The organism is Leclercia sp. GLN_9 (assembly GCF_043105735.1).
GTDB lineage: Bacteria > Pseudomonadota > Gammaproteobacteria > Enterobacterales > Enterobacteriaceae > Enterobacter > Enterobacter adecarboxylatus.
The window spans coordinates 171,699-229,369 of record NZ_JBICLV010000005.1 but is presented as its reverse complement, the minus strand read 5'-3'; the positions used below and the strand labels follow the sequence as shown (position 1 = coordinate 229,369).

Sequence of the window (57,671 nt, the reverse complement as noted above, 5' to 3'; positions counted from 1 at the left end):
TTTTATTATGTAATAGATGATGTTGTGTGTTGTTGCAGGCGATCTCTTGCAGGTCTTATGCCAGATTGCGTCTGGCGCAAAACTACGGCGTTAAATTTGTTAACGAAAGGTTGCAAGATTGCCTTAATGGTGAAAGATAGCAGGTCTGCCAAACGAACCGCAGTGGGAAGAAAGGAAAAAAGGAATTAAATGTTGAGGATATGATCGCGGTTGCAGAATTGCCCTGAAACAGGGCACGTTGCGCTGACCTGCCCCACGGCAGGTCATCTTTCCCGTCAGACGCCCTGCCAGCGGGTAAAGAGATCGTCCGGCAGTTCAATGTCGAATTGGTCAATCACCCGGTTCACCGTTTGATTTATGACCTCATCCAGACTTTGCGGGCGGTGATAAAACGCCGGAACCGGCGGCATGATCACCGCGCCCAGTTCGGCCGCCTGAGTCATCAGCCGCAGATGGCCCAGATGGAGCGGGGTTTCGCGTACGCAGAGTACCAGCGGGCGGCGCTCTTTCAGCACCACGTCAGCGGCGCGGGTCACCAGGGTATCGGTGTAGCTGTTGACGATGCCGGAGAGGGTTTTGATGGAACAAGGCAGGATCACCATACCTGCGGTCTTAAACGAGCCGGAGGAGATGCTGGCGGCGATATCGCGCGCATCATGCACCACGTCGGCCAATGTCTGAACGTCACGCAGGGAATAGTCGGTTTCAAGAGAGAGAGTCTGACGCGCGGCCTGGCTCATCACCAGATGGGTTTCAACGTTTTCGACGTCGCGTAATACCTGCAGCAAACGGACACCGTAAATCGCGCCGCTGGCCCCTGAGATCCCTACTATCAATCGTTTCATGATTATCGCCCTTACTGTAACTGGGCTGACTGTGCAGGATTTTGGCGGGAGTTGCAAGCGAGGGCAGACGCCCTCGCCTGTGATGACGATTAACCTTCGTTGTGCATCTCTAAGCTTTCGAGATCGTTTGCCATTTGCACGGCTTTCGCATCGTCGTTACGCAGAGAGTCGAGGTAGTCGAGATACTGCTGGTCTACGTCTTTGGTGACGTAGATGCCGTTAAACACCGAACACTCAAACTGCTGGATATCCGGGTTCTCGGCGCGCACCGCGTCGATCAGATCGTTGAGATCCTGGAAAATCAGGCCATCGGCACCGATGATCTGGCGGATCTCGTCCACTTCGCGACCGTGAGCAATCAGCTCGTTAGCGGTCGGCATGTCAATGCCGTACACGTTCGGGAAGCGAATTTCCGGTGCCGCAGAAGCCAGATAAACCTTCTTCGCACCCGCTTCACGGGCCATCTCAATAATCTGCTCTGAAGTGGTGCCACGCACGATGGAGTCATCCACCAGCAGAACGTTCTTGTCGCGGAACTCAGCGCGGTTGGCGTTCAGCTTACGGCGTACTGATTTCCGGCGCAGATGCTGGCCTGGCATAATAAAGGTGCGGCCAACATAGCGGTTTTTCACAAAGCCCTGGCGATACGGTTTACCCAGGATACGCGCCATCTCCAGCGCGATATCGCAGGAGGTTTCCGGGATAGGGATAACCACGTCGATATCCAGGTCTTCCCACTCGCGAGCAATCTTCTCGCCGAGCTTGGTTCCCATGTTCACACGGGCGCTATAGACGGAGATCTTGTCGATGAAGGAGTCTGGACGGGCAAAGTAGACGTACTCGAACAGGCACGGGTTGCTGACCGGGTTTTCCGCGCACTGGCGGGTGAACAGCTGGCCTTTTTCGGTAATGTAGACCGCTTCACCTGGGGCAACGTCACGCAGGAACTCAAAGCCCAGGGTATCCAGCGCCACGCTTTCGGAGGCAACCATATACTCGGTACGGCCATCGCCAATATCGCGTTTACCCAGCACCAGCGGGCGAATACCGTTCGGATCGCGGAACGCGACCATACCGTGGCCGATAATCATCGCTACGCAGGCATAGGCACCGCGAATCAGACGGTTAGTGGCCGCCACGGCAGCAAAAATATTGTCGGCTTCCAGCGGATAGTGACGGAAGTTATCCAGTTCGCTGGCAAAGACGTTAAGCAGAATTTCAGAATCTGAAGTGGTGTTAATGTGGCGACGCTTCTCTTCAAACAGCTTTTTACGCAGCTCGTGGGCATTGGTCAGGTTGCCGTTGTGGGCAAGCGTGATGCCATACGGAGAGTTAACGTAGAAAGGCTGCGCTTCAGAGGCGCTGGAACTGCCTGCGGTAGGGTAACGAACGTGACCAATACCCATATTACCCTGCAGACGCTGCATATGGCGGGCTTCAAACACATCGTTTACCAGGCCGTTAGCCTTACGTAAACGGAAGCAGTTGTGTGCATCAATGGTGATGATACCCGCGGCATCCTGCCCACGGTGCTGAAGCACCGATAATGCGTCATAAATAGACTGGTTTACCGGCATGAAACCGGCGATACCGACAATACCGCACATTCGTCATTTCCTCGTTAAGCCACATCTCAGGGTTTATGCCCTGGGCAAAAAACTCGACGAGCTTTGCAGATAGTCGAAGAACCATCTGATGATGAAGCTGAACTGCGGGATCAGCTGCGATTTCTGCCAGTCTTCACTTTTTGAGAACCCGGTAAAGGTATCAAGGAAGAACAGTATCGCGGCGACAATCAACACGCCTCGCAATGCACCGAAACAGATCCCGAGCACCCTGTCCGTTCCTGACAAACCGGTTTTTTCAACCAGTTGGCCGATCACGTAGTTAACAATGGCGCCGACAATCAGCGTCGCGATAAACAGCACCGCGATGGCAATCCCATTTCGAACCAGTTCATCTTCAAAGCCCGTGAACCAGACAGACAGGTAAGTGTAGTAATGACTGGCAACAAAGAAGGCACAGCCCCAGGTTACCAGCGATAACGCTTCACGAACAAAGCCACGGATCAGGCTAACCAGACAGGAAAAACCTATCACCGCAATGATGGCGTAATCAATCCAGACCATATACGTCCCACGATTAAACGCCCTGTCATCCAGTTCGGGGCGAATTCTAACAGAAAAAGAAAACGTTTGCGTAGGGATTTCCTTCCCACGCGTAAATAAAAAAGGCGCTGAAAAAATAATCAACGCCACTGGCCGTTGCGTCTCTTCGGACGCCTGCCCTCCCCTCCTCCGGCACTCTCCTTTAAAGAAAAGCAGCAGTGGCAGGGGAAAAAAACCTACATTAATTAACGTTGTAGTTCATCACCACGCCGCTCAGGCCGGAGAGTTGGTTCAGCTCTCCAAGCGATCCTTTCAGCTTATCTTTAGATGCATCCGGGCCGACGAGAATACGGGTAATTTTACCCTGTACCGGCGTCGTAGGTGAAGTGTAAACGCGGTACCCCGCGCCACGGAGTTTAGCCACCACCTCGTTAACCTTGTCGGCATTTTTCAATGCGCCGAGCTGCACGACATAGGCTTTACCGGTTGGCGCCGGTTTCTCTTCTGCCGCCGGTTTGGCCGGTGGGGTTTCCGTCGCCGCCGCCAGCTGCTGGCTGGTGTTATCGCGCTGAGGTTTCGGCTGCGGCTTCTCAACCGGTTTCGGTTTTTGCACCGGCTTTGGCGCATATTGCTCGACCGGCGCCGGAACGGGATCCAGTTCGTTATTATTACCGGACGCCAGACGCGACGGATCTAAGGATGGTGCCGCGGCATCGCCCGCCTGCACCTCTTCAGCCGCGCCTTCCGGCGGCTGAGCAGGTAACGCCTGTGTCGCCGCTGGCAGCATATCCGGCTCATCCCGGTCGCCAGGTTTCGGCACCAGCGGGATCGCCGCAAACTCATCCTGATAATGTTTTTTCTGTCCATCAAGCAGCCCGGGGAGAATAATGACCCCCAGCGCCACCAGCACAATGGTGCCTGCTAAACGGTTCTGAAACTTACTTGCCACCGGTTCTCCCCGCATCCATTACGTCCATGACATGTGCCACCGTGTGGAAGGATCCACACCCCAACACGGTATCTTCTGGTCTGGCGTACGCCATTGCCGCGCGCCACGCCAGTTCCACGCTGGCAAAGCTCTGGCCCTGGCCGAGGTGTTGCATCAGCTGTTCGGCCGTAGCCCCACGCGGACCTTCAAGAGGTGCACAATACCAGCTATCGACCACACTCTCCATGCAGGCCAGCGTGCCGCCAATATCTTTATCATGAAGCATACCGATAACCGCCAGCACGCGCCCGGTTTTTGGCAATGATTTGAGACGTCCGGCGAGATAGGCAGCCGCATGGGGGTTATGGGCGACATCCAGAATCAGACGCGGTGATTCGCTGACGATCTGGAAACGTCCGGCCAGAATCGCCTGCTGAATGCCGTCGCGAATAGCCTGCTCGTTAACAGTCAGACCGCTGGCGCGCAATGCGGCCAGCGCCGTGGCGGCATTCGGCTGCGGCACCTGCGGCAACGGCAGGTTCTCCAGCGCGCCTTTGGCGTCTTCAAAGCGCCAGCCACTCTCTGTCACGCTGTAGCGCCAGTCCACGTCCCGACGCTGCAACAGGGCGCCCTTCTCCTGAGCCACGTCAGCGATGGTGTGCGGCATATCGGGTTCACCGACAATGGCCGGTTTACCGGCCCGGAATATACCGGCTTTTTCACGGCCAATGCTTTCCCGATCTGGCCCCAGCCAGTCGGTATGATCCAGCGCGATGCTGGTGACCACCGCCACGTCTGGATCCACAATGTTAGTGGCGTCCAGACGCCCACCTAACCCGACTTCGAGGATCACCACGTCCAGCTGCGCCTGCTTAAACAGCCACAGCGCCGACAGCGTGCCATATTCAAAATAGGTCAGCGAGATATCACCGCGCGCGGCTTCAATCTCTGCGAACGCGGCAGTATGCGCCGATTCGGCTAACTCTGCGTTCTGCACCCGCACGCGCTCGGTATAGCGCACCAGATGCGGCGAGCTGTAGACGCCCACTTTGTAGCCTGCCGCCATCAGCATGGATTCCAGCGTGCGGCAGGTGGTGCCTTTGCCGTTGGTGCCCGCGACGGTAAAAACAAAAGGAGCCGGTTTCAGAACATCAAGGCGCGCCGCTACCTGGCTGACGCGCTCAAGTCCCATGTCGATGGCTTTACTGTGCAGGTTTTCCAGATAAGAAAGCCACGCGGCCAGAGGCGACGTGGCTTGGGGAAGAGTGATATTTTCCATGTTGCGCGCTTTTCAGTTACGGTTAGAAAGCAAAAGGGCAGCGCCACTGGCCCTGCCCTTTTGAGTTATCAGGCCTCGGGTTCCTGATCCGGTACTACCACGCCTTCGCGCGGTTCATCCGGGCTCGGCGACGGCAGATTCATCAGCTTCGCCAGGATGCTGGCCAATTTCAGGCGCATCTCCGGGCGGCGAACGATCATGTCGATAGCGCCTTTCTCGATAAGGAATTCACTGCGCTGGAAGCCCGGCGGCAGTTTCTCACGTACCGTTTGTTCGATAACGCGCGGGCCAGCAAAGCCGATCAACGCTTTCGGCTCAGCAACGTTCAGGTCGCCCAGCATCGCGAAGCTCGCCGATACGCCGCCCATGGTCGGGTCGGTCAGTACGGAGATGTACGGCAGACCGCGTTCCTGCATTTTCGCCAGCGCGGCGGAAGTTTTTGCCATCTGCATCAGCGACATCAGCGCTTCCTGCATACGGGCACCACCGGAGGCGGAGAAGCAGATCAGCGGACAGTTGTCTTCCAGCGCCTGCTCTACCGCACGCACGAAGCGCGCGCCAACCACGGAACCCATTGAGCCGCCCATGAAGGAGAACTCAAACGCTGCCGCCACAACCGGCATCTCGTGCAGGGTGCCTTTCATCACGACCAGGGCGTCTTTCTCGCCGGTCTCTTTCTGCGCAGAGGCCAGACGGTCTTTGTATTTTTTGGAGTCGCGGAACTTCAGCACATCTTTCGGCTCAAGCTCGCTGCCCAGTTCAACCAGAGAACCTTCATCCAGCAGGCTATGCAGGCGGTTACGCGCCGACATACGCATGTGATGATCGCACTTAGGACAAACTTCCAGATTACGCTCCAGCTCGGCGCGGTACAGGACCTGGCCACAGCTGTCACATTTGGTCCACACCCCTTCAGGAATACTCGCTTTGCGGGTTGGGGTGATGTTACTTTTAATTCGTTCAATCCAGCTCATTGATAACCTTTCTGCCTGAACCAGGTTTGCTGTAAGGGGCGCATAATGCCATTTTTGCCCCCGACAGACCATGAATGTTGCACATTAAAACATAACAGCCCGAAACTTTGGATAAAAAAGTGGTCGAACCGCAGTTGTGCTTTTATTTCGCTTGTTTTGCCGCCGCGCGCCGGTGACGAATAATTTCGATCACGCCCGGCAGAATGGAGACCACAATAATCCCTACAATCAGGAGCTTGAGATTTTCCTGAATCATAGGAATGGTACCGAAGAAATAGCCTGCGTAGGTAAAGCTGAGCACCCATAACAGCGCGCCAGTGACGTTATACAGCGCGAAGTGACGGTACGACATATGACCCATTCCCGCAACAAAGGGGGCAAAGGTCCTGACGATAGGCACAAAGCGCGCAAGAATAATCGTTTTACCGCCGTGTTTCTCATAAAACGCATGGGTTTTATCGAGATAGCTGCGACGGAAGATCTTCGAGTCCGGGTTACTGAACAACCGCTCGCCAAACAAACGACCTATAGTGTAGTTCACCGCATCGCCAAGGATCGCGGCGATAAGCATCAGAACCACCATCAGGTGAACGTTGATGTCGTTGGTTTCCAGAGAGGCCAGCGCCCCCGCCACGAACAGCAGCGAATCGCCCGGTAAGAACGGCGTCACCACCAGCCCGGTTTCACAAAACAGGATCAGGAACAGAATGGCATACACCCAGACGCCATAATCAGCGACCAGCTCTGCCAGGTGAACATCAATATGCAGAATGAAATCAATCAGAAAGCGAATAAAATCCATATTGTCTAAACCTTTATTGCACAGCTATTAGTCCGCTAAAAACAGCGGGCCCATTGGCGGTTTTGGAAGGTCAAAACGATCCGGGTAATCAACCGAGACCAGATAGAGTCCTTCCGCTTTCGCCGTTGCTGCTGCCAGGGTTCGGTCCTTCGCTGCCAGCAACTCTGCAATCCAGCTCTCCGGCTGGTGTCCGGCGCCCACTTCCATCAGGCTGCCAACAATATTCCGCACCATATGATGTACAAAGGCATTGGCTTTGATATCGACCACGACATACGCGCCATACCGGCTGACGTGAATGTGCATCACGTTGCGCCACGGCGTACGCGACTGGCACTGTACCGCGCGAAACGAGGTAAAGTCGTTTTCGCCAATCAGTGCCTGTGCCGCGCGGTGCATGCGATCGGCATCCAGCGGCTCGTAAAAATGCGTTACGCCCTGGCCTAACACCGCCGGACGCAGACGCTGATTGTAGATGATGTAACGGTAGCGACGCGCAGTTGCGCTGAAACGCGCGTGAAAATCGTCCGGCACAGTTTTGACCCAACGAACCGCGATGTCTCCAGGCAAATTCGCATTTACCCCCAGCGTCCAGGCCGCGTCTTTGCGCACCGCAGTGGTTTCAAAATGCACCACCTGCCCCGTGCCGTGGACACCCGCGTCGGTACGCCCCGCGCACAGGACATTTACAGGCTCATTTGCCACCTGAGAGAGCGCTTTCTCCAGTTTCTCCTGGACGCTGCGCACCTCGTTCTGACGCTGCCAGCCATAATATTTACTGCCATCGTACTCAATCCCGAGGGCAATTTTATGGACCGGCTTTTGTTCCACTTCTGACATCAGTACAGATACTCCTGCACCAGTTTTTCGGCAACTTTCACCGCCATCAGCGCGCCACCGAAACGAACGTTGTCGGCCACTGACCAGAACTGGATCTGCTCCGGCATGCCGTAGTCGTTGCGGACACAACCGACGGAGAGGCGGGCATTACCCGTTGCATCGCCGACCTGAGTCGGGAACGCGCTCTCTTCGGACAGTTCGATATCCTCACCGCGGGCAAAAGCGTCACGCGCCTCTTCCGCTGCCAGCGGACGCATGGCTTCGAAGCCCACCATCTGGGCATGGCCGTAAAACACTGGCGACTGCACGCAGTTGGCGGAGATCATCAGCCCGTCGTCCTGCAGGATCTTACGTACCTCATCGACGAGTCGGCGCTCTTCACGCACGCTACCTTCGCGATCCGGCAGCAGCGGCAGCATGTTGAAGGCCAGCTGACGACCAAAGAAATCCTCATCGTCCACCGGAATCCCGTTCAGCAGCTTCGCGCTCTGCCCGGCCAGCGCGTCTACCGCTTTTTTGCCGTGAGCAGAGGCCGACAACAGGCTGGTGACGTTGATACGGGATAAGCCGCCATCGTCGATCAGAGGTTTCAGGGCAGTGAGCAACTGGCTGGTAAGGCTGTCCGGTACGGCGATGATATTACGGTTACGGTAGTCGGCCAGCACGAATGGGTTTACGTCCGGCACCACCAGCGGCACATCCGGCTCAAGAGCGAACAGGCCGCTTGAATCAATCACCAGACAGCCGGCGTTGGTGGCTTCTTCGATATAAGTTGCGGAAGCTTCGGCCCCGGCTACGAAAAAGGCCAGCTGCGCCTGGGTCCAGTCAAATTCAGCCGCATCCTGAACGCGTACCGATTTGCCCTCATAACGCAGATGTTCACCTGCGCTTTCATTACGCGCCAGGGCAAAGATCTCCCCCACCGGGAACTGACGCTCGGCAAGGGTTTCGAGCAGGGCTTCACCCACGGCGCCCGTAGCGCCCAGTATGGCAATGTTCCAGCCTTCAGACATGGTGGTTTACTCCAGAAATAAAAAAGCGTCCCCGGCGGGTTATCCGCCAGGGAGCATTAAGAAGACATTAACGAACCGGATGATGAGTGGCGTTGAACCCCAGCTTATGCAGCAGTGATGCCGCCGCAGCGTCATCACACATCACATAGAGGGAAGACCATTCGCGGCGCTCCACATAATGCTTGCGCAGCTTGTCGAATTCACCCGGCATACCCGCCACTTTTCGCAGCAGCGCGTCATCGCGGCGCACATCATACACTAAATGCACCAGCCTTTTCAGCGTTGCCTGATCCAGCGGGCCATGCAGGGTAATACGGCCAAATTCTGGCGGCGGAAGCAGAGTATCCAACGCCACCTGCTGCGATTTACCAATAAAGGTACTGTAGGCTTCAAACACCTGGGTGGTGCCGCGCGCTTTGCCTTCCAGGGTGTAGCCCGCAATGTGCGCGGTGCCAATATCCACTTTATTCAGCAGATCCACGTTGAGATCCGGCTCCGGCTCCCAGACGTCCAGCACTACGCTAAGCGCCTGACCGGCGTCCAGACGCTTGAGCAGCGCCGCGTTATCTACCACCGGACCACGACAGGCGTTGATCAGAATGGTACCCGGCTTCAGGCGGCTGATGAGCGCCTCATCGGCCAGATGCAGGGATTTATAAGGCCCATCTTTAAACAACGGCGTATGGAAGGTGAGCACGTCACATTCGGCCACCAGCTCGTCCAGGCTGCGGAAATCGCCCTCATCGCCACGGCCGGCGCGGGGAGGATCGCACAGCAGCGTGCGGATGCCTAACGCCTCAAGGCGTTTTTGCAGGCGGCTGCCGACGTTACCAACCCCGACAATGCCGACGGTACGATCGGCCAGGCTAAACCCGTCACGCTCGGCCAGCATCAGCAGGGAAGAGAAAACATACTCCACGACCGCAATGGCATTACAGCCCGGCGCGGCGGAAAAACCGATCCCCGCCTGCTTCAGCCACGCGTCATCCACATGATCGGTTCCCGCGGTTGCCGTCCCGACAAACTTCACCGCTTTGCCAGATAACAGCGCCTCATTCACTTTGGTCACTGAGCGCACCATCAGGGCGTCGGCATCATCCAGCTCTGCGACCGGGATCGGGCGTCCGGGAACGGCCTTAACCTCACCCAGGCGGCTAAAAAGCTCGCGGGCGTAAGGCATATTTTCATCAACGAGGATTTTCACGTCTGAGTACCTGTTTGAGAGGAAGTTAACCGGCCAAGTGTGCCATAATCTGGCCGCCAGGCATATACGTAACCTGGTTTACGCTGAGTAACGACTTTAAGGATTTTTTTAACGATGCAGCCCATTTCAGGTACGCCGCCGCAACCTCCGGGTGACGGCCCGCGTCCGTCTCATGTCGCAGGCGAACAGCCCCTCTCCACACAGCAGCGCACCGTTCTGGAGCGCCTGATTACCCGGCTGATTGCCCTGACGTCGCAGCAGAATGCGGAAGTGTGGGCCGGGGTCAAACACGATCTGGGCCTGAAGAGTGATGCCCCTATGCTGTCGCGCCACTTCCCTGCTGCAGAGCAAAACCTGAACCAGCGCCTGGACACCGCTCAGCAAAACCACACTACCCGGCAGAGGGTCTCGCAGCTGACGGAGCTGTTAAGCCAGGGGAATAACCGCCAGGCGGTCAGCGATTTTATTCGCCAGCAGTATGGTCACACGGCGCTCCACCAGCTGACGCCTGACCAGCTCAAAACGGTGCTGACGCTGCTGCAAAACAACCAGCTCACCATTCCGCAGCCGCAGCAACGTCCGGCTACCGAACGCCCGCTGCTGCCTGCCGAACATAATACGCTTAAGCAGATGGTCACCCGGCTTGCCGCTGCCACGGGCGAGCCGACCAAACTGATCTGGCAGTCGATGCTGGAGTTGTCGGGAGTGAAGGTGGGTGAGTTAATACCGGCCAGACAGTTTACTCATCTTGCCACCTGGCTGCAGGCGCGCCAGACACTGAGCACCCAAAGCGCGCCAACGTTGCATACTCTGCAGGCGGCGCTGAAACAGCCGCTGGAACCCCAGGAGTGGAACAACATTCAGGACTATGCTCAGCAGAACTGGCAGGCGACGCCGCAGACGGTGCTGACGACCGCCCAGGTTCAGGAGCTGCTGAACGTGATCTTTACCCGCCGTACCGAGCGTGAAAATGGCGCGATTGAAGTGCGCAATATCCAGCCGATCTACAGTCCGCTGTTTGCCCCGGTTGTGGAAACCTTTAAAACCCTTTCCGCCCGTCCTGGGTTGATGTTTATTGCGTTGATTATTGCGCTGGCGATTTTCTTGCTGGTGATGTGATGTTATCGCCCGGTGGCGCTACGCTACCGGGCAGCAAGCTGTTACGCCTTACGAAACGCCACCAGCGTCACCACAATCCCCACCACCGCCGACACCGCCCCGGCCAAAAATACCGACGGATAGCCAAACGACGTGGCTAACAACCCCGCCAGCGGCCCGGTCACGCCGTATGAGATATCCTGAAACGCCGCATAGCCGCCGAGTGCCGTGCCGCGCACCTGTGGGGCAACACGCTTCACGACTTCGACACCCAATGCCGGGAAGATCAGCGAGCAGCCGCAGCCGGTCAGGGCCGCGCCAAGCAGTGCCACCGGCGCGGTTGGTGCCTGCCAGAGCAGCACCAGGCCAATGGTTTCAATCACCAGCGACGCCACTGCCACCTTCACGCCACCATAACGATCCGGCATCCAGCCGAACAACACCCGCATCAGGACAAACGCGCCGCCAAAGGCGGTAAGCGTAAAACCTGCCATCGCCCAGCCACGGCTCATAAAGTACAGCGAGACGAAAGTCCCGATCACCGCAAAGCCTACCCCCTGCAATGCCAGGCCCAGACCCGGCTGCCAGATTTGCCCCACGACGCTCCACAGGGAAGGACGTTCGCCTTTATGGGCCGGCACTTTACGTACCGAACCGTTAAACGCCCATGCCAGCAACGGCAATACCATCGTGGTAGCGGCCAGGGCCGCAAAACCAAACTGGCTATTAATTAACAGACCCAGCGGTGCGCCAGCGGCCAGCGCACCATAGATGGCCATCCCGTTCCAGGACATGACTTTGCCGGAACGTGCAGGCCCTACCAGCCCCATTCCCCAGGTCAGGGTGCCGGTCAACAGCTGACTTTCTCCAAAACCGAGAATCAAGCGCCCCACCACCAGCAGCGCGAATTTATACGCAGCCTCCACTGGCAGAAGCGCAGCCAGTAGCCATGCGCCGCCCGCCAGTCCGCAAGCGAACATGCCCTGCAGCGCCGAGCGTTTTGCCCCGTGCTGATCCGCCAGACGCCCGGCATAGCCGCGGGTTAATACCGTCGCTAAAAACTGAATGCCCACGGCGATACCGACCATGGTATTGCCATAGCCCAGCTCCTGGTGAACAAACAGCGGGATAACCGGCAACGGCAGACCAACGGTCATATAGGTCAGAAATACCGCAAAGGCGATACGGAACAGCGAGGTATTCCCGGAGGAGGCGTTTTTATCTGAGGTAATGGCCGTCATGCATAACTCCATGTTCAGGCATAAAAAAAGGGAGCCAGAGGCTCCCTTCTACTATACATTCAAACGCTTATGCTTTCAGCTTACGCATGACCAGTGTGGCGTTGGTGCCGCCGAAACCGAAGCTGTTGGACATCACGGTGTTCAACTCACGCTCGGTGGTCGCGGTAACGATATTCAGGCCAGCAGCCTGCTCGTCCAGCTCTTCCACGTTGATGCTTGGGGCGATGAAGCCGTGTTCCAGCATCAGCAGAGAGTAAATGGCTTCCTGCACGCCAGCGGCGCCCAGAGAGTGACCGGTCATGGCTTTGGTCGCGGAGATGGCCGGGCTGTTGTCGCCGAACACTTCGCGGATTGCACCCAGCTCTTTTACGTCGCCTACCGGCGTAGAGGTGCCGTGGGAGTTCAGATAGTCGATTGGGGTATCCAGACCGTGCATCGCCATCTTCATGCAGCGCACTGCGCCTTCACCTGATGGGGCAACCATGTCAGCGCCATCGGAAGTTGCACCGTAGCCAACGATCTCAGCGTAGATGTGTGCGCCACGGGCCAGAGCGTGTTCCAGCTCTTCAACCACAACCATACCGCCGCCGCCTGCGATAACGAAGCCGTCACGGCTTGCATCATAGGTACGGGAGGCTTTTTCTGGGGTTTCGTTGTATTTGGTAGACAGTGCGCCCATCGCGTCGAACTCACAGGCCATTTCCCAGCCCAGCTCTTCGCCGCCGCCAGCAAAGACGATGTCCTGTTTGCCCAGTTGGATCTGCTCTACCGCGTTACCGATACAGTGTGCAGAGGTGGCACAAGCAGAGCTGATGGAGTAGTTTACGCCATGAATTTTGAACGGCGTTGCGAGGCAGGCGGAAACCGCTGAACCCATCGCCTTGGTCACAACGTATGGACCCACCGCTTTCAGGCCGCGCGGGCTACGCATGGCGTCGGCACCGAAGACCTGAGCTTTTGATGAGCCACCGGAGCCAGCAATCAGGCCCACACGTGGATTGTTCTGGTAAACCTCTTCGCTCAGGCCTGCATCAGCAATCGCTTCCTGCATGGAGAGGTAGGCGTAGATAGAGGCATCGTTCATGAAACGGACCACTTTGCGATCGATCATGCCCGTGGTGTCCAGTTTGACATTACCCCATACGTGGCTACGCATGCCAGAATCTTTAAACTCTTCAGAGAAGGTGATCCCGGAGCGTCCTTCACGCAGAGATGCCAGGACTTCCTGCTGGTTATTACCGATGCTGGAAACGATGCCCAAGCCAGTAATCACTGCACGTTTCATTCAATACCTCTGTAAGTCGCACTATTTTAAGTTTCGAGTCGCACAATAGCGTACACTTGTACGCCGAACAAGTCCGATCAGCCAATTTCTGCGGAAATTTGCACCGACAGACGCACATCGTTAAGATCGCGGCACAGCCTGTCAGACGAGTAACTTACGTGAAACAAAACGCCATACAACCTGCCAACCTCGAATTCAACGCTGAGGGTACACCTGTTTCCCGAGATTTTGATGATGTCTACTTCTCTAATGATAACGGACTGGAGGAGACACGTTATGTTTTCCTCGACGGAAACCAGCTGAATTCCCGTTTTCCTCATCATCCCCGCAGTCTGTTTGTGGTGGCGGAGAGCGGATTTGGCACCGGGTTGAATTTTCTCACTCTCTGGCAAGCCTTCGATCGCTTCCGCGCGGCTCACCCTGACGCTACGCTGCAAAGGTTACATTTCATCAGTTTTGAGAAATTCCCGCTGTCTGCCGAAGATTTGCGTCTGGCGCACCAGCACTGGCCTGAATTAGCGCCATGGGCAGAGCAGCTTCAGGCCCAGTGGCCACTGCCTATCGCGGGCTGCCATCGTCTTCTGCTGGACGGCGGGCGAGTGACCCTCGATATCTGGCTCGGTGATATTAACGAGCTGACTGACAAGCTTGATGACTCTCTCAACCAGCAGGTTGATGCCTGGTTCCTCGACGGTTTTGCGCCGTCCAAAAACCCGGATATGTGGAGTCCGCAGCTGTTTGCCGCGATGGCCCGCCTGGCGCGCCCTGGGGCGACGCTCGCCACCTTTACCTGTGCCGGGTTTGTGCGCCGTGGGCTGCAGGATGCGGGCTTCACCGTGCAAAAAACCAAAGGCTTTGGCCGCAAGCGCGAAATGCTCATCGGGGTGATGGAGCAAAATCACCCTTCCCCTGCCCGCACGCCGTGGTTTGCCCGCACCGCCAGCGATGGGCGGGAAACCGCTGTGGTTGGCGGCGGGATTGCCAGCGCCCTGCTGTCGCTGGCGCTGCTACGCCGTGGCTGGCAGGTGACGCTCTACTGCGCCGATGAGGCTCCGGCAACGGGGGCTTCCGGCAATCGCCAGGGGGCGCTTTACCCTTTGCTGAGCGCCCACAATGCGGCGCTGAGCCAGTTTTTCCCAACGGCGTTTACCTTCGCTCGTCGTTTATACGATGCCCTGCCGGTCGCGTTTGATCATGACTGGTGCGGCGTGACGCAACTTGGCTGGGATGAAAAGAGTCAGCAGAAAATTAACCACATGCTCGCCCTGGGCCTGCCCGGGCAGATCGCCGTTGCGGTTAACGCCGAACAGGTAGAAGAGAGTATCGGCGTACCGACCGGCTGCGGCGGGATCCAGTATCCGCTCGGCGGCTGGCTATGCCCGGCACAGCTTACTGCGGTGGTCATCACCCTGGCACAAACGCTCGGCCTGCAGGTGCAGTATGGCCGCAAGGTGACGTCGCTGGCGCAGGCCGGGGCGCACTGGTCGCTGCAGTTTGACGACGGTGAGCCCGCGCAGCACGGCAGCGTGGTGCTGGCGAACGGGCATGGCATCAGTCAGTTCAGCCAGACCGCACAGCTGCCGGTTTATCCGGTAGGCGGTCAGGTGAGCCATATCCCGGCGGCACCGCAGCTGAGCCAACTGCGTCAGGTCCTCTGCTACGACGGATATCTGACTCCGCAAAACCCGGCTAACGGGCAGCACTGTATCGGCGCAAGTTACCATCGTGGGCAGACGGAGCCGCAGTATAGCGACGAGGATCAGCAGCATAATCGCCAGCGGCTGATCGACTGCTTCCCTCAGGCAGCATGGGCGCTTGAGGTGGATGTCAGCGCCGGAGAGGCACGCAACGGCATTCGCTGCGCCACCCGCGACCACCTGCCGATGACCGGGACAGTGCCGGACTATGACGCTACCCTGTCGGCGTATCAGGATTTAGCCGCCAATAAAGATAAGGCGGTGAGTGCCCCGGAGCACCGTAATCTGTTTATGCTGGGCGGGCTGGGTTCACGCGGGCTTTGCACAGCCCCGCTGACGGCTGAAATCCTTGCCGCGCAAATGAGCCATGAGCCGATCCCGCTGGATGCCGCGACGCTGGCAGCGCTGAATCCGAATCGATTATGGGTGCGGAAGTTGCTGAAGGGGAAAAGGGTGAAATCCTAAGCCCGGCAAACGTGGCGCCACCGGGCGTCTGGCTGTGGAGCCATTCGCGCGCCGGGCGGCGCTTTCGCTTGCCCGGCTACCTCTCCTGACGCTAACTTATGACGTCAGGCTGGCTTTCTGAAACAGGGTTTCCCACATCCCCAGAACAAGCGACTGGTCGCGTGGGGAAAGTTCGCCTGCCAGAATGGCTTTTTCCAGGCTGCGGGCCACTTCAGCGTGTACTGCTGCGGGCGAATGGTCATCCCCGGCTTCCAGCTCGGCAACAGCCAGCGTCAGGTGCCCACGCAGATAACCGCTGGCGAACAGCTCATCGTCACTGGCGTGTTCTACCATGTCATCAATTAACGCCAGAATGCGTGATTCAAACTCTGCGATCATCTTCTTTCCTCTATTAAAGATCTTCCGGCCACGGGAAGCATTCCGCCGTGATCTCCGGCGTGTGGTAATAATTCTGTAAAGCCTTGATCAAGCGCGCCGGACGTTCCGGGATGCCTTTATCAAGGTAGTCCATCACCTGCGCGTGAACGCGGCGCTGGAAGACAATACGGTCTGGCTCGAAGTCGCCTTCGAGGTTGTCACAGCTGACGTTGAACGGGAATCCTGCCGCCACGCAGAACAACCACTCCAGCGCCTGGGGTTTCACTTCGACATCTTCAAACTGCCCCTGGGTCGCGGCGTCACGTCCGTCCGGGCAGTACCAGTAGCCAAAGTCCACCAGCTCGCGACGTGCTTTTCCTGCAATACACCAGTGCGATATTTCATGCAAACCGCTGGCATAAAAGCCATGTGCGAACACGATACGGTGATACGGAAGCTCGGCATCTGCTGGAAGATAGATCGGTTCGTCGTCGCCTTTAATCAGACGGGTATTAAAATCATCGGCGAAGCAGCTGTCGAAAATCTCAATCAGCTGTTCATATTTATGCGTACTGTTCATTAGTTCATCCCCAACCAGTGGAGGATCTCCTGTCCGTGGCTGTCATAAAGAAGTTTGGCACTCATGACGGCCGAGACAATGACAATCATCGGACGGATGAGCTGTTGCCCTTTGCTTAATACCAGGCGCGATCCAACCCGTGCGCCCAGAAACTGTCCGACCATCATCACAAAGCCGGTTGCCCAGATCACCTTCCCGCCGATGATAAACAGCAGCAGGCCACCCAGGTTAGAAGTGGCGTTCAGCACCTTGGCGTGCGCGGTGGATTTGGCAAGATTAAAACCGGCCAGCGTTACAAAGGCCAGAGCGTAAAACGACCCGGCGCCGGGGCCGAAAAAGCCGTCATAGAAGCCGACGCAGCCCCCGGCGATCAGGGCAAACGGCAATCCGTGCAGACGACGCTGCCGGTCCTCCTCCCCGAGTTTTGGCATCAGCAAAAAGTAGAGACCAATACAAATCACGAGGATCGGCAAAATCTGGCGCAACACGTCGGACTGCACGTGCTGAACCAGCAGCGCGCCACTGGTGGACCCGATAAAGGTCATCAGGATATTGAGCTTCTGATCGGCAAGGCTCACCACCTTGCGGCGGATAAAATAGATCGACGCGGATAAGGAGCCCCCGCAGGCTTGCAGCTTGTTGGTTGCCAGCGCCTGCGCCGGGCTCATCCCCGCCGCCAGCAGGGCCGGAACGGTCAGCAGCCCACCGCCGCCGGCCAGGGCGTCAATAAATCCGGCCAGCATGGCGATAAAAAACAGCCCCGCCAGCAGCAGTGGCGACACCATAAACAACTCAATAAATTGGTCCATCACAGGGCATGCTCATCCAGTAGCGCCTGGCAGGAAGGCGGCAACGGAGGCGGTGTCTTCTTCTCAGGCTTGGTGGTTCCAGGTTTCGCTGGCTCAAACCAGCTTTGTAATTCCGCGCCGCAGCCATCGCCTGGCGGCGGTAACGGTTGGTCTTCACACTCGAGGCTGTTCGCCGGGCAACGCAGGCGCACGTGCATATGCGCGCGGTGCTGGAACCACGGTCGCACTTTACGCAGCCAGTCGCGGTCGGTTCCGGCATCCTGGCAGAGCTGCTGCTTGATGGCCGGGTTGACGAAAATGCGCGTCACGTCGTTATCTTCCGCCGCCAGCTTAATCATGCTGGAGACCTCCTGCGACCAGCGCGACGGCACCACACGCTTACCGTCGCTGGCGACCAGATCGAGCGCCTGTGGCTTCAGCAGCTGGGAAGATGACCAGCGCGTTTTCGGCAGCTGGAGGAAGATATCCACATCCAGCCCGGTCTGATGGCTGGCATGACCGCCGTTGAAACGCCCTCCGGCAGGCATCCCCATATCGCCAATCAGCATCGTGCCCAGCCCCAGGTTATGCACCTGATTACCCAGCCGCTGAATAAACAGCACCAGATCCGGGTGGCCAAAGTAACGGCGCTGATCGGTACGCATCACCTGAAAGGTGTCGGATTGCAGCGGCAGCGCCTGGGCACCGACGATACAGCCATTGGAAAACGCGCCAATCGACTGGGCGCTCCCCGCTATCGGGTGGGTGATTTTCTGCCATGGCGTTGCCGCCAGCGAGGCGCCGCTGGCAAGCAGCGCCAGCAGAGCAATTGCGGTTTTTTTCATGGTTACCAGCGTGGAAGAGGAGTCGTCACATCCGCATTCTGCGCGCGCTGACGCAGGAAGTGATCCATCAGCACGATCGCCAGCATCGCTTCTGCGATCGGCACCGCGCGGATCCCAACGCAAGGATCGTGACGCCCTTTGGTGATCATCTCGACTTCTTCGCCCGCGCGGTTAAGGGTGCGCCCCGGCACGGTAATGCTGGAGGTCGGTTTCAGCGCGATGTGGGCGACAATTTGCTGCCCGCTGCTGATGCCGCCGAGCACGCCGCCCGCGTGGTTGCTCTGGAAGCCGTCTTTTGTTATTTCGTCGCGGTTCTCGCTGCCCCGCAGCGCCACAACGCCAAAACCGTCGCCAATTTCGACGCCTTTTACCGCGTTGATGCTCATCATTGCATGGGCGATGTCAGCATCCAGGCGGTCGAAGACCGGCTCACCCCAGCCTGGCGGCACGCCATCGGCCACGACCGTGACTTTAGCCCCGATGGAATCGCCCTCTTTCTTCAGGCCACGCATCAGTTCGTCCAGCGCTTCCAGCTTCGACGCATCTGCGCAGAAGAACGGGTTCTGTTCAACCTGATCCCAGTCGTTAATCGCCAGCGGAATGTCACCCATCTGGCTCAGACAGCCGCGAATAACGATGCCAAACTTCTGCGCCAGATATTTTTTGGCAATCGCGCCAGCGGCGACACGCATGGCGGTTTCGCGGGCGGAGGAGCGTCCGCCGCCGCGGTAGTCACGAAAACCGTATTTTTGCTCGTAGGTGTAATCAGCGTGCCCTGGACGGAACACGTCCTTGATGGCGCCGTAGTCCTGTGAACGTTGGTCGGTGTTCTCAATCAGCAGACCAATGCTGGTGCCGGTGGTGCGTCCTTCAAAGACGCCTGACAGGATTTTGACTTGATCCGGCTCGCGGCGTTGGGTGGTATAGCGCGATGTCCCTGGGCGACGTCTGTCGAGATCGTGTTGTAAATCGGCTTCGGTCAGTTCGATGCCTGGCGGTACGCCATCAACGATGCAACCCAGCGCCAGACCATGCGACTCACCAAAGGTGGTCACGCGAAATAATTGTCCAATACTGTTTCCTGCCATCACGGCTCCGTTTTCGTTGTTCTGTGTTGAGCTTTCTGTGTTTGCGCAATGTGAAACGGGCCGAAGCCCGTTGGATTAATCTTTATAGATGCTGAAGTATTCACGCGCGGCGAGAAGCTGCGCTTTGGTCAGCATGAAGACGCCGTCGCCACCGTTGTCGAACTCGAGCCAGGTGAACGGCACATCCGGGTATTGCTCCATCAGATGTACCATGCTGTTACCCACTTCACAAATGAGAATGCCGTCATCAGTCAGATAATCCGGCGCGCAGGCGAGGATACGGCGGGTCAGCTTCAGACCATCAGAGCCGGACGCCAGACCGAGTTCAGGTTCATGGCGATATTCGTTCGGCAGGTCGGACATATCTTCTGCGTCAACGTATGGCGGATTGGTCACAATCAGGTCGTACTGCACTTTCGGCAGGTCGCGGAACAGATCGGAACGGATCGGCGTGACGTGATGGATAAGACCGTGCTCTTCAATATTGTGCTCCGCTACTGCCAGCGCATCAGGGGAAATATCCACGGCATCCACTTCCGCTTCCGGGAAGGCGTAGGCGCAGGCAATGGCGATGCAGGCGCTGCCAGTACACATATCCAGAATGTGCTCCGGCTGATGGTCAATAAGACCGGCGAACTGGTTATTGATAAGCTCACCGATCGGCGAGCGCGGCACCAGCACGCGTTCATCGACAAAGAACTCATGCCCGCAGAACCAGGCTTTATTGGTGAGGTAAGCCACCGGGATACGTTCGTTAACGCGGCGGATCACACGCTCAACGATGCGGTGTTTCTCGCTGGACGTCAGGCGCGCCGAACGCATATCTTCCGGGATATCCAGAGGCAGATAGAGGGACGGCAGCACCAGCTGCACCGCCTCATCCCACGGGTTGTCGGTACCGTGACCGTACCAGATATTGGCCGCGCTGAAACGGCTGACCGCCCAACGCAACATGTCCTGAATGGTTTGCAGCTCATTCACCGCTTCATCGACAAAAATTTTATCCACTATGTTCTCCAGGGCATGCTCGCTAAATTTTCGGCGGCTAGTGTGCCACGAAGACGGCGATAAATCAGCACTGTCGCTAACGGCTTGGGGGTAAAAAATGCGTTTTGCCGCGCGGCGAGTCAGGTACACTGTCGGAAATAAGAGATGAGACGGACCCATGAAAAAGAAAACATCCCTGAGCGAGGAGGATCAAACGCTGTTTCGTCAGCTGATGACCGGCACGCGTAAAATCAAACAGGACACCATCGTCCACCCTCCGTTACGCAAAAAAGTGAGCGAAGTGCCGGTAAAACGGTTGATACAGGAGCAGGCCGACGCCAGCCACTATTTTTCCGATGAGTTTCAGCCGCTGCTCAACACCGAGGGCGCAGTGAAGTATGTGCGTTCGGATGTGAGCCATTTCGAGCTGAAAAAATTGCGTCGTGGGGATTATTCGCCGGAGCTGTTTCTCGATCTGCACGGGTTAACCCAGATGCAGGCCAAACAGGAACTGGGCGCGCTGATTGCCGCCTGCCGCCGGGAACATGTCTTTTGCGCCTGTGTGATGCACGGCCACGGAAAGCATATTCTTAAGCAGCAAACCCCGTTGTGGCTTGCTCAACACCCGCACGTGATGGCTTTTCATCAGGCACCCAAAGAGTACGGCGGTGATGCCGCATTACTGGTGCTGATTGAAGTGGAAGAGTGGCAACCACCTGAGCTGCCCTGACAGGCAGGCGGGTGGCTGAGGCTACCCGCCTGGATGGGGTTTACGTCAGATTGCTTTCGCCATCTTCAGATTGCAGGGGCTCATTTGCCAGTTGAACACGCCGACACCCTTTTCATCGAGGGTGACGTTGGCAATGGCAGACGTACTGAACATCGGCGGCGTTTCGCCCGGGCAGAGTTCAGACACCAGGTAGCCCACTAACGGCAGATGGGAAATCACCAGCGCAGAGGCGACACCTTCATTGCTCAGCACCTGAAGATAGGCGCTGACCATACCCACATCGCCACAAGGGGTAAGCTCTGGCAGGACATCGACACCGGCAGGCAGATTCATACACTCCCCTACCACTTCCAGTGTCTGTTCAGCACGCAGGAACGGGCTGACGAGGACACGTTCAATATCCACTTTTTGCCCTTTCAGCCAGGTTGCCATTTGACGGGACTCGTCACAGCCGCAAGGCGTCAGAGGACGAACAGAGTCACTGGCAGCATCGAGTGCCGCGTCACCGTGACGCATGATAAAAACTTGCATATTGCACCGCTTTTGTTGACCAGGATCACCGGTGTTAACACCCCGCGTGAACACATCACGAGGTAGAAAACCCGATGGCCGGGCATTGTGCCTGATCCATCCGTTGAATGAAACGCTGTTTTTTACCTCAACGGCGTAAGTATAGTCAATGTCTGTTTACAACTTAGACAGCGCCTACCCATTCAACGGCGGATTTACTCTTATTTGACCTTAATTTACAGGGTCAGTTTCTTTTGCTGGCCAAAATCGCAGCCCCTGATCCGCCATTTGCAATAATGTGTCACACGGTGTGAACCGTGGCCCATATTGCACAGCCAGTCGTTGTAAAATCGCAACAACTTCACCCGCGCCCACGCTATCCATATAGCGGAACGGGCCACCCAGGAAAGGTGGAAAACCTATGCCAAACACTGCGCCAATATCGCCGTCGCGAGCGTTTCTGATGACCCGCTCATCAAAGCAGCGCGCCGCCTCGTTGAGCATCATCATGACGCAGCGCTCTGCGCACTGCGTCTCGGACAGTTTGCCTTCGCCAGTAGGTTTAATAAGCCCATAAATCGCCGGGTCTACTTGCTTCTTGCTTTTACGCCCTTTCGCATCGTAAAGATAGAAACCGCGTCCATTTTTTCTACCTTTGCGATCGTCATTCAAAATTGCAGAAACAATATTTGCAGGCGCGCTAAATCGTTCCCCGTAAGCACTTTCCAGCACAGGTATAATTTTAGTGCCGGTATCGATTCCCACCTCATCCAAAAGTTGGATTGGCCCAACGGGGAAACCAAATTTCACCAGCGCATTATCAATGTGATCCACCTTTTCCCCTTCGGTCAGCAGGCGCATCGCTTCATTGATATAAGGTGCCAGAATGCGGTTAACATAGAACCCGGCCTTATCAGCCACCACTACCGGCGTTTTACCCTGCATTTTTGCCAGCTTTACAATGGTGGCAACGGTTTGCGGGCTGGTACTGGCGTGAGGAATGACCTCCACCAGCGGCATTTTTTCTACCGGGCTAAAGAAATGCAGCCCGATCACCTGTTCGGGACGCGCAGCCTGCGCTGCAATATCGCCAATCGGTAACGATGAGGTGTTGGAAGCAAAGATGGTGTGCGGCGCGCAGTGCGCTTCAACCTCGGCCACCATCTGCTGTTTCAGGGCCAGATCTTCAAATACCGCCTCAATTACCACGTCGCGATGGCGGAATCCGCTGTAATCCGTGGTACCGGAGATCAGCGCCAGTTCGCGATCGCGCTCACTGGCTTTGATATGGCGGCGTTTGACCTTCTTATCAAGCAGCTGCCAGCTGTACTGCAGGGCGTGGTTGATGCCTTTCGGATTGATGTCTTTGATTCGCACCGGTAATTTGCCTTTGCTGGCGCTGACGAAGGCGATACCGCCCCCCATCAGTCCGCCACCCAGCACACCGATGGCTTCAAGTGGTGCTGGCTCTGCCTCGCTACCGGGATCTTTTTTCACCTCAGTGCTGGCAAAAAAGAGGCTGCGCAGCGCCTGTGACTGCGGGGTCATTGCCAGCTCGCCAAAGGCTTTGGCCTCAGCCGCATAGCCGCTGCTGCTGCCCTGCGTCAGGCCGGTATGGATAACCTCGAGAATGCGTTTTGCCGCCGGGTAATTACCCTGCGTTTTTTGTTCCGTTTTGTTCGCCACCATTTTAAACAGCACCGTGCGTCCCAGCGGGCCTGCCAGCACACGCTCGCGCACCGGTAAGCGACGATCGACCGGTTTATCTTTCAGGGCTAACGCCACCGCAACCTCCAGCAGAATGGCGTGCGGAACCACCTCATCCACCAGCCCGACCTTCAGGGCCTGACGTGGGCGCAGTTGTTTGCCGGTGAGGATCATCTCCAGCGCGGTGCTGACACCCACCAGCCGCGGCAGACGTTGGGTGCCGCCCGAGCCGGGCAGTAAGCCGAGCTGCACTTCCGGCAGGCCCAGCACCGTTTTAGCGTCGTCAGTACAAATTCGCCCGTGGCAGGCCAGGGCAAGTTCCAGCCCCCCGCCAAGACAAGCGCCGTGGATCGCCGCAATCACCGGGATCGGCAGGGCATGAATTTCGGCCATGATCTGCTGCCCCTGACGGGCCAGCGCTTCCGCTTCCTGCGCGCTGCTCGCGCGGGCAATCATGTTGATATCGGCCCCGGCAATGAAGTTGTCCGGTTTGGCCGAGATAAACACCAGCCCGCGAAGCGTTTTGTTTTCACGGACCTGCTTCAGGATCGCACGGACCTGGCCGCCAAACTCTGCTTTCAGGGTATTCATCTTTTCGTCTGGCGCATCGATGGTCACCACCGCCACGTTGTCCAGCCGCACATTCAGGGTAAATGCCGTTGTCATCTCCATTATTCTGCCTCCAGAACCATTGCGGCACCCAGGCCACCCGCCGCGCAGGCAGTGACCAGGCCAAACCCGCCGCCGCGACGGCGCAACTCATGCAGCGTCTGGGTGATCATCCGCGCGCCGGTTGCCGCGAAGGGGTGGCCATAGGCAATGGAGCCACCCAATACGTTAAATTTGCTTTCATCCACTTCGCCTGTGGCGTGAGTGCGGCCTAACACATCGCGGGCAAAGCGTTCGCTACCCAGCAGTTGCAGGTTAGCCAGAGTCTGGGCGGCAAAGGCTTCGTGCATGTCGATAAGCGTCAGGTCGTTCATCGTCAGTCCGGCACGCTCCAGCGCCAGCGGCGTGGACCAGGCTGGCCCCAGCAGCATGTCCTGCCAGACATCAATGGCGGTAAAGGCATAGCTGCGCAAATAGCCGAGCGGGATCAGGCCCAGCTCTCTGGCGCGCGATTCGGTCATCAGGATCACCGCCGCCGCACCATCGGTTAACGGCGTGCTGTTGGCGGCGGTTACGGTGCCGTGCTTACGGTCGAATGCCGGACGCAGTTTGGCGTAATCCGCCAGCGTCGAGGTGCCGCGGATATTATTGTCTTCGCTTAATGGTTCGCGGAACGGCGGGGTGTAAGCGGTCATCACCTCTCCAGTCAGCTTGCCTTCCGCCCAGGCCTTGGCGGCGCGTTGATGCGAGCGATGCGCCAGTGCATCCTGCTGTTCGCGGGTGATGCCATAGGTCTTCGCCATCTGTTCAGCGGTATCGCCCATCCGCAGGCCGGTTGAGTACTCCGCGACGGCAGGCGGGACGGGAAGCAGATCGCGCAGACGCAGGCGCGAGAAGAGGGATAAACGCTGCCCGGTGGTACGGGCCTTGTTGACGTCTACCAGCACGCGGGCGAGCTTCTTGCTGACGCCAATCGGCAGAACGGATGACGAGTCAGCGCCGCCGGCGATCCCGGCGCGTATGGTGCCCGTCATCAGGCTTTCTGCGACGTTCGCCACCGCCTGAAAGCTGGTCGCACAGGCGCGGCTGACGCTGTAGGCATCGGTATGGACATTCATCCCGGTGCCCAGCACGATTTCACGGGCGATATTGGGCGCTTCCGGCATTTGTACCACCTGGCCAAAAACCAGCTGCTCAATCACCTCAGGAGGTATTTCGCTGCGAGCCAGCAACTCCCCCACTACCATTTTTCCCAGATCGACTGCAGGTATGCCATGAAAAGCCGTCGCCTGACGGGCAAATGGCGTACGTAATCCACTGACAATGGCAATGCGATCACCCTGACGGGTGACTAGCGGTAATGCCTGACTCATAACGCTCCCCTGTGAATAACAAATGCGCAAAGTGGTCTGACCTGATAACAGTCTTAACCAAATTTTTACATTAGCCAATCGGGGAGAAGAAAAATTGCGAGCGAAGCCACAGAGCGCAAACGAAACGCCTCCGGTAGAGGAGGCGTTGAAGGGAAATTAACGCAGACCGAGCTGGAAAATCAGGGACTCAGCTTCGCAGCTGAACACAAAGTCGATATCCAGGCGTACCCCGCCGTCCACTTCGGTGAAGGTGGAAGAAATGTCGCAAGGTTCAGACTCAACGCCGCGGGCTTTGGCAGTCAGCGCAGCCAGCGTCTCTTCGGCTTCGGCACGGCTGGCAAATTCACGGCTGTAAGAGGCGGTGCAATCCGTGTTATCCACGATGGTACCGACATCCATACAGCAGCAAACCGGGGTTTCATCAGCACTGCATTTACTCATAGTAGATTTCCTCTGTTAGTCGCGCAGGGCGCGAATAGACACAATGCTGATATTTTACGCCCCGCCCGGGGGTGGCTCCAGTTGTTAATGGCGTAAAAACGGGTAAGTGAGCAATATCACACGTAAAAATGATCTAAAACAAAAATCACCCATTAGGAGGAAGCAACCTGGTCACAATTTTGCCAACCAGATCCCGTTTCGAAAAACATATCAGTAAATATTAATAAACAGACTTGCAACATTCTATCTGGTCAGACCTATACTCTCGCCACTGGTCTGATTTCTAAGTGTTACGACAGACCCTACACTTCGCGCTCCTGTTACTCTATGTAACAAATATTGAATAAAAATAACTCAATGAGGTTATGGTCATGAGCCAGAAAACCCTGTTTAAAAAAACTGCGCTCGCAATCGCAGTGGCAATCGTCTCTACCTCCGCCTGGTCAGCGGGCTTTCAGTTAAACGAGTTTTCTTCCTCAGGCCTGGGCCGTGCCTATTCCGGGGAAGGTGCTATCGCTGATGACGCAGGGAACGCGAGCCGTAACCCTGCCCTGATCATGATGTTTGATCGTCCAACCTTCTCCGCGGGTGCCATTTTCGTTGACCCGGGTGTGGATATCACCGGGCGCTCCCCAACGGGTGCAAGCCTGAACTCAGATAACATCGCGCCAACGGCATGGGTTCCAAATCTGCACTTTGTCGCGCCAATCAATGAACAATTTGGCTGGGGCGCATCCGTTACCTCTAACTACGGACTGGCGACCGAGTTTAATAACAACTACGCAGCAGGGGCCTACGGCGGTACAACCGACCTGGAAACCCTCAACCTGAACCTGAGCGGTGCTTATCGCCTGGATAACCACTGGAGTTTCGGTGCCGGCTTTGATGCTGTCTACGCGAAAGCGAAAATTGAGCGCTACGCGGGTGACCTGGGCCGCATCGTCGCAGGCTCCGGCAGATTGCCTCCAGCTCTGGCGCGACAGGTCGCGGGGATCCCGGGAGACACCCAGATTGCCTACCTGAAGGGTGATGAGTGGGGCTTTGGCTGGAACGCCGGTATTCTGTATGAAATCGATAAAAACAACCGGTATGGCTTGACCTACCGTTCTGAAGTAAAAATCGATTTCGATGGCGACTATAAGAGCAGCCTGCCTTCCGCCTACAACCAGATTCTGGGCAACTTTGGTCTGCCAATGGGGACGGATGGCCGTACCACTGGCGGTTCTCTGACCCTGAATTTACCTGAGATGTGGGAACTGTCCGGCTACAACAGAGTCGCGCCGCAATGGGCCGTCCACTATAGCCTGACCTACACCAGCTGGAGCCAGTTCCAGGAGCTGAAAGCCACTAACAGCGGCGGTGATACGCTTTTCTATAAAGATGAGAGCTTCCGTGACGCTTACCGCATCGCGCTGGGTACCACCTACTATATGGATGATAACTGGACGTTCCGTACCGGTATTGCCTTCGATGACAGCCCGGTTCCGGCAGACAAACGTTCTATCTCTATTCCGGACCAGGATCGCTTCTGGCTGAGCGCCGGTGCGACCTATGCATTCAACAAAGACGCCTCAATTGATGCGGGTGTCTCGTATATGCATGGTCAGAAAGTGACCTTCCAGGAAGGCCCGTATGAGTTCTCTTCTGAAGGTAAAGCCTGGCTGTATGGCATGAACTTCAACTACGCGTTCTAATCACGTAGTGATAAAAAAAGGTGAGCATCGTGCTCACCTTTTCTTTTTTATTCCGCATCAATCTCGGAGAGTTCGTTCTCGATCGCTTTCGCGTTCGGGTTGTCTTCCGGTTTCAGCTTGCCACCGTTAGCAATGAAGTCATGGTTCTGGAAGTACGCTTCACGCACCATAAGGTACGGATCGGAGGACTGACGCAGCAGGCCATCTGAATCCAGCAGCTGTGCACGCGTTTCTACCCCTTCCAGCGTCCATTTACCCACCGACAGCGGCCAGGTGAGCCACGACAGCACCGGATAGAGGGTATCGACCGCATCACCCCCATCTTCACGCAGGGTGAAGCTACCGTAGAACGGCAAATGAACATACGGGCCGTAACCCACATTGTAATGACCCAGGGTACTCCCGAAACGGTGGGGTTGCTCTCGTTGCAGCTTCGGATTCGCCATGCCGGCAACGTCAATAAAGCCGCCCATCCCTAACAGGGTGTTCAGGAAGAAGCGCGTGAAGTGAACCATGCCTTGATAGGGATTGCCCTGCAGGAAGTAGTTCGCCATCACGGCTGGCTCTTCAAGGTTGCTGGTGAAGTTGCTCAGGCCATTACGGGCAGGTTGCGGAACATAATCACGCCACGCCACCGCAACCGGACGTACCACATACGGATCCAGCACGTTATAGTTGAAGTTGTACATGGTGCGGTTAAATCCTTCCAGAGGATCGGAGCGCCCCTGCTGCTCGCCAGAACTGGCGCAGCCCATCAGCAACGTGGTGCCCAGCGCAACCACCGACAGCCGAAGTTTCATATCTTTCTCCCTGTTAAGTATGGCTATCACCAAAAGCCATCCGTACTGGCGCTTTCGCGCTCCGTCTGTAAATGTGCAAGTGATTGTATCAGCACGCTTACTGATGTCTACGACCACAAATCGGGGCGACAAAAAACCCTTTTTATGATCTCAGAATAGCCTGGCTTTACGTTTTCGTTAGGCTGGCAATTTTATACGGCCTTTGCCGGGGATGTATCGCGTTTATTGCCATAACAGGAATTTAAGAGCTTACCCACAGGCGTGGAGACAAAAACCGCTACGCTTAAAGGTATCAGCCACATCAGGAGCACCATTATGGACGAACTCAAAGAAGAGAAAATAGATCAGCATACCGAAGAACTGGAAGTTGAAAGTGAGGAGAAGCGCCGGGGAAAGGAGATTGAGGTCGATGAAGACCAACTCCCCTCCCGCGCCATGGCCATCCACGAGCATATTCGCCAGGATGGTGAAAAAGAGCTGGAACGTGATGCCATGGCCCTGCTGTGGTCGGCTATCGCCGCCGGGTTATCAATGAGCGCCTCTTTTCTGGCAAAGGGTATTTTTCACGTACAGTTTGAAGGCATCCCCGGCGGGATGGTGCTGGAGAATCTGGGCTATACCTTTGGCTTTATTATCGTGATCATGGCGCGTCAGCAGCTGTTTACCGAGAATACCGTCACCGCGGTGCTGCCGATCATGCAAAGCCCGACATGGGGCAATTTCGGTCTGCTGATGCGCCTGTGGAGCGTGGTGTTGCTCGGTAATATTATCGGCACCGGTGTCGCGGCCTGGGCGTTTGAATATATGCCGATATTTGACGAGGCCACCCGCGACGCGTTTGTGAAAATCGGAACCGGGGTGATGGAAAACAGCCCGGTCGAAATGTTCTCTAACGCCATTATCTCCGGCTGGATCGTTGCCACCATGGTGTGGATGTTCCCGGCTGCCGGTTCGGCCAAAATCGTGGTTATCATTCTGATGACCTGGCTGATCGCCCTGGCCGATACCACCCATATCGTGGTAGGTACGGTGGAAATTTTATATCTGGTCTTTAACGGCACCATCCACTGGAGCGAGTTTTTCTGGCCCTTCGCCATCCCTACCCTGGCAGGCAATATCTGCGGCGGCACCTTTATTTTTGCCCTGCTAAGCCATGCGCAAATCCGTAACGATATGTCGAACAAACGCAAAGCCGAAATCAAAGCCAGGGAGCAGGCCCGGCAGGAAGAGGCGGAAGAAGATAAAAAATCGGCGTGAATGGCGACACTTTAAGCAGTCAGGCGGTGGCGAGCTTAACGCCCTGGATAAATGGCGTTATAATCGTGCCGCTTCGTCCCCTTAGTTAAATGGATATAACGAGCCCCTCCTAAGGGCTAGTTGCAGGTTCGATTCCTGCAGGGGACATTTGCCCACCTGCCACGCCCTCTGCCACTTCCCTGCCAATAGCACCCATACACACAACATCCCGTATCGCTGTACTGTACTCTGCCGCCGTTAGCACGAATTCACTTCTTAAAAAATAACGGAGATATGGAATGAAACGAATCCTCATTGTGATGGCATTACTCGCCCCTTGCTCTGCGTTTGCTGGCGTTATTTTTCACCCGGTCGAGCGCGCTGCGGTAGTGGCAAACTCCTCACATCCGGTGGCAGCAGCGACGGTTACCGCTCAGGCCAGAAATCACCGTGCCGCCAGAGTGGATGCCGTTAACTGCAACGATGGTCGCTGCGTACAGCATGGTAATGTGATTCGGTAAGATGCAGGAGACGCCAAAACCCACCAAACCCGGTCGCTGACACCCCTGAGCAAAACGGATACGCTTTTGGGGTCTCGTTCATATGACGGGCAATTCATTTGCCCGTGAAGGCAGATAACCCTGCCACCCATCCGGTCTACAGAGGGTACTATGTCAAAAGCGCTCCTTATCATCGACATGCAGAATTTCGTAGCAGAAAGAATCCAACAAGGCGTTGAATACTTCCCTCAGGCGAGCATTGAAAATATGACCGCCGTAATTGAGAAATTCAGAGCAGCAGGTAACCCGGTCATCCATGTTCGCCACCAGACGCCTGCTCAGGGTTCTCCTCTTCATCACAACTCGCCGTCAAGCCAGCCCCTTGAATCCTTTAATGAACGCGCTGACGAACCGGTATTTATCAAACACACCTCCTCCGCATTCAGCTCAACGGGACTACTGGCTTATCTTCAGGACGCAGGTATTTCAGAGGTGGTCGTTATCGGTGCCGTGGCAGGATTCTGTGTCAACTCAACCGTCAGAATGGGTGCCGATCTGGGGTTAAAGATGACGGTGCTAAAAGATTCGGTGATAAGTTTTGCCATGGAAGACCATCAACTCAGCGCAAAGGCCATTCATGATGTCACCCTGGGGCTGCTTGCTGCCGGTTTCGCGCAGGTGAAAGACGCCACGGATTTACCGCTTTCCTGAGTACTGTGCCCTGGGCGTCCATCACCTGGCACGTCGCCAACGCTTCAGGGTATAATCTGTAAATCTTATGACAGACTTCAGAAACGACCATGACCAAACTCACACTACAAGAGCAGATGCTTAAAGCTGGCTTAGTCAGCAGCAAAAAAATGGCGAAAGTGCAGCGCACCGCCAAAAAATCCCGCGTACAGGCGCGTGAAGCACGCGAAGCCGTTGAAGTGAATAAACAGGCGCAAATTGAACGCGATAAAGAGTTAAGCGAGCAGCAGAAGCAAGCGACTCTTGCAAAAGAGTACAAGGCACAGATCAAGCAGTTAATTGAGATGAACCGGGTCGTGGTGGCAAGAGGCGATATCGGTTTTAACTTCACCGACAATAACCTCATCAAAAAAATCTATGTCGATAAAACCACGCAAGCGCAGCTGATCAATGGCCGTCTCGCCATTGCGCGTCTGGTTGCCGAAGCGGGCCGCGAAAGCGAATACGCCATTATCCCGGCGGTAGTGGCAAATAAAATTATGCAGCGTGATGCAAGCTATATCGTGTTGAGCAGCGAGCTGACTCAGGAAGCGAAGGACGAAGACGATCCTTATGCCGATTTTGTCGTGCCTGACGATCTGATGTGGTAATGCTTACAGACCACCTCCCCGGGAGGTGGTCTGTATCCCGCTTAACGCTCGCGGAACGCCTCCGCTTTCGCGCGCAGGATCGGTTTCAGCAGATAGGCCATCACCGTTTTCTTGCCGGTAATGATATCCACCGAAGCCACCATCCCCGGAATAATCAGCAGCGGCTTCTCATCCGTACCAAGGTGATTTTTGTCGGTACGCAGACGAATAATATAAAAACTCTTCCCGTCTTTGTCGGTCACCGTATCGGGGCTGATCTGCTCCAGCGTGCCCTTCAGCCCGCCATAAATGGTGTAGTCGTAGGCAGTAAATTTCACCGTCGCTTCCTGGCCCGGACGCAAAAACGCGATGTCCTGCGGCCGAATTTTGGCCTCCACCAGCAGTTTGTCGTCCAGCGGAACAATCTCCACCAGGTCATTACCCGGTTGGATCACGCCGCCAATGGTGTTGACCAGCAGCTGCTGCACGACGCCGCGAACCGGCGAGGTGACCAGCGTACGGTTCACCCGGTCGGTGATCGCTTTGCCGGAGGCCTCTATTTTACTGAGATCGGTTCGTGCCTCGTTAAGCTGCCCCAGCGCCTCGCTGCGGTAACGCCCCCGCGTTTCACTGACCTTGCTCTCAATCTCCTTGATGGCCGCTTCCGCCCGGGGAATGGCAAGGGTCACAGAGTCCAGTTGCCCCTGAGTTTCAACCACACCCCGACGCAGACGGAGCACTTCTACTTTTGAGATGGCCCCTTTTGCCACCAGAGGTTCAGACATGCTGACCTCCTGCTGCTGCAGCCCCAGGCTACGCCGGTACTGGCTGGCCTTGCCCTGGAAGTCGAGTAACTCCTGCTTCTTCTGCACCAGCTGTTCGTTAAGCCCGGCCAGCTCGCTCTGGATACGCTTGTTCACGCTGGCGAACAGTTCCATCTCGCCGTTGGCGATATCGGGTGCCTGCTGAACAATCTCCGGAGCCAGGGTCAGGGTTGAGGCATCGTTGAGTTGAGCGGTCAGACGCTGGATGCGCGCCTGCAATGCCAGCCTGTCAGCTTGTGTCTCACCGGCGTTAGAACGAAACTGGGTATCATCCAGACGCAAAAGCGGTGCCCCGGCTTTCACCACCTCGCCTTCGTGCACAAAGACCTCAGCCACGATCCCGCCTTCAAGGTTCTGCACCTTCTGCAGACGGGACGAAGGAATGGCCCGCCCTTCCCCGCGCGTCACCTCATCAATGCTGGCCAGCGAGGCCCAGAGGATCATGGCGATAAAGAAGGCAAAAATCGCCCACAGGGTGACGCGCACCACCCGCGGGGCATCATCCAGCAAGGCTTTGTTGACTTCATTGGTGGTGAACGGCGCGGGCTGTTTATCGCCCGACAGCCAGCTCATCAGGCGGCTAAGCGTATCAACGATTCGCATGAATTTGTCCCTTCTTCAGCGCACTCATCACGCTCTCTTTCGGGCCGTCGGCAATGATTTTGCCGTTATCGACAATGATCAGACGGTCCACCAGCGTCAGCAGCGACGCACGATGCGTGACCATCAGCAGCGTTTTGTTGCTGATGACCGGTATTAGCGCCTTTTTAATCAGATCTTCGCTGGTGTTATCCATCGAGCTGGTGGGTTCATCCATCAGCAGCACCGGGGGATCGAGCAGCAACGCGCGCGCCAGTGCCACCGCCTGCCGCTGGCCGCCCGAGAGACTCATCCCCCGCTCGCCCACCTGCATGTTGTACCCGGACGGATGGCGGCGGGCGAATTCATGGACCCCGGTCAGGGTGGCGACCCGGAGCATGGTCTCGTCGTCAACATAGCTGGCACCGTAGACCAGATTCTCGCGCAGGGTGCCGCTGAACAGGTGAATATCCTGCGGGGCATAGCCGATGTTATGGCGCAGATCGTGCACATCGATCTGGCGGGCATCGATGCCGTCTATCAGCACATTGCCGCTGTCAGGCTGGTAAAACCCCACCAGCAGTTTCGCCAGTGAGCTTTTACCCGACCCGCTGCGGCCGATGATCCCCACCTTCTCGCCGGGCTGGATCGTCAGCGAGACATTGCTGAGCGAAGCGTACTGGTTGCCCGGGTAGACAAAGGTGACGTCGCGCAGCTCAATGGCCCCGGAGAGCGTCTCCCGCTTCAGCGGCACCTCGTTGTCCTGCACCTCCTGCTCCAGCCCCATCATTCGGTCGATGGTGCCTTTGGTCATCCGCGCGCGCTGATAGCGGGTGATTAGGCTGCACAGCTGGCCAATGGGCATCATGGCGCGGCGGTGCAGCAGGTAGCAGGCAATCAACCCGCCCATGCTCAGGTTGCCGCCAATAATGATGTAGACCCCGGCCACGATAATGGCCACGCCGCTGAACTGCTGCAGCCAGGCGGTAAAGTTCACCGCTACATAGGAAAGCGACTTGACTCGCAGCTCCAGCTTGCTGAGTTGCCCGGTCAGGTGTTCCCACTGATACTGGCGCTCGCTCTGGGCGTTATTAATCTTGATGGCATCGAGGCCGGTCAGCGTCTCCACCAGCATCGCCTGACGTTCATTGGAGAGCTGGTAGGTTTTCTTAACCCGCGACATCAGCGGGCGCTGGATCAGCCAGTTCACCAGCAGCGCCAGGGGATAGGAGAGCAGCGGGATAAACACCAGCGGGCCACCGATGATGCCAATCAGCAGCAGGATCAGCAGTGTAAACGGCAGGTCGATAAAGGCGGTCAGGGTCAGCGACGAAAGAAAGTCGCGGATCGACTGGAACTCCTGGAAGTTCTGCGCGAAGCTCCCCACCCGCTGCGGGCGTAGCTTCATCTTCATCCCCAGCAGCCGCTCGAACAGCGCCGAGGAGACCACCAGGTCGGTCTTTTTACCCGCCAGGTCAAGGCAAATGCCACGCAGGATCTTCAGGACAAAGTCGAACACATACGCAATGCTAATGCCGATCGCCAGTACCCACAGGGTGGCAGTCGCCTGGTTGGGCACGACCCGGTCATAGACGTTCATCACAAACAGCGGGGCGGCAAGCGCCACCAGGTTAACGAGGAAGCTGGCGACAACCGCATCCACGTAGAGGAATTTCGACAGCTTGAGGGTTTCCTGGAACCAGGCCGTGGTGCGGGGCAGCGTGGCCGTTGGCTGGGCATCAAACTCATGTTCCGGGGAGATGAAAATCACCCGGCCGCTGTAGTTTTCCGCCAGCGTCTCGGGTGAGACGGTAATCTCACCGCCTTCCGTTTCACTGGGCAGCAGACGTGCGCGCTGCTGGTGATCCCAGCCAATCAGCACCGCGGTCTGGTTGTTTTTCAGCAGCAGAACGGCGGGCAGAGACATCGCGGTAATGTTTTCCAGCGGACGTTGCACGACCCGCGCCTTTAGCCCTGCCCGTCCGGCGGCTCGCGGAAAGGTCTCAATCGTCAGCGTATGGGCCTCCAGCGGCAGGCCGGTGGTCAGGACGTTGCGGCTGGTGGCAATGTTATGCAATTTACAGACGATCATCAGCGCATCCAGCAGCGGATCGTCATGGCTTTGCCGCGGATCCTGTCTGCCCTGCGTCTGCGACGTGCTCTCGATGCGATCGGGGGAATCAATGTCAGGCGTCATTCTCTGCCTCAGTGTTCTGCAGACCGATGCCGCAGATAAAAAAGAGAGGGTTGTCCCGGTGTCAGCCGGAATAACCCCCGTCAGCCTTCAAAGGCCCTATTTTAACTCAGGCAGCTCTGCCTGGGTACGTTGCGCTTGATCGAGCGGCTGCGCTGCCGACGGTGCCTGAATGTTCAGGTTTTTGAGCAGCTCACCGGTACGGGCGCTGATGCGGTAGGTGGTAAACATATCGACAAACTGCAGTTCAACGTAACGGCGCTGAGCGCTGAACACTTCGTTTTCGCTGTCCAGCATATCGAGCAGGGTACGGTCGCCCAGGCTGAACTGCTCCTGATAGGCGCTACGCACCTGCACGCTGCGATCGGCATACTCCTTCGCGATAGGCACCTGCTGCCCGGCATTTCTCAGGGCGTTCCAGGCCAGACGCAGATCTTCGTTCAGCTGGCGCTGGGCATTATTTTTCACATCCTGCGCCTCTTTCATTTTGTAGGCGTAAGAGGTGAGCGTTGCCTGGTCGCTGCCGCCGTTATAGAGGTTGTAGCGCATACGCAGCATCGCCTGCCACTCCTGGCTGTGCCCGCGGGTGCCATCAATGTTGTTATCCATGGTACGACCGACTTCAACATTCACATCCGGGTAAAAGCGCGATTTTGCCGCCTCGTACTGCTGACGGGTCGCTTCCACATCGGCATCGGCCTGTTTCAGCAGCGGGTTGTTTTCCAGCATCACAGCACGCGCGGCGTCCAGCGAGGCGGGAACGGCGAGTTTAGTGGGCATCACCAGGGTATCAGGCTCTTTGCCGGTGATGCTCTGGTAGTTGGCGCGGGAGTCTTCGAGGTTGGTTTGCTCGGTCAGCAGGTTGTTGCGCGCCTGTGCCAGACGGGCTTGTGCCTGCTCAAAGTCTGCCTGACGGCCCACGCCTTGCTCGGTACGCAGGCGGATCTGGTCGAACACCCGTTCGTGATTCTTCAGGTTATCTTCTGCCAGTGCCACCATCTTCTGGCGCATCAGCACGTCGAGATAGCTCTGGATCGCCTGCAGCGCGGTAGATTCGCTGGTATTCAGCACCGTCCAGGCACGCGAGTTGACCGTCGCTTTCTGACGGCCCACTTCGCTGGTCGTGGCAAAACCGTTGAAGACGTTCTGGCGCAGGTTGATGGCAGATTCGCTGCGGTGCAAATCACGCAGATGATCGCCTGCCGCGCGGGTGCTGGCGTTATCGGTTTGCTCCCAACCGGTACCGGCGGTGAGATCCAGCGTTGGCAGATAGCCACCTTTGGCAGCGCGAAGATCCTGATCTGCAGAATAGCGGCTGTTCACCGACGCGTTAACTTCCGGGTGCCAGAGCAGGCTGTCTTTTACGGCCTGCTCAAGCGTAGTGGCCTGGCCCTGCGTTGCGCTCAACACCAGCGCCGCACCCATCACAATCTGACTGTACTTTTTCATTTTGTTGCTTTTCCTTCATATCCCTTGATTATTGGTCAATACCCACCAGAGAAAATCCCATTAGACCGAGGGAAAAATGCATCCTGCGCGTTAATGTTCGGACGGAATCCTTCGTCTGAGGTCAATTCAAATCATCTTTGTTGCCGCGCAGAGTCAACTGCACTCTGCGCGGCGGCCGATCAGGCATGCTCTTCCGGTTTTGCGATCAGATTATCCAGCATCGCGTCATTACCGGCGTCGTAGCCGTCCGTTCCGGCGATCTCGCCGCCTTCAGCAGGCACATGCTCAATCTCCGCCTGGCCGTCGGCCGCACCACTCTGCGGACCCGCCTGAATCAGGGTGCTGAGATCGTTATGCCCTTCGTCATGGATGAGATCGCTAAAGTTCAACTGCTCGTCCTGCCCCGGGCTGGCGCTCTGCAGCGTGGTAAAGGCTTCACTCTGATCATCGCCCGGCAACGCATGATCGGCCGATGCCGTCGGCGTCTCGTTATGCTCTGCAGTGGTACTAAGCAGCAGATTGTCATCGTCAATTAACGAAGCGGCGTGATTGTCAGCCTCCAGACTGCTGGTATGGATCTGCTTATCGCTCTCCTCGACGTCATGATCGGCATGGCTCTCCTCAATGCTGTGGCTGGCCATCAGCGAGTGATCGTCGTCCATAGCATCATCAGCATGCTCTTCCCCACCGTGGCTTTCGCTCACGAAGGTGCCCCCCTCTTTGCCATCAACGGTAAAGTCGGTTTCATGCTGATCGTCTGCGGTAGAACCTACTTCCAGCGTGATCTCACCGAAATCGCTCTTACCGTCCGGGAGTTCAACGCTGACCTGGCCGATAAAGTGCGAGGTGTCATTATCAAAGGTCAGGTGATAGACCTTATTCTCCGCGTCGTAACTGACACTGGTGTAGTTACCCGTAAAGGTCGCATTCTCAGGAATGCCCCCCAGAGAGAGGCTGGTCAGGTGGTCACTGTTATCTGAGCTTTCGAGATTTATGTCGAGGTTCAGTGTGGCCGTGGTAGTGACCGTGGTATCGCCGCCGTGGCTGGAGGATGGGCCGTCACCAAAAATAACGCCCTCGATGCCGTTGGCATTCTGGAACGGCGATTTCCCGGTCTCGTTATCGACCACATGCAGGTTATCTATGTCGTTGTTTTTGTTGTTCTGCGGATGATCGACACCGGTGACGGTATAGTCAGCCTCATTACCCTGAACAAAGATATAGTCCTTACCTTGATCGCTATGCGGTAAGCCCTGGTTGCCGGTGATGCCGTTGATCGGCCGGAATTCATAGCGATCCTGCGGCCAGTCGCCCTGCTGGTAGTAGCCACCCGTATGGTCACCTACTACAAAGATATCGGTATGGGTCTTGCCGTCGTTATTGGCGTTGGCGTTACCCTGGCTGTTGTAGTAGTGGATCTGATCCGGGCTGTCGGCCTTCGGCACGAAGTCGCCCTGAATCTTACCGTCTGGGCTATCCGGGGTCAGCCAGACGTGCACGTTACTGCCGATCGCTACAATCACGCCATTCTGGATATCGTAACCGTTCGGATCGCCGCTGCCGCCGTTAATGTGGATGATCTTGTCATCTGACGTCTCGGTCGTCTTATCACCAGGGGTGACGGTGACGGTGAGTTTGACGTCGGCATCGGCATCGGCGTCGGCATCTGCATCGGCATCAGAATCGGAGTCGGCGTCCGCATCTGCATCAGCATCAGCGTCTGCGTCAGAATCCGCATCAGCGTCTGCATCCGCATCCGCGTCGGAATCGGAATCGGCATCAGCATCGGCGTCTGCATCAGCATCCGCGTCGGCGTCAGAATCGGAGTCGGCATCCGCATCCGCATCAGAATCGGCATCAGCATCCGCATCGGCATCGGCATCAGCATCCGCATCGGCGTCTGCATCCGCATCGGCATCGGCATCCGCGTCAGAATCGGCATCCGCATCCGCGTCGGCATCTGCGTCGGCATCCGCATCCGCATCGGCATCAGCGTCGGCATCTGCATCGGCATCCGCATCAGCGTCGGCGTCAGAGTCGGCGTCTGCATCCGCATCGGCATCCGCATCAGCGTCGGCATCGGAGTCCGCATCTGCATCGACATCTGCATCAGCGTCTGCATCCGCATCAGCGTCAGAATCGGCGTCTGCGTCGGCATCTGCATCCGCGTCGGCGTCAGAATCGGCATCGGCATCAGCGTCCGCATCCGCGTCAGAATCGGAGTCGGCATCCGCATCCGCATCGGCATCGGCGTCTGCATCTGCGTCGGCGTCGGCGTCAGAATCGGAGTCCGCATCTGCATCTGCATCAGCATCTGCATCTGCATCAGCATCAGCATCAGCATCAGAGTCCGCATCCGCGTCGGCATCAGCGTCCGCATCAGAATCGGCGTCAGCGTCGGCGTCAGCATCAGCGTCGGAGTCCGCATCCGCGTCGGAATCGGAATCGGAATCGGCATCCGCGTCGGCGTCAGAATCGGAGTCGGCATCCGCATCAGAATCGGCATCCGCATCGGCGTCCGCATCTGCGTCGGCATCAGAATCGGCATCGGCATCCGCATCTGCATCAGCATCCGCGTCAGCGTCGGCATCCGCATCAGCGTCAGAATCGGAGTCCGCATCGGCATCAGCGTCGGCGTCCGCATCAGCGTCAGAATCGGAGTCCGCATCGGCATCAGCGTCGGCGTCCGCATCAGCGTCAGCATCCGCATCAGCGTCAGCATCCGCATCCGCGTCAGAGTCAGAATCGGAGTCGGCATCTGCATCAGAATCGGCATCTGCATCGGCGTCAGAATCGGCGTCTGCATCGGCATCGGCGTCAGAATCGGCATCTGCATCTGCATCGGCGTCAGCGTCGGCATCGGCATCTGAATCAGCATCAGCGTCGGAGTCCGCATCAGCGTCAGAGTCAGAATCGGAGTCGGCATCTGCATCAGAATCCGCATCTGCATCGGCGTCAGAATCGGCGTCTGCGTCGGCATCCGCGTCGGCGTCTGCATCAGAATCGGAATCGGCATCTGCGTCAGCGTCGGCATCAGCGTCCGCATCTGCGTCAGCGTCGGCATCCGCATCAGCGTCAGAATCGGAGTCCGCATCGGCATCAGCGTCGGCGTCCGCATCCGCGTCAGAGTCAGAATCGGAGTCGGCATCTGCATCAGAATCCGCATCTGCATCTGCATCGGCGTCAGAATCGGAGTCGGCATCAGAATCGGCGTCCGCATCCGCATCCGCATCTGCATCGGCATCTGAATCAGCATCGGCATCGGCATCTGAATCAGCATCTGCGTCCGCATCAGCGTCGGCGTCAGAATCGGCATCCGCATCAGCATCAGCGTCGGCATCGGCGTCGGCATCGGCATCGGCATCAGCATCCGCGTCTGCATCTGCGTCAGCGTCGGCATCGGCATCCGCATCGGCGTCAGCGTCCGCATCAGCGTCTGCATCGGCGTCCGCGTCTGCATCTGCGTCAGCGTCGGCATCGGCATCCGCATCGGCGTCAGCGTCCGCATCAGCGTCTGCATCGGCGTCCGCATCTGCGTCGGCATCAGAGTCTGCATCAGCATCAGCATCCGCGTCTGCATCAGCGTCTGCATCGGCGTCCGCATCTGCGTCGGCATCAGAGTCTGCATCAGCATCAGCATCCGCGTCGGCATCAGCATCTGCGTCGGCGTCAGAATCGGCATCTGCATCAGCATCGGCATCAGCATCAGCATCCGCATCTGCATCTGCATCAGCATCCGCATCGGCGTCAGAATCTGCATCAGAATCGGAGTCCGCATCGGCGTCGGCATCCGCATCAGCGTCAGAATCTGCATCAGAATCGGAGTCCGCATCGGCGTCGGCATCCGCATCAGCGTCAGAATCGGAGTCGGCATCCGCATCCGCATCAGCGTCAGCGTCAGCGTCAGCGTCAGAATCCGCATCCGCATCAGCGTCTGCATCGGCGTCAGAATCGGAGTCGGCATCCGCATCCGCATCCGCATCAGAATCGGCATCCGCATCGGCGTCAGCGTCCGCATCAGCGTCTGCATCGGCGTCCGTGTCGGAATCGGAATCGGCATCGGCATCCGCATCGGCGTCAGCATCCGCGTCGGCATCCGCGTCAGAGTCAGAGTCAGAGTCAGAGTCAGAGTCAGAGTCAGAGTCAGAGTCAGAGTCAGAGTCAGAGTCAGAATCGGAGTCGGCATCAGCATCCGCATCGGCATCCGCATCCGCATCGGCATCGGCATCGGCATCCGCATCCGCATCCGCGTCGGCATCAGAATCCGCATCCGCATCGGCGTCTGCATCTGCATCCGCATCGGCGTCAGCGTCCGCATCAGCGTCAGCGTCCGCATCAGCGTCTGCATCTGCGTCGGCATCAGCATCCGCGTCGGCGTCGGCGTCGGCATCAGAATCCGAGTCCGCATCCGCGTCAGCGTCAGCGTCGGAATCTGCATCGGCGTCCGCATCAGCGTCAGAATCGGAGTCGGCGTCTGCATCCGCATCTGCGTCGGCGTCCGCCTCAGCGTCAGAATCGGAGTCGGCATCGGCATCGGCATCCGCGTCAGCGTCTGCGTCTGCGTCAGCGTCAGCGTCGGCATCCGCATCAGAGTCAGAGTCAGAGTCAGAGTCAGAGTCAGAGTCAGAGTCAGAATCGGAGTCGGCATCTGCATCAGAATCCGCATCTGCATCTGCATCTGCATCTGCATCTGCATCAGAATCGGCATCAGCGTCAGCGTCAGCGTCGGCATCCGCATCCGCATCCGCGTCAGAGTCAGAGTCAGAATCGGAGTCGGCATCTGCATCAGAATCCGCATCAGAATCCGCATCTGCATCAGCATCAGCATCAGCATCAGAATCGTCAGTATCAAGCAGCGTTATTTCTTCCGGGCGCTCATCGTCGGGGAAATCAAGGCCGATTGTCGGGTAACCGGCATTAGGGTCAACAACCTCAGCGGTTAAATCGAGCACGACGTGGGTATGCGATCCGCCGCCGCTGCCGCCTGGCTCACCGCCAGAGTTGCCAGGCTGAGGGCCTGCGGCTGGCGCCTCCAGGGTTTGCGTCGGGTCCTGCCCGTCGGCAATGGCCTGCTGAATAGCCGCGATGTCCTGCTGCTGGGCCGCCGTGGCGTCTGTAGCCACGTGCCCTGAGCTGTCCCAGTGGCTGTCCCGTCCCAGATCAACCTGTTTGCCGTCCGCCAGCGATAAGGAAATCGCGCCGGTCGGCCCGGTCTGAACTTGTTCTCCGTCGAGGATCCTGTCGCCTTCCGTCAGCAAACGCTTGCTGCCGTCAGGACTGACTGCGAATACCTGCCCTATTACTGCTTTGACGATCCCGGATACGCCGCTCATATATTGTTTCCCTCAATCCTGTTCACGCCCAATTCATCCATTGCTCAGGCTTAGAATGCTAAAAGAGAATTAAATCTGTATTAGTAATTTGCTGTGCAACACCGACAAGGATACACCCCTTAGCAACAATTTTATTGATGTAGGCCCGTGTCAGGTCTCTATATTAATTGATGGCATGTATCATTTGGAATCTAAATAACATGCACTACCAATAAAAAGAGTAAAACCATTAACTTCAGATTAATGTTGATTAATCCCGCCGTATAACGAAAGCGACTCAAATAAGCCCTTCATCATCATCTGCGATTAATCCTTCCAGCCCACTCAGCGAGCGGCGCGCCTGCGCACGACTGGTGAGTTTCGCCTGCGCGGCTGGCGGCAGGTCGGTAATGGTTATGACACCTTTGCTCATCAGCACCTCGATAAGGTCCTCCAGCACACGCACCATCTCAAGGTCGCTCTGCCGCAGTTGATACAGCGTGGCTTCGCGGATCTCTCGCTGGCGCATCCACTCGTCAATCTCGGGTGTGCACAGGTCATGCTGTTCCGTCATTGTGGAAAAAGGTGTCAGCTCCACCCGAATAATTCGTTTTTCCGTATCGCGTTCTACGTAATACATTTCCAGCCTCCATTCAGACTGTGAGGTTAATTTCCACCCAGCGTACTGGCGTCAGCGAAATAGCGCCCCATCGCGCCATGCAGACCAATTTTTTCCAGAATGGCCAGTTCACCCGCTGTTTCCACACGTTCGGCAATAAGCGGCAGATTAATCTGGCGGGTCGCCCAGTAAATAGCCTCAATAAACAGTTTTTTATCGTCCTCGCTGTCTATATCGCGAATATAACTGCCATCAACTTTAATCCAGGCCAGTCCCCACTGCGGTAAATTGCCGATAAGGTGGAAACGACCACCAAAATGCTGGATCCCCAGACGACAACCCAACGCCTTCAGACGACTGACCAGCACGTTTACGCGCTCAACGTCGGGAAGCTCATTTTCATCCAGCTCCAGGGTCAGCCAGGCAGCGAGCTGCGGTACGCCTTTCAGCGGTTGCAGCAGGGCGTTCAGGCTCTGGTCGTCCGCCACGCTGGCACCGCTGATACTCAGCGCCAGCGGGCGCGGCGATTTTGCCAGCTCTTGCAGGGTCTGCTGAAGCATCACGATATCCATGCGACGGCTGAGATCGAGACGGTGGATCCACGGCATAAAGCGTCCCGCTGGCACCAGTTCCCCGTCCTCGGTTCTGATGCGGGCCAGGATCTTATGATGCTGTACCCCCTGCGCGTTATTACAGGCATACACCGGCTGGGAAAAAAGCTCGAATGCGCCGTGGGTCAGCACTGCGTCGAGCCGGGTGTACCAGCTGTGATGATCCTCTTCGCGCTCCGTCGCCGAGGTGGTATCAGGGCTGGCAAAGAAGCGCATCTCCGTTTCCGCTCTCGCCAGCGCCTGGTCTGCCTGCGCCAGCACCGCCTGCGGCGTATCGCCAATATTAAAAGGAACCAGCGCGAAGTGGGCTACCGGCGAAACGTCGCTCATGCCCATCTCAGACAGCGCCTTGAGCTGCGTGCTGAGGGTGTTGCTCAGGTTATCGAGATCCTGCCCGAGGATCTGCGGGGCGATAATGGCGAACTCCCCGCCGCGCACGCGGGCAACAAAGCCTTCGTTGTGAAAATAGTTGCGCTGCAGGCCGGTGAGAATATTCGCCACCGCCACCAGCAGCTGATCGGATTTCGCTCCGCCCAACCGCTGGTTGAGGCCCATCAGATCCTGGACCCGCAGCAGCAGGATGTGCCCGGCGGCGTTCTCTTCATCGCTCAGGCGTGACTGTAGCTGAATATCAAACGCGCGGCGGTTGCTCAGGCCGGTCAGGCTGTCGTGATAGGCCTCCTGGCGCAAGGACTCCGTGCGCCGGGCCTGCTCGCTGAACAGCGCCTTAAGCTGGGTCACCATCATGTTGGTCGCCTCTACCACCCGGCGTAACTCCGGGGTCTTCGGTAGGGCCGATACGTTGAGAAACTCGCGGCGGCAGATCGCCATCGCCTGGCCGACAATATAGTTAAGCGGGCGCAGCGTACGGCGTAACAGCAGGGTGGCGGCAAGCACAAACAGCAGGCTACAGCCGATCAGCCACAGAAAGCTGGCGACGATACTGTTCCACAGGCGGGCCAGGGCAAACATCGGATGGCTGACCACTTCAACCCGTGCGACCTGCGTCCAGCCGCGCATCACAATGGCGTCGCCTTCGCCGGGGCTGAGGTGCACCAGCCGCACGAACCACTGCGGTACGTGACTACTCTGGGGCACATCGCTGCGCTCGATGATCGGTTTATTGGTCTTAATATCGACCACACGGATGCGATAGAAATAGCCGCTGTCGAAGATGGAGTTCACCATCAGTTCGGTCATGGTCGGGTCGTCGATATGCGTCGTCAGCGACACCCCCAACGCCGTCGCGGCATCCTGCGCGTGGGCGCTAAGCTGGTTGCGGTACTGCTCCCGCGAGCTTTCCAGGGTCACCACAAAGTTGCCGCAGAAAATGACAAACGTAAATAAACAGATGCCGATCAGTAGCTGTTTATAAAGAGACATGGCCCTATCCTATTCATTAATTACAAATCCTTCTGCACGCATTCGGGTGAGAAGATCCTGCCAGCGGGAGAGCCGTTTGCTGTCGCCCACGCGTTTGTTGCCGCCGGACTGCGGTAGCCATAACCCTTCGCCGTTGAAGGCGTATACGGGAAGCAGATCGGTACGCTGCGTTGCCGGCAAAATGGCGGTTTTAAGATTGTCCAGAACCAGGGGGATCGCCGTGGGGGTGGGATACCATGTCACCACCATGTGCGCCTGGTTCAGTTCGAGTGCTTTTACATAGGTAATACGTAACTGGTTCGCGGGAACGCCCATTTCGCGCAGAGTGAAATATTTCGCCAGTGCAAAATCCTCGCAGTCCCCTGCCCCTTTACGCAGAAATTCAATCGGCGTTGCCCAGTAGTCCTGCTGTTTCCAGACGACGATATCATCCCGGAAGGCCATCCTGGCGTTAAAAAACTGGTTAACCTGCTTCAACTTGTCCTGGATCGTGCCCTGCGACGGTTGGTTAAGCAAGGCCGCCCACTCATCTATTCGCTGTCGGGCAGCCGGGGTCGCCGGGCCATACAGCCGTTCGGTGCGGGTGCTGATGGCACTGAAATCCCACCCGGCACCCAGTCCGGGCGAAATAGCCAGCAATATCACCAGCCAGAGCGACAGCCAACGTCGACAACTCACTGAGAGGCGGGAACGAGGAGGTCGCATGGAGACGGCTCACTGCTCGCCTGTCAGGGCGCGCCAGTGTTGGCGGTACGCGACATAGCCAGAAAGGTAGTGTTCAACATCGTCGATCCGCACGCGGTAGCTATGGTGACGTATAAAAAAGCTGCCGACGATCCGCGCCGGGTTTTTAAAGAACATCGCCAGCTCAGGCCAGAAAAAGCCATTAGCCAGATAGCGGGCGCGGGTCTCCAGCGCCTGGTTGAATACTGCCATGTCGAAGCCCGCCAGCAGATGCTTATGCGGTGAGCTTTCAAGCCGCGCGATCATCCGCGATGCCGCCATCATCAGCTCCAGCAGCGTGGGATAGGTCGTCACCCGGTTCTGCACAAAGTCGAGGTGGTCGCGCACGTTATCCAGCCCAAACTGGTAATAGCGCTCTAGTGGCCGGTACAGCGTCAACTCGTTCACGCAGTAGCTGAGCCAGTGATCGTGGGCCTGCCAGTGCTTCTGTTCGATAAAGTGATCCATCGCCCGTTCGACCATTTCCAGCCAGCGCGGTGCCTTCGTCAGCCCGTAGAGGCGCATCAGCGCGAAAGCCGCTTCGCCGTCATAATAGATAATGCGATGTGCCGCCTTTAGCGACAGATCCCCGGCGTTAAGCACATGCACAAACCCGCCCGTTTGGGGATCCTGCATAAAGCCGATCCCGTTCGCCAGCCGCGCCATCTGCGCCAGGTAGCCATTATCCCCGGTCAGCTCGCTGTATTTCGCCATCGCCAGGATGCACACCGCGTTGCCGCCGAGCTTAATCTCATCCCCGGTATCCACCAGGAAATCGGCTTCGCTGCCATCCGGCAGCGTACAGGTGCGAATAAAATGGGCACAGAGATCGGCCAGCGCCCGCTCGATTGCCGCAAGATGTTCCGGCTGCTGCGTGACTTCCCAGCCTTCGAGCAGGGCATAGGTTGAGCTGGCGTGGCGCAGCGCGTTATAGGTCGGAATGGCGCGATCAAAGCAAGGGAACCAGCCGTACTGGTAGCGCCCGGAAGGGGTGATCTGGCGCGCCAGATAGTCGGTGGCCGAGGCGATCATCGGCTCCAACGCCGTTGCCTGCCAGTCGGGAAGCTGACGATAGCCGCTGTTACGTCCTGTCGATTCGAGGGGCAGCAACTGCTCGCCGTCGCAAAACAGCGCCCGGGTGGTAAAGCGCCACAGTGTCTGGTCAGGCTGTTCGGGCCAGCTCAGCACCGCGCCGAAACGACGACGAGAGAAATGGGCCAGATTATTGGCGTTTGCCGTGGCGACGCCATGGTCCCCGTGGTAGAGCAGCGCATTGGCGGCGATTTCCTGCTCCAGCATGGCGTAGCAAAACGCCAGATCAAGGCTCAGGCCATAGCGAAAATAGTTACGTTTGGTTTTGGCTAATCGGGCTTCCAGGGTGTCCCAGCGTAGCGCCTCTACCTTATCGACAAGGTCAACCCGCAGCCAGCAGACGTCAGTGCCGCTCTGTTGTTGCCACTGCTGTAACGCCTGCACGCCCTGCTGCCAGGCCTGCTCAAAGGTGTCGCCGCGACCCAGCACAATGTGGGCACGTTGCTGACCGTTGGAGGCGCTAAAAAAGATTGCCCAGCTGGGGCAAATCGGCGGTTTAGGCGCAACGTCCAGCAACTCCATCGCCGGGCGGATTTGCGCTAAAAAGTGGCTGAGCGGCATTTTAACTCCTGATAACGCCAAAGGAACCCTGTCAGAAAAATCCTAACCGATGATAACATTATGTGTGATGCGTTGTGTATTCTGTATGTCTATTGTTTCCTCCGGGGGCGGTGTGTTGAGTCGAGGGTGTGCGTTAGGTTTTCTGCTGCTGATAAGCGTATTCGCTCAGGCTGAGACGCCGCTACTGTGGAACCAACCGGCCAGCCGGGAACAGTGCCCGACCAGCAACGACGCCGCCTGGGTGCAGTACCCTAAGGGCGAGGCCTGCATGCGTTATTTCAGCGCTGGCACGCTGCGTGACGCCCCGCTGGCACTGGTGGTACTGAAAGGCGACCGGGTTTCACAGATTAAGCGATCCCCCGACACCATCCCCGGTAATACCGCCGAGGCACAACGCCGTCAGGCCCGGGCCATGCTGCGCCAGACCGGATTGCCGACGATTATCATTGCCCGACCCGGCACCTACGGCTCCAGCGGCAATCACTACCGCCGCCGTCAGGCGGAAGAGTTTCAGGCGATTGCCGCCGCCCTCGACGCCATCAAAGCCCGCTACGGCATTCAGCGTTTTATCCTCAGCGGGCACAGCGGCGGCGCTACCGCCGCTTCAGCACTGCTGACCTTCGGTCGCCGCGATATCGACTGCGCGGTCCTGACCTCCGGCGCCTGGGGCCTGCTGGAGCGGGCGCAGCGTCTGCGCCAGGAGCACAATGAGCCTCCCGCCCCCACGCTGGACGGCACCGGACTCCCTGCCCCCTGGGATCCGCTCGATCATATTAACGGGATCGCCGCCGATCCCCAGCGGCTGATCCTGGTGGTCGGCAACCCGCAGGATCGCAACACGCCGTTCGATCTGCAGGCGCGCTTTGCCGCTGCGCTGCGCGAGCATGGCCACCGGGTCACCCTGCTCGAACGTCCCGCCGCCTCGCCGGAGTACCACGATCTGCTGGGCAATGCCGCTATCAACGCCATAAAACGTTGTCCGCAGCGCGGGCACATCCCACACAGGTAAGGATTCAATCATGAGCCAGACATCACCCCACCAACGCCGTGTTAACGCACCGGGATGGACGGCCACCGATCTCGATAAACTGCCCGGCGGCGTCTGGCACAATCGCCCGGATGATGACTGGCGAGCTGAAGACGTCGCCATTTATCATGCTAAGTCGCAACCCACCCGTCCCTGCCTGTTCATTGCCATGGATACCGACACCTGGCTGCGAGGTTCCGGCAATACCGGCATTTATGCGGGCTGGGACGATACCCATCTGTCACTTTCGCGTCACGCCTCGCGCTACTGCGGGGCGATCGTCCAGCGGCGGCTTGAGAATTTGCCCCCCGACTTCCCCCAACTGGTCATCGGCAACAGCTATCAGGCGCTGCAATGGCTGGCCGAAGAGGCGCGGCGACGGCTGGACGGTAAACTGGTGGCGATCACCGGTACGGTAGGGAAAACCACGACCAAAGCGATGCTGAGCAGCATTCTTACTCCCGGCATGTCGGTGGTGTCGAGCCGCGAGAGCAATAATACGCGCACGGGGGCATGCCTCACGCTGGCTCGCGCCGTCAGCAACCCGCAGGCAGTGGTAATGGAAGTGGCGATCTCGGCCCTGTGGATGCGCAACGGCGGAATCGGACCCCAGATCAAGCCGCATATCGTTATCGTGACTGAAATCGGCATGACTCAGGTGGGCAAGAATGTGACTTCCCTTGAGGACGTGGCACGGTTTAAATCCCGCATCAGCCACGGTTTGATTCCGGGCGGCTACGCCATCTTAAACCGCGATATGGCCGGGTATGACATTGTGGCGCAGGGCGTTACCCGCGACGGCGCTCGCATCATCAGCTACGGTTTCCACCCCGCGGCAGACGTACGTATCACGGCGTTTACCCCGGAGGCACACGGAAGCCACATCACCCTCGCCTTGCGCAACCAGACCCTGAGTTACCGGCCAGCGGTGCCCGGTAAGGGCGGCGCGCTCAACTCGGTGGCGGCGCTGATTGCCGCCGATCTGCTGGGCGTCAGCGTGGCGCAGAGTATTAATCGCCTCGAAACCTGGCGTGGCGACGGACAGCATATGGGCATTACCGCCCTGCCGCTGCCGGACGGCGGAGCCGTCACCCTGATTGATGACAGTTACAACGCTGAATACCTGTCGATGCTCAACGCCTTTGAGGTAATGGCGCAGCGCGCCCGAAGCGGCGGGGGCCGGGTGATCGCTCTGCTGGGGCGGATCGTCAACCTCGGGGACCAGGCCGGGGCGATCCACCGTGCGCTGGCAGAACCCCTGCTGGCGGCAGGCTGCCAGCAGGCATTTTTACACGGCGAGGAGATGACGGCTCTGCACGATGCCCTGCCAGCGCCTGTTCGCGGCGGTCACTTTCTCACTGCCGAGGCCCTGGTCGAGGCCGCAGCGCCGAGGTTACGCGACGGCGATATCGTGCTGGTCAAAGGCAGCAGGCGTAATTCCGACTTTAAGCGGGTCGTCGGCCTGCTGAAAACCCGCCTCGCAGCGCCGCCTGCGCTCGGGAAAGGGCAAACCGCACGTCTGCTGATCAATCTTTCTACCGGTGAACAGCGGATTTCTGAGCTGAGCGACAGCACCTTTGCGTCGGGCTACCTCAGCCAGTTGTTGCTGACGGCCTGCGTTGCGGAGCGTCTGCTGGCGAAAAAAATCACCCTCGAGACTCCCGTCAGCGTTCGCGATATAGCTGCCGCCATCCTGCAGGACAACCCCGCGCTTGGCCTGCCCCGGGGTAGCAGCGTACCTGTGAAATCGCTGGTACAGGGGATGCTGATTCATAACGCCTGCGATGCGGCCATCCACCTTGCTGAGTTGCTGGCGGGCAGCAGCGCAGCGGCCCTGAAACAACTCCGGGGGCTGAGCGCCAGGCTTGGCATGCGCCACACCCATATCAATAACGTCTCTGGTCGTCCCCGCCCCGGACAGCGCACGACGCTGGCGGATGTCGCCAGGCTGATGCGCCATTTCCACCAGCGCTACCCGCACCTGTTACCCTGGCTGGCTGAGCCTGAGGCGGCAATTGGCGAACGGGTATACCGAAAAAGCAGCAACCTGCACAGTGACGGCAGCGCGTGGGGGCACTTCGGTGCGGGGCGCTGGGGCGTTGCGTTGCAGTGGATTGCCGGCGAGCTATGGCTGGCCTGCGCCGCCGGGGCGGATGACGCCTTCCATCTCGACTATCTGCTGGATGGACTTCTTGCCAGCGCCGGGAACAGTCAGCCAGCTCTCGCCCCGGCGCCGGTGGAACGGCATCTCACCCAGCCTGCCGCCACCCTCACCCTGCTGGGAGATACCTATTTTGGCGAGTGGTATACCCGCAGACGCCAGGCACGGGGAATTGACGATGCCCTGCAGCGCCACGGCTACGACCACAGCTTCGCGGCTATCGCCCCGCTACTGCGCGGTAGCGACTTTACCCTCGCCAACTTTGAAGCTGCCCTGACCACCGACCTGAGCGCCAGCCTGGAAGGCCGAAAACCGTTCTGTCTGACCGGGGATCCTGCCGCCTCGGTTGCCGCGTTGCGTAAACAGGGCATCGACGCGGTGGCGCTGGGCAATAATCACGCCATGGATGCCGGACTACCGGGTCTGCACAGCACCCTGGCGGCGTTCAATGAAGGCGGGATCGCCTGCATCGGGGCGGGGCTGGATGCCCGGCAGGCACATGCTCCGCTGGTGCTGACGGTGGGCGGCAGGCAGTACAAGATTTTCAGCGCCTACTGGTATCGACGCTATATGGAACAAGAGTGTGCCTTCTACGCCCGCCCACGCCGCGCGGGCGTCGCCTGTCTGAGCGGCGGGCTGCTCGAGCAGCTGCGGCAGGAGAAAGCCCGCTCCCATCCGGCCACCACTATCGTGCTGGCCCACTGGGGACTGGACTACCGCTGGACCACCGCCGGACAGCGGGCACAGGCGAAACGCCTGAGCGAAGCCGGAGCCGACCTGATCATCGGCTCCGGGCCGCATATGGTGAGTGATGCCGCCCGCCTCGGCGAGAGCCTGGTGGTCTACAGCATCGGCAATGCCGTATTTAACAGTAACGGCGAGTATCAGGCGCGTGGCATGCCCGCGTACGGTTTTATTGTTCGTCTGCTGCTCGGCCACCCGACGCCGCAGATCCAGCTTCTGCCGATCTATACCGACAATAAAAAGACCTTCTGGCAGCCGCGACCGGTTAACGAGGCTGAGTTTGCCGATCTGCTCGCGCAGTTGAAGGCGCAGGGGATGGCGATTATGCGGGAGGGCGAGCACGGCGCGGGCTGGCGTGGCGTCAGTGTTAACGGCGAATGTAGGCTGACCATGACGCTGGATAGCCGCTTTGGCCTCATGCCATCGGATGACGGGCACGCAATGAATACTCAAAAATCATGAGGCGTGAAGGGTAAGGAGGAATACATACTGACCATAACGCCGTCTCAACGGAGCGGCGCAAATGTGGAATTTTCAGGCGCTATAACTGCCTGAATGAAAATTCCCGATTACAGTTAAGGAGACATCACTCCGCTGTGATACAGGGTCAGGACAAATTGATGAGCGTGCCACTGCAAAACATCCCCCGCTGCGGGTCCATGCTGTTAGCCCTGATCCTCGCGTTAAGCGGCTGTGCTTCACATGATAATGCCGCCAGCCGGGGGCGGCCGGTGCAAAAATATTATCGCCCCGCGTACGTTCAGCCCCCGGTGATGCCTGTGCAGCGCGTGCAGGCGTGGTACAACGATGCGCCAGAAGACGAACCGCCCCGCGTAAAAGCGAAAAAACGCCCGCCGATCAAAGCAGCAGAACAACGTCAGCCCAGAGCCGTGCCGGTGCTGGATAATTCATTGCCCGAGCAGATCTGGCAACCGGCGATAAGCCGGCAGACGAGTCTGGAGCTGAAATCATGACAGAACGCGCCCTCGGCGAGCTGAGCAGCCGCCCGGATATCCGGCGTCCGGTGCTGCCTCTCTGGCAAAACAGCCTGGTGATTATCCTTACCCTCATCTACCTCATCTGCGAGCTGGCATTCAATTCGCGCCTGCTGGATCTGGTGGGAAGCCTCTCCACGCCTGACGACATCCACAGTATGGAACGCTATGGCCGGGCGTTAACCGCCATCGCCGCGGCTCTGCTGGTGCTACAGCTGGTGCTGGCGGGCAACGCCCGGCTGAAAAAACGCGGCATCGCGTTTCCCCCGCTGTATGTGGCAAGCATGGTGTTTTCGCTCTGCCTGCTGACCGGCGTGGTGACCTGGCAGACGGTGGAACGGGTGATTGAGCACCAGGTCGCGCAAAGCACCGGTGAGTTTCGCCAGAAATCGCTGCTGGCACAGCTCTATCAGCAGTCCTTAATTGACGGGCACCAGACGCTGGAGGGGATCCCGCAGGATGAGGACGGCGGGCAGCGGCAGACCTGGACCAGCCCCTCGGGAAAAGCCTTTCTGGCGATGCTGCCGCTGTTGATGAGTTCGGTCAGCCGCTATCACGATCTGCTTGAAAGCGAGGCAGCGCAAAACCTGCGTGACAGCATCAGCGTCCAGGAGGGTGGGACCCTCAACTATTACAAAGCCTGGCTGGCGGCACGTGCAGACATTTATAAGGATTATCTGGACTACCATACCGTTGCACAGAAAAACGTGCGTTATCACGGCGTGATGATCCCGGCTCAACTCGACTGGGAGACATTTTTCATGCTGGAGGTGGTGCAGGACCGGCTGCGTGAGAGGCTGGCGCTTCCCGTCCAGAGCAGGGTTCGTCCTGAATATCCCAAAGAGGATGCGCTGAAGCAGTTTGCTCTTGAACTGCATGCCCCCCATCTTGATTACGCCGTGCAACAGCAACTCCCCCACCTGCAGGCCGCGCTAGCAAGCTACGGGGCGGGCGGCGCGAATGAAAAACAGGGAGAAGATGCGGCGCGGGCGGTCATTGTCCCGCCTATTGCGCTGATGTTCTCGCTGCTCGGCGCGCTTACCCATCTGGCAAAACTGCTTTATTTGCTGCTGCTCCCCCTGAGCGCGGCTCTGTTGTATCTCACGTCGTGGCGTCCGGTTCGCCTCATCAACCGCCATCCGCTAAGCTTTCCGGTGCTGCTGATTTGCCTGCTGCTGGGGATATTCAGCGTGATGAATAACAGCATTACGGCTTCTCCCGCGTATCACGCTTTACGCCATGGGTTGCAGGGTGCAGAGGTGGCGATTACCGGGCAGTCCTCGGCGCTGAGCGGCGGCACCCTGTTGCGGGTTATTCATGCGGTCAGTATCGGACAAAGTTACAGCTATCCGTTAAACCATGCCCTACGCGAAAACGTGTTGATGGGCTTTGATTTTGGCTATGAAACAGATGATAAATAAGCTCTTTTTCGGACCAAAATCTGGCCTGTTTTTTGCCGGTTTTTTAAGCGCGAAGTAGTGTTAGCAGTTGAGATATATCAGTGCTACATTACGCCGCCCAACGTCAACACGCATTATCAGACCAGTCGACCTGTACGGTAACAGCCCGGAACGATTAGTATTAATACGGGTCATATAAGCAGTATGGCGTATCGCCCTTCTGGCGCTACCAACACATTCTTCATAAAGGTTGTTTTATCTTGTCTCAATGCAAATTCACCCTCTCCCTTTTGCACCCGCGTTACTGGTTTACGTGGTTTGGTCTGGGTGTTCTGTGGCTTCTCGTGCAACTTCCTTACCCGGTGCTGCTCTGGTTAGGTGCCACCCTCGGTAGTATCTCGCGTCGTTTTTTAAAACGCCGGGAGTCCATCGGTCGCAGAAACCTCGAACTCTGTTTTCCGGCTTTATCGCCCGAAGAGCGCGAGCATCTGATGACTGGAAATTTTAAATCCATTGGTATGGCGTTACTGGAAACGGGGATGGCCTGGTTCTGGCCGGATCACCGGGTACGCAAGTGGTTCGACGTGGAAGGCCTGGAAAATTTGCAGCGTGCCCAGGCCAAAAACCGCGGGGTGATGGTGATCGGCGTACACTTTATGTCGCTGGAACTGGGTGGTCGTGTGATGGGTTTATGCCAGCCGATGATGGCCACCTATCGGCCGCATAACAGCGCCCTGATGGAGTGGGTGCAGACCCGCGGTCGCATGCGTTCCAATAAAGCCATGATTAGCCGTAATAATTTACGCGGGCTGGTCAGCGCCCTGAAAAAAGGGGAAGCAGTGTGGTTTGCCCCAGACCAGGATTATGGCCGCAATGGCAGCAGCTTCGCCCCGTTCTTTGCGGTAAAAAAGGTCGCCACCACTAACGGCACCTTCGTGATTTCACGCCTCTCCAAAGCCGCGATGCTGACCGTGACCATGGTAAGAAAAACCGATAACAGCGGTTATCGCCTGTTTATCATGCCGGAACTGGAAAACTATCCGCAGGAAGAGATTGCTGCCGCAGGCTACATCAACCGGGTGATCGAGAAAGAGATCATGCGTGCGCCAGAGCAGTATTTATGGGTGCATCGCCGCTTCAAAACCCGTCCTGAAGGTGAACCGTCCCTCTACCGTTAGCCCTCTGCTGAAGGTTAGTTTCACCTTGAAACTAACCTTTTCAATCACCTGTGATCATCCTGCTTTATCGTTAGCACGCTATGTTGCTCAGGCGCAGTTTATTACCCTGCGAAATTAAACTGTCGCCGTTCCACGACACCCGTAAGTCGCGGAAATTATTTAAGAAAATGCCTCTTGTCACCCCAAAAATTTAAGCGTACATTAGCGCCGTCTGGTAGCGAGAAAGCACAGAATTCTGAGCTGGTGTCGACGCCTAACGGGGATAATTCTCATTTCCGCTTTGGCCTGACTTCAGTTCTCTATACTCAGTTGGACTCTGAATTTAATGCGTATCACGATATACGCGGAGCGATGAACGTGAAATATTTCTTTATGGGTTTTTCAGTGATTGTGTTCGCCTGGGTCGGCACCTTTGCCCTGATGATGAACTGAGCGAAGAAAACGCAGTTAAAAAAACAGGAGCCACTGGCTCCTGTTTTTTTTGCTACTTACTGCCCGGCCTGCTCTGGCGCCGTTTTTGTCCCCTGCGGCAACAGCCCGTCAGCACGGAACATACTCTTGATGCCCCTCACCGCCTGACGAATACGGTCGCTGTTTTCAATCAGCGCGAAACGCACGTGGGTATCGCCGTATTCGCCAAAGCCCACCCCGGGTGAGACGCAGACTTTTGCGTCCTGCAGCAGTTTCTTGGCGAACTCCAGCGACCCCATCGCGGCGTAGGCATCCGGGATTTTTGCCCAGACATACATGGAGGCTTTCGGCATCTCGACCATCCAGCCTGCTTCATGTAGCCCTTTGACCAGCACATCGCGGCGACGCTTGTACTGCGCGGCGATATCTTTCACGCACTGCTGGTCCCCTTCAAGGGCAGCAATGGCCGCTACCTGCAACGGGGTAAAGGTGCCGTAGTCGTGGTAGCTTTTGATGCGCGCCAGCGCATTCACCAGCGTCTTGTTGCCGACCATAAAGCCAATGCGCCAGCCCGCCATGTTGTAGCTTTTCGACAGGGTGAAGAACTCTACGGCCACGTCGCGCGCGCCGGGAACCTGCATAATCGACGGGGCTTTCCAGCCGTCATACACGATATCGGCATAGGCCAGATCATGTACCACCAGCACGTCGTAACGCTTCGCCAGGGCCACCACCTTTTCAAAGAAATCGAGTTCGACACACTGCGCGGTCGGGTTGGAGGGGAAACCGAGGATCATCATTTTCGGCTTGGGATAACTTTCGCGGATAGCGCGCTCCAGCTCGTTGAAAAAGTCAACGCCCTCCACCAGCGGCACGGAGCGAACCTGCGCCCCGGCGATGACCGCGCCGTAAATATGGATTGGATAGCTGGGATTCGGCACCAGCACCGTGTCGCCATGATCCAGGGTCGCCAGCATCAGATGCGCCAGCCCCTCTTTCGAGCCGATGGTGACGATGGCTTCGCTCTCGGGATCGATCTCCACCTGATAGCGGTCCTGATACCAGCGCGAAATGGCGCGGCGTAAACGTGGGATGCCTTTGGAAGTGGAGTAGCCATGCGTATCCGGGCGCTGGGCGACGGTGCAGAGTTTTTCCACGATATGCGGCGGCGTAGCGCCGTCCGGGTTGCCCATACTGAAATCAATAATGTCTTCGCCGCGCCGACGCGCAGCCATTTTCAGTTCAGCGGTAATATTAAAAACATACGGGGGGAGACGATCGATACGCGAAAAACGGCGTTCAGGACTGGAATCAGCCATACCTACCTCAGATAACGTTAGCGCCCGGACCGTCCGAGCGACGTCGCCACGATGTGTGGCGTGCTTAGAAAATAACCTGAAAAAATTCGCCTTGTCGAGAGGGATAAATAAAAAAATCGCAGCGCAAAAACGGGAACTCTGCTGCGGATAAAACGGGAAGTAAAAATGACCGGATGTCTTTTCAAGGCTTTTTTGTTAACACTTTAATATCATTATATTTACGACTTCCGGGTGGTTTTTCTCACAAGTGCAACGTTCAGGGCAAGCTAACACCTTCCCCTTTGAAGAGTGTGGTTTCTCCCCATTTGATAAAACCGACGGATGACTGGTCATTGGGCGTGAGGTTTTTTATCATGGTTTTTTCCCGTTTTCCCAGGTCACACTGTGCACGAAATATTTAATATGCTGCTGGCGGTCTTCGATCGGGCGGCATTAATGCTGATTTGCCTGTTCTTCCTCATCCGCATCCGCCTGTTTCGCGAGCTGCTGCATAAATCGGCCCACTCGCCGCGCGAGCTGCTGGCGGTAACCGCCATTTTCTCCATGTTTGCCCTGTTCAGCACCTGGTCCGGGGTGCCGGTGGAAGGATCCCTGGTCAACGTGCGCATCATTGCCGTGATGTCCGGCGGGATCCTGTTTGGCCCCTGGGTCGGGATCATCACCGGCGTCATCGCCGGGCTTCATCGTTACCTGATTGATATCGGCGGCGTGACGGCAGTTCCCTGCCTGATCACCAGCATCATCGCGGGGATCTTATCGGGCTGGATCAACCGTAAAATCCCCAAAAAACAGCACTGGCGGGCAGGTATTATCGCCGGGATGATCTGCGAAACCCTGACCATGATCCTGGTGGTGGCCTGGGCCCCCACTGTCGACCTGGGGCTGGATATCGTGTCGAAAATCGGCATTCCGATGATCCTCGGCAGCGTCTGTGTGGGCTTTATTGTGCTGCTGGTGCAGAGTGTGGAGGGCGAAAAAGAGGCCAGCGCCGCCCGCCAGGCCAAGCTGGCGCTGGATATTGCCAATAAAACCCTGCCGCTGTTTCGTGATATCAACGCCGAATCCCTGCGTAAAGTTTGCGACATCATCCGCACCGACATTCACGCCGATGCCGTCGCCATTACCAATATTAACCGGGTGCTGGCCTATGTGGGCGTGGGTGAACATAACTACCAGGATAATGACGACACCGTTAGCCCCACTACCCGGCAGGCGATCAGCGACGGCAAAATTATCATCAAAAATAACGACGAAGCCCACCGCACCCCGGAGATCCATTCCATGCTGGTGATCCCGCTGTGGGAAAAAGGGGTCGTCACCGGTACGCTAAAAATTTACTACTGCCACGCGCACCAGATTACATCCTCCTTACAGGAGATGGCGGTCGGGCTGTCGCAGATTATCTCCACCCAGCTGGAGGTGTCCCGTGCCGAGCAGCTGCGGGAGATGGCCAACAAGGCCGAGCTGCGCGCCCTGCAAAGTAAAATTAATCCCCATTTCCTGTTCAATGCCCTGAATGCCATCTCCTCGTCGATCCGAATGAACCCGGACACCGCCCGCCAGCTGATCTTTAACCTGTCGCGCTATTTGCGCTACAACATCGAGCTGAAGGATGACGAGCAGATCGACATCAAAAAAGAGCTGTACCAGATTAAGGATTACATCGCCATTGAGCAGGCGCGGTTTGGCGACAAGCTCACCGTCATCTACGACATTGATGAAGAGGTAAACTGCGTGATCCCGAGC

The 57,671-nt window shown here is 57.4% G+C and carries 49 protein-coding genes and 1 tRNA gene (1 of these 50 only partly in view); 17 read left to right on the top strand and 33 right to left on the bottom strand.

Annotated features, from left to right (window positions below; all coding sequences use genetic code 11):
- Positions 1-275 precede the first annotated feature (275 nt).
- The 10 genes from ACF8PE_RS03475 to pdxB form a co-directional block, all read right to left on the bottom strand.
- Positions 276-845 carry a UbiX family flavin prenyltransferase gene (locus ACF8PE_RS03475; protein WP_117385264.1) on the bottom strand — a complete coding sequence of 190 codons (570 nt, stop codon included), beginning with the start codon at positions 843-845 and terminating at the stop codon, positions 276-278.
- 89 nt (positions 846-934) lie between these two features.
- A complete protein-coding gene (purF, locus tag ACF8PE_RS03470) occupies positions 935-2,452 on the bottom strand; it encodes an amidophosphoribosyltransferase (RefSeq protein ID WP_032612838.1) in 1,518 nt (505 codons plus the stop codon).
- Between the two features lie 33 nt (positions 2,453-2,485).
- Positions 2,486-2,974 carry a colicin V production protein gene (gene cvpA / locus ACF8PE_RS03465; protein ID WP_032612840.1) on the bottom strand — a complete coding sequence of 163 codons (489 nt, stop codon included), beginning with the start codon at positions 2,972-2,974 and terminating at the stop codon, positions 2,486-2,488.
- 220 nt (positions 2,975-3,194) lie between these two features.
- Positions 3,195-3,902, bottom strand: coding sequence for a cell division protein DedD (gene dedD, locus ACF8PE_RS03460; protein ID WP_059309083.1), 708 nt, complete (start codon positions 3,900-3,902; stop codon positions 3,195-3,197).
- The gene (folC, locus tag ACF8PE_RS03455) at positions 3,892-5,160 is read right to left on the bottom strand and encodes a bifunctional tetrahydrofolate synthase/dihydrofolate synthase (RefSeq protein WP_392494598.1); all 1,269 of its coding nucleotides are present in this window, start codon (positions 5,158-5,160) and stop codon (positions 3,892-3,894) included. The genes dedD and folC overlap by 11 nt, the downstream gene beginning before the upstream one ends.
- Before the next feature lie 68 nt (positions 5,161-5,228).
- The gene (gene accD, locus ACF8PE_RS03450; protein ID WP_032612845.1) at positions 5,229-6,134 is read right to left on the bottom strand and encodes an acetyl-CoA carboxylase, carboxyltransferase subunit beta; all 906 of its coding nucleotides are present in this window, start codon (positions 6,132-6,134) and stop codon (positions 5,229-5,231) included.
- A 142-nt stretch (positions 6,135-6,276) separates the two neighbouring features.
- A complete protein-coding gene (locus ACF8PE_RS03445; RefSeq protein ID WP_059307463.1) occupies positions 6,277-6,936 on the bottom strand; it encodes a DedA family protein in 660 nt (219 codons plus the stop codon).
- Positions 6,937-6,963: 27 nt separating this feature from the next.
- Positions 6,964-7,776 carry a tRNA pseudouridine(38-40) synthase TruA gene (gene truA / locus ACF8PE_RS03440; RefSeq protein WP_032612848.1) on the bottom strand — a complete coding sequence of 271 codons (813 nt, stop codon included), beginning with the start codon at positions 7,774-7,776 and terminating at the stop codon, positions 6,964-6,966.
- Complete coding sequence (locus ACF8PE_RS03435) at positions 7,776-8,789, bottom strand: aspartate-semialdehyde dehydrogenase (protein ID WP_059307462.1); 1,014 nt, start codon at positions 8,787-8,789, stop codon at positions 7,776-7,778. The genes truA and ACF8PE_RS03435 overlap by 1 nt, the downstream gene beginning before the upstream one ends.
- 67 nt (positions 8,790-8,856) lie before the next feature.
- Positions 8,857-9,993, bottom strand: coding sequence for a 4-phosphoerythronate dehydrogenase PdxB (gene pdxB / locus ACF8PE_RS03430; protein ID WP_392494597.1), 1,137 nt, complete (start codon positions 9,991-9,993; stop codon positions 8,857-8,859).
- A 114-nt stretch (positions 9,994-10,107) separates the two neighbouring features.
- On the opposite strand from pdxB, the gene flk reads away from it, so the two are divergent.
- Positions 10,108-11,112, top strand: a complete 1,005-nt coding sequence (gene flk / locus ACF8PE_RS03425) for a flagella biosynthesis regulator Flk (RefSeq protein ID WP_148569186.1) — start codon at positions 10,108-10,110, stop codon at positions 11,110-11,112.
- A 41-nt stretch (positions 11,113-11,153) separates the two neighbouring features.
- On the opposite strand, the gene ACF8PE_RS03420 is transcribed toward flk, so the two are convergent.
- Positions 11,154-12,332, bottom strand: a complete 1,179-nt coding sequence (locus tag ACF8PE_RS03420) for an MFS transporter (protein WP_077227435.1) — start codon at positions 12,330-12,332, stop codon at positions 11,154-11,156.
- A gap of 67 nt (positions 12,333-12,399) precedes the next feature.
- Positions 12,400-13,617, bottom strand: coding sequence for a beta-ketoacyl-ACP synthase I (gene fabB / locus ACF8PE_RS03415; RefSeq protein ID WP_032612857.1), 1,218 nt, complete (start codon positions 13,615-13,617; stop codon positions 12,400-12,402).
- 158 nt (positions 13,618-13,775) lie between these two features.
- Here fabB and mnmC point away from each other — a divergent pair, with 158 nt between their 5' ends.
- Positions 13,776-15,779 carry a bifunctional tRNA (5-methylaminomethyl-2-thiouridine)(34)-methyltransferase MnmD/FAD-dependent 5-carboxymethylaminomethyl-2-thiouridine(34) oxidoreductase MnmC gene (gene mnmC / locus ACF8PE_RS03410; RefSeq protein WP_186279175.1) on the top strand — a complete coding sequence of 668 codons (2,004 nt, stop codon included), beginning with the start codon at positions 13,776-13,778 and terminating at the stop codon, positions 15,777-15,779.
- 96 nt (positions 15,780-15,875) lie between these two features.
- On the opposite strand, the gene ACF8PE_RS03405 is transcribed toward mnmC, so the two are convergent.
- The 6 genes from ACF8PE_RS03405 to prmB all read right to left on the bottom strand — a co-directional run bounded on the left by ACF8PE_RS03405 (position 15,876) and on the right by prmB (position 20,445).
- Positions 15,876-16,157: a YfcL family protein gene (locus tag ACF8PE_RS03405; RefSeq protein WP_032612861.1), complete on the bottom strand. Its 282-nt coding sequence runs from the start codon at positions 16,155-16,157 to the stop codon at positions 15,876-15,878.
- A 13-nt stretch (positions 16,158-16,170) separates the two neighbouring features.
- Entirely contained in the window at positions 16,171-16,716 is a 546-nt protein-coding gene (locus tag ACF8PE_RS03400) for an elongation factor P hydroxylase (protein ID WP_165718149.1), read from the bottom strand.
- Positions 16,716-17,525, bottom strand: coding sequence for a sulfite exporter TauE/SafE family protein (locus ACF8PE_RS03395; RefSeq protein ID WP_032612865.1), 810 nt, complete (start codon positions 17,523-17,525; stop codon positions 16,716-16,718). Before ACF8PE_RS03395 ends, ACF8PE_RS03400 begins: the two co-directional genes overlap by 1 nt.
- A complete protein-coding gene (mepA, locus tag ACF8PE_RS03390) occupies positions 17,525-18,349 on the bottom strand; it encodes a penicillin-insensitive murein endopeptidase (RefSeq protein ID WP_077227437.1) in 825 nt (274 codons plus the stop codon). Before mepA ends, ACF8PE_RS03395 begins: the two co-directional genes overlap by 1 nt.
- A gap of 2 nt (positions 18,350-18,351) precedes the next feature.
- A complete protein-coding gene (gene aroC / locus ACF8PE_RS03385) occupies positions 18,352-19,437 on the bottom strand; it encodes a chorismate synthase (protein ID WP_032612869.1) in 1,086 nt (361 codons plus the stop codon).
- Between the two features lie 75 nt (positions 19,438-19,512).
- Positions 19,513-20,445 carry a 50S ribosomal protein L3 N(5)-glutamine methyltransferase gene (prmB, locus tag ACF8PE_RS03380; protein WP_032612871.1) on the bottom strand — a complete coding sequence of 311 codons (933 nt, stop codon included), beginning with the start codon at positions 20,443-20,445 and terminating at the stop codon, positions 19,513-19,515.
- Positions 20,446-20,602: 157 nt separating this feature from the next.
- Here prmB and smrB point away from each other — a divergent pair, with 157 nt between their 5' ends.
- Complete coding sequence (gene smrB / locus ACF8PE_RS03375) at positions 20,603-21,154, top strand: endonuclease SmrB (RefSeq protein WP_032612873.1); 552 nt, start codon at positions 20,603-20,605, stop codon at positions 21,152-21,154.
- 45 nt (positions 21,155-21,199) lie between these two features.
- Here smrB and sixA read toward each other — a convergent pair whose 3' ends face one another.
- The 4 genes from sixA to ACF8PE_RS03355 all read right to left on the bottom strand — a co-directional run bounded on the left by sixA (position 21,200) and on the right by ACF8PE_RS03355 (position 25,794).
- Complete coding sequence (gene sixA / locus ACF8PE_RS03370) at positions 21,200-21,685, bottom strand: phosphohistidine phosphatase SixA (protein WP_032612875.1); 486 nt, start codon at positions 21,683-21,685, stop codon at positions 21,200-21,202.
- A 210-nt stretch (positions 21,686-21,895) separates the two neighbouring features.
- Positions 21,896-24,043 (bottom strand): fatty acid oxidation complex subunit alpha FadJ, encoded by a 2,148-nt coding sequence (gene fadJ, locus ACF8PE_RS03365; protein ID WP_392494596.1) that lies wholly within the window; start codon positions 24,041-24,043, stop codon positions 21,896-21,898.
- Positions 24,043-25,353: an acetyl-CoA C-acyltransferase FadI gene (fadI, locus tag ACF8PE_RS03360; RefSeq protein ID WP_130588445.1), complete on the bottom strand. Its 1,311-nt coding sequence runs from the start codon at positions 25,351-25,353 to the stop codon at positions 24,043-24,045. Before fadI ends, fadJ begins: the two co-directional genes overlap by 1 nt.
- Positions 25,354-25,509: 156 nt before the next feature.
- On the bottom strand, positions 25,510-25,794 hold the full coding sequence (locus tag ACF8PE_RS03355) for a YfcZ/YiiS family protein (RefSeq protein WP_032612881.1): 285 nt from the start codon (positions 25,792-25,794) through the stop codon (positions 25,510-25,512).
- A 371-nt stretch (positions 25,795-26,165) separates the two neighbouring features.
- On the opposite strand from ACF8PE_RS03355, the gene fadL reads away from it, so the two are divergent.
- A complete protein-coding gene (fadL, locus tag ACF8PE_RS03350) occupies positions 26,166-27,488 on the top strand; it encodes a long-chain fatty acid transporter FadL (RefSeq protein ID WP_163603158.1) in 1,323 nt (440 codons plus the stop codon).
- A gap of 47 nt (positions 27,489-27,535) precedes the next feature.
- On the opposite strand, the gene mlaA is transcribed toward fadL, so the two are convergent.
- Complete coding sequence (gene mlaA, locus ACF8PE_RS03345) at positions 27,536-28,288, bottom strand: phospholipid-binding lipoprotein MlaA (RefSeq protein ID WP_032612884.1); 753 nt, start codon at positions 28,286-28,288, stop codon at positions 27,536-27,538.
- A gap of 315 nt (positions 28,289-28,603) precedes the next feature.
- Between mlaA and ACF8PE_RS03340 the strand changes: the two genes are divergently transcribed.
- The 5 genes from ACF8PE_RS03340 (at position 28,604) to ACF8PE_RS03320 (ending at position 31,364) form a co-directional block, all read left to right on the top strand.
- Positions 28,604-29,545: a formate/nitrite transporter family protein gene (locus ACF8PE_RS03340; RefSeq protein ID WP_032612885.1), complete on the top strand. Its 942-nt coding sequence runs from the start codon at positions 28,604-28,606 to the stop codon at positions 29,543-29,545.
- Between the two features lie 75 nt (positions 29,546-29,620).
- Positions 29,621-29,692 (top strand) — tRNA-Arg (locus tag ACF8PE_RS03335).
- A 131-nt stretch (positions 29,693-29,823) separates the two neighbouring features.
- A complete protein-coding gene (locus ACF8PE_RS03330; RefSeq protein WP_285126037.1) occupies positions 29,824-30,045 on the top strand; it encodes a hypothetical protein in 222 nt (73 codons plus the stop codon).
- Positions 30,046-30,195: 150 nt separating this feature from the next.
- On the top strand, positions 30,196-30,735 hold the full coding sequence (locus tag ACF8PE_RS03325; RefSeq protein WP_130588444.1) for an isochorismatase family protein: 540 nt from the start codon (positions 30,196-30,198) through the stop codon (positions 30,733-30,735).
- Between the two features lie 89 nt (positions 30,736-30,824).
- Positions 30,825-31,364, top strand: coding sequence for a DUF2058 domain-containing protein (locus tag ACF8PE_RS03320; protein WP_103793572.1), 540 nt, complete (start codon positions 30,825-30,827; stop codon positions 31,362-31,364).
- Positions 31,365-31,405: 41 nt separating this feature from the next.
- Here the strand turns inward: ACF8PE_RS03320 and ACF8PE_RS03315 are convergent, their stop codons facing one another.
- The 5 genes from ACF8PE_RS03315 to ACF8PE_RS03295 all read right to left on the bottom strand — a co-directional run bounded on the left by ACF8PE_RS03315 (position 31,406) and on the right by ACF8PE_RS03295 (position 41,241).
- Positions 31,406-32,770: an HlyD family type I secretion periplasmic adaptor subunit gene (locus ACF8PE_RS03315; RefSeq protein WP_059349855.1), complete on the bottom strand. Its 1,365-nt coding sequence runs from the start codon at positions 32,768-32,770 to the stop codon at positions 31,406-31,408.
- The gene (locus ACF8PE_RS03310) at positions 32,757-34,943 is read right to left on the bottom strand and encodes a type I secretion system permease/ATPase (protein WP_223610494.1); all 2,187 of its coding nucleotides are present in this window, start codon (positions 34,941-34,943) and stop codon (positions 32,757-32,759) included. The genes ACF8PE_RS03315 and ACF8PE_RS03310 overlap by 14 nt, the downstream gene beginning before the upstream one ends.
- 96 nt (positions 34,944-35,039) lie before the next feature.
- On the bottom strand, positions 35,040-36,389 hold the full coding sequence (locus tag ACF8PE_RS03305) for a TolC family outer membrane protein (protein WP_103793017.1): 1,350 nt from the start codon (positions 36,387-36,389) through the stop codon (positions 35,040-35,042).
- A gap of 179 nt (positions 36,390-36,568) precedes the next feature.
- Complete coding sequence (locus tag ACF8PE_RS03300) at positions 36,569-37,912, bottom strand: hypothetical protein (RefSeq protein ID WP_223610495.1); 1,344 nt, start codon at positions 37,910-37,912, stop codon at positions 36,569-36,571.
- Positions 37,909-41,241, bottom strand: a complete 3,333-nt coding sequence (locus ACF8PE_RS03295) for a hypothetical protein (RefSeq protein WP_392494593.1) — start codon at positions 41,239-41,241, stop codon at positions 37,909-37,911. Before ACF8PE_RS03295 ends, ACF8PE_RS03300 begins: the two co-directional genes overlap by 4 nt.
- Before the next feature lie 109 nt (positions 41,242-41,350).
- Here ACF8PE_RS03295 and ACF8PE_RS03290 point away from each other — a divergent pair, with 109 nt between their 5' ends.
- Positions 41,351-41,521 (top strand): hypothetical protein, encoded by a 171-nt coding sequence (locus ACF8PE_RS03290; protein ID WP_155167102.1) that lies wholly within the window; start codon positions 41,351-41,353, stop codon positions 41,519-41,521.
- A 478-nt stretch (positions 41,522-41,999) separates the two neighbouring features.
- Here ACF8PE_RS03290 and ACF8PE_RS03285 read toward each other — a convergent pair whose 3' ends face one another.
- Genes ACF8PE_RS03285 through ACF8PE_RS03270 form a run of 4 tightly spaced genes read right to left on the bottom strand, consistent with a single transcriptional unit; the run spans position 42,000 to position 46,690 of the window.
- Complete coding sequence (locus tag ACF8PE_RS03285) at positions 42,000-42,341, bottom strand: hypothetical protein (RefSeq protein ID WP_032612914.1); 342 nt, start codon at positions 42,339-42,341, stop codon at positions 42,000-42,002.
- Between the two features lie 26 nt (positions 42,342-42,367).
- On the bottom strand, positions 42,368-44,314 hold the full coding sequence (lapD, locus tag ACF8PE_RS03280; RefSeq protein ID WP_059307453.1) for a cyclic di-GMP receptor LapD: 1,947 nt from the start codon (positions 44,312-44,314) through the stop codon (positions 42,368-42,370).
- 9 nt (positions 44,315-44,323) lie between these two features.
- Entirely contained in the window at positions 44,324-45,019 is a 696-nt protein-coding gene (gene lapG, locus ACF8PE_RS03275; RefSeq protein WP_032612919.1) for a cysteine protease LapG, read from the bottom strand.
- Positions 45,020-45,028: 9 nt separating this feature from the next.
- A complete protein-coding gene (locus ACF8PE_RS03270; protein WP_392494591.1) occupies positions 45,029-46,690 on the bottom strand; it encodes a Mur ligase in 1,662 nt (553 codons plus the stop codon).
- 85 nt (positions 46,691-46,775) lie between these two features.
- On the opposite strand from ACF8PE_RS03270, the gene ACF8PE_RS03265 reads away from it, so the two are divergent.
- The 6 genes from ACF8PE_RS03265 (at position 46,776) to ypdK (ending at position 54,627) form a co-directional block, all read left to right on the top strand.
- Positions 46,776-47,699, top strand: coding sequence for a S9 family peptidase (locus tag ACF8PE_RS03265; protein ID WP_239524601.1), 924 nt, complete (start codon positions 46,776-46,778; stop codon positions 47,697-47,699).
- 10 nt (positions 47,700-47,709) lie between these two features.
- Positions 47,710-51,084, top strand: coding sequence for a CapA family protein (locus tag ACF8PE_RS03260; RefSeq protein ID WP_392494590.1), 3,375 nt, complete (start codon positions 47,710-47,712; stop codon positions 51,082-51,084).
- A gap of 158 nt (positions 51,085-51,242) precedes the next feature.
- Positions 51,243-51,596: a hypothetical protein gene (locus ACF8PE_RS03255; protein ID WP_059307450.1), complete on the top strand. Its 354-nt coding sequence runs from the start codon at positions 51,243-51,245 to the stop codon at positions 51,594-51,596.
- The gene (locus tag ACF8PE_RS03250) at positions 51,593-53,038 is read left to right on the top strand and encodes a hypothetical protein (RefSeq protein WP_392494588.1); all 1,446 of its coding nucleotides are present in this window, start codon (positions 51,593-51,595) and stop codon (positions 53,036-53,038) included. The genes ACF8PE_RS03255 and ACF8PE_RS03250 overlap by 4 nt, the downstream gene beginning before the upstream one ends.
- Positions 53,039-53,274: 236 nt before the next feature.
- A complete protein-coding gene (lpxP, locus tag ACF8PE_RS03245; protein ID WP_098946260.1) occupies positions 53,275-54,195 on the top strand; it encodes a kdo(2)-lipid IV(A) palmitoleoyltransferase in 921 nt (306 codons plus the stop codon).
- 174 nt (positions 54,196-54,369) lie between these two features.
- A complete protein-coding gene (gene ypdK / locus ACF8PE_RS03240) occupies positions 54,370-54,627 on the top strand; it encodes a membrane protein YpdK (protein ID WP_040287801.1) in 258 nt (85 codons plus the stop codon).
- Between the two features lie 56 nt (positions 54,628-54,683).
- Here the strand turns inward: ypdK and alaC are convergent, their stop codons facing one another.
- Positions 54,684-55,925: an alanine transaminase gene (alaC, locus tag ACF8PE_RS03235; RefSeq protein ID WP_032612932.1), complete on the bottom strand. Its 1,242-nt coding sequence runs from the start codon at positions 55,923-55,925 to the stop codon at positions 54,684-54,686.
- Between the two features lie 384 nt (positions 55,926-56,309).
- Here alaC and ACF8PE_RS03230 point away from each other — a divergent pair, with 384 nt between their 5' ends.
- A protein-coding gene (locus ACF8PE_RS03230; protein ID WP_032612934.1) for a sensor histidine kinase crosses the window boundary here: on the top strand, positions 56,310-57,671 show its 5' portion. 345 nt of this gene lie beyond the right edge of the window; the window shows 1,362 of its 1,707 coding nt (coding positions 1-1,362); the start codon lies at positions 56,310-56,312; the stop codon falls past the right edge of the window.

Bases quoted from the DNA above. Each gene is read 5' to 3' on its own strand.
- ACF8PE_RS03475 (WP_117385264.1), bottom strand. From the start codon at position 845: ATGAAACGATTGATAGTAGGGATCTCAGGGGCCAGCGGCGCGATTTAC.
- purF (WP_032612838.1), bottom strand. From the start codon at position 2,452: ATGTGCGGTATTGTCGGTATCGCCGGTTTCATGCCGGTAAACCAGTCT.
- cvpA (WP_032612840.1), bottom strand. From the start codon at position 2,974: ATGGTCTGGATTGATTACGCCATCATTGCGGTGATAGGTTTTTCCTGT.
- folC (WP_392494598.1), bottom strand. From the start codon at position 5,160: ATGGAAAATATCACTCTTCCCCAAGCCACGTCGCCTCTGGCCGCGTGG.
- accD (WP_032612845.1), bottom strand. From the start codon at position 6,134: ATGAGCTGGATTGAACGAATTAAAAGTAACATCACCCCAACCCGCAAA.
- ACF8PE_RS03445 (WP_059307463.1), bottom strand. From the start codon at position 6,936: ATGGATTTTATTCGCTTTCTGATTGATTTCATTCTGCATATTGATGTT.
- truA (WP_032612848.1), bottom strand. From the start codon at position 7,776: ATGTCAGAAGTGGAACAAAAGCCGGTCCATAAAATTGCCCTCGGGATT.
- ACF8PE_RS03435 (WP_059307462.1), bottom strand. From the start codon at position 8,789: ATGTCTGAAGGCTGGAACATTGCCATACTGGGCGCTACGGGCGCCGTG.
- flk (WP_148569186.1), top strand. From the start codon at position 10,108: ATGCAGCCCATTTCAGGTACGCCGCCGCAACCTCCGGGTGACGGCCCG.
- ACF8PE_RS03420 (WP_077227435.1), bottom strand. From the start codon at position 12,332: ATGACGGCCATTACCTCAGATAAAAACGCCTCCTCCGGGAATACCTCG.
- fabB (WP_032612857.1), bottom strand. From the start codon at position 13,617: ATGAAACGTGCAGTGATTACTGGCTTGGGCATCGTTTCCAGCATCGGT.
- ACF8PE_RS03405 (WP_032612861.1), bottom strand. From the start codon at position 16,157: ATGATCGCAGAGTTTGAATCACGCATTCTGGCGTTAATTGATGACATG.
- ACF8PE_RS03400 (WP_165718149.1), bottom strand. From the start codon at position 16,716: ATGAACAGTACGCATAAATATGAACAGCTGATTGAGATTTTCGACAGC.
- ACF8PE_RS03395 (WP_032612865.1), bottom strand. From the start codon at position 17,525: ATGGACCAATTTATTGAGTTGTTTATGGTGTCGCCACTGCTGCTGGCG.
- mepA (WP_077227437.1), bottom strand. From the start codon at position 18,349: ATGAAAAAAACCGCAATTGCTCTGCTGGCGCTGCTTGCCAGCGGCGCC.
- aroC (WP_032612869.1), bottom strand. From the start codon at position 19,437: ATGGCAGGAAACAGTATTGGACAATTATTTCGCGTGACCACCTTTGGT.
- smrB (WP_032612873.1), top strand. From the start codon at position 20,603: ATGAAAAAGAAAACATCCCTGAGCGAGGAGGATCAAACGCTGTTTCGT.
- sixA (WP_032612875.1), bottom strand. From the start codon at position 21,685: ATGCAAGTTTTTATCATGCGTCACGGTGACGCGGCACTCGATGCTGCC.
- fadJ (WP_392494596.1), bottom strand. From the start codon at position 24,043: ATGGAGATGACAACGGCATTTACCCTGAATGTGCGGCTGGACAACGTG.
- fadI (WP_130588445.1), bottom strand. From the start codon at position 25,353: ATGAGTCAGGCATTACCGCTAGTCACCCGTCAGGGTGATCGCATTGCC.
- ACF8PE_RS03355 (WP_032612881.1), bottom strand. From the start codon at position 25,794: ATGAGTAAATGCAGTGCTGATGAAACCCCGGTTTGCTGCTGTATGGAT.
- fadL (WP_163603158.1), top strand. From the start codon at position 26,166: ATGAGCCAGAAAACCCTGTTTAAAAAAACTGCGCTCGCAATCGCAGTG.
- mlaA (WP_032612884.1), bottom strand. From the start codon at position 28,288: ATGAAACTTCGGCTGTCGGTGGTTGCGCTGGGCACCACGTTGCTGATG.
- ACF8PE_RS03340 (WP_032612885.1), top strand. From the start codon at position 28,604: ATGGACGAACTCAAAGAAGAGAAAATAGATCAGCATACCGAAGAACTG.
- ACF8PE_RS03330 (WP_285126037.1), top strand. From the start codon at position 29,824: ATGAAACGAATCCTCATTGTGATGGCATTACTCGCCCCTTGCTCTGCG.
- ACF8PE_RS03325 (WP_130588444.1), top strand. From the start codon at position 30,196: ATGTCAAAAGCGCTCCTTATCATCGACATGCAGAATTTCGTAGCAGAA.
- ACF8PE_RS03320 (WP_103793572.1), top strand. From the start codon at position 30,825: ATGACCAAACTCACACTACAAGAGCAGATGCTTAAAGCTGGCTTAGTC.
- ACF8PE_RS03315 (WP_059349855.1), bottom strand. From the start codon at position 32,770: ATGCGAATCGTTGATACGCTTAGCCGCCTGATGAGCTGGCTGTCGGGC.
- ACF8PE_RS03310 (WP_223610494.1), bottom strand. From the start codon at position 34,943: ATGACGCCTGACATTGATTCCCCCGATCGCATCGAGAGCACGTCGCAG.
- ACF8PE_RS03305 (WP_103793017.1), bottom strand. From the start codon at position 36,389: ATGAAAAAGTACAGTCAGATTGTGATGGGTGCGGCGCTGGTGTTGAGC.
- ACF8PE_RS03290 (WP_155167102.1), top strand. From the start codon at position 41,351: ATGCGATCCGCCGCCGCTGCCGCCTGGCTCACCGCCAGAGTTGCCAGG.
- ACF8PE_RS03285 (WP_032612914.1), bottom strand. From the start codon at position 42,341: ATGTATTACGTAGAACGCGATACGGAAAAACGAATTATTCGGGTGGAG.
- lapD (WP_059307453.1), bottom strand. From the start codon at position 44,314: ATGTCTCTTTATAAACAGCTACTGATCGGCATCTGTTTATTTACGTTT.
- lapG (WP_032612919.1), bottom strand. From the start codon at position 45,019: ATGCGACCTCCTCGTTCCCGCCTCTCAGTGAGTTGTCGACGTTGGCTG.
- ACF8PE_RS03270 (WP_392494591.1), bottom strand. From the start codon at position 46,690: ATGCCGCTCAGCCACTTTTTAGCGCAAATCCGCCCGGCGATGGAGTTG.
- ACF8PE_RS03265 (WP_239524601.1), top strand. From the start codon at position 46,776: ATGTCTATTGTTTCCTCCGGGGGCGGTGTGTTGAGTCGAGGGTGTGCG.
- ACF8PE_RS03260 (WP_392494590.1), top strand. From the start codon at position 47,710: ATGAGCCAGACATCACCCCACCAACGCCGTGTTAACGCACCGGGATGG.
- ACF8PE_RS03255 (WP_059307450.1), top strand. From the start codon at position 51,243: ATGAGCGTGCCACTGCAAAACATCCCCCGCTGCGGGTCCATGCTGTTA.
- ACF8PE_RS03250 (WP_392494588.1), top strand. From the start codon at position 51,593: ATGACAGAACGCGCCCTCGGCGAGCTGAGCAGCCGCCCGGATATCCGG.
- alaC (WP_032612932.1), bottom strand. From the start codon at position 55,925: ATGGCTGATTCCAGTCCTGAACGCCGTTTTTCGCGTATCGATCGTCTC.